42 protein-coding genes and 2 pseudogenes (1 of these 44 running past the window's edge) are annotated in these 57,671 nt (G+C 29.3%); 20 read left to right on the top strand and 24 right to left on the bottom strand.

Features of this window, described 5'->3' with window-relative positions; genetic code table 11:
* On the top strand, nt 1-23 hold the 3' portion of the coding sequence (locus tag HNP90_RS03205) for a restriction endonuclease subunit S (protein WP_011976425.1). The gene continues 1,276 nt to the left of window position 1, outside the view; only the last 23 of its 1,299 coding nucleotides appear in the window; the start codon falls outside the window, past its left edge; it ends in the stop codon at nt 21-23.
* On the opposite strand, the gene HNP90_RS03200 is transcribed toward HNP90_RS03205, so the two are convergent.
* From HNP90_RS03200 to HNP90_RS03180, 5 genes are all read right to left on the bottom strand, one after another.
* Nucleotides 24-464 carry an EVE domain-containing protein gene (locus tag HNP90_RS03200; RefSeq protein WP_011976424.1) on the bottom strand — a complete coding sequence of 147 codons (441 nt, stop codon included), beginning with the start codon at nt 462-464 and terminating at the stop codon, nt 24-26.
* Between the two features lie 492 nt (nt 465-956).
* Entirely contained in the window at nt 957-1,838 is an 882-nt protein-coding gene (locus HNP90_RS03195; RefSeq protein ID WP_011976423.1) for a leucine-rich repeat domain-containing protein, read from the bottom strand.
* Between the two features lie 328 nt (nt 1,839-2,166).
* Nucleotides 2,167-4,455 (bottom strand): DEAD/DEAH box helicase, encoded by a 2,289-nt coding sequence (locus HNP90_RS03190; RefSeq protein WP_011976422.1) that lies wholly within the window; start codon nt 4,453-4,455, stop codon nt 2,167-2,169.
* 45 nt (nt 4,456-4,500) lie between these two features.
* Nucleotides 4,501-5,070: a 3'-5' exonuclease gene (locus HNP90_RS03185; protein WP_011976421.1), complete on the bottom strand. Its 570-nt coding sequence runs from the start codon at nt 5,068-5,070 to the stop codon at nt 4,501-4,503.
* A gap of 67 nt (nt 5,071-5,137) precedes the next feature.
* The gene (locus HNP90_RS03180) at nt 5,138-5,956 is read right to left on the bottom strand and encodes an HFX_2341 family transcriptional regulator domain-containing protein (protein WP_011976420.1); all 819 of its coding nucleotides are present in this window, start codon (nt 5,954-5,956) and stop codon (nt 5,138-5,140) included.
* A 467-nt stretch (nt 5,957-6,423) separates the two neighbouring features.
* Between HNP90_RS03180 and HNP90_RS03175 the strand changes: the two genes are divergently transcribed.
* The gene (locus HNP90_RS03175) at nt 6,424-6,678 is read left to right on the top strand and encodes a GIY-YIG nuclease family protein (RefSeq protein WP_011976419.1); all 255 of its coding nucleotides are present in this window, start codon (nt 6,424-6,426) and stop codon (nt 6,676-6,678) included.
* A 14-nt stretch (nt 6,679-6,692) separates the two neighbouring features.
* Nucleotides 6,693-7,286, top strand: coding sequence for a tetratricopeptide repeat protein (locus HNP90_RS03170; RefSeq protein WP_011976418.1), 594 nt, complete (start codon nt 6,693-6,695; stop codon nt 7,284-7,286).
* A 96-nt stretch (nt 7,287-7,382) separates the two neighbouring features.
* Here HNP90_RS03170 and HNP90_RS03165 read toward each other — a convergent pair whose 3' ends face one another.
* The 3 genes from HNP90_RS03165 to HNP90_RS03155 are packed head-to-tail and all read right to left on the bottom strand — an operon-like array spanning nt 7,383 to nt 14,858.
* Complete coding sequence (locus HNP90_RS03165) at nt 7,383-9,344, bottom strand: helicase C-terminal domain-containing protein (RefSeq protein ID WP_011976417.1); 1,962 nt, start codon at nt 9,342-9,344, stop codon at nt 7,383-7,385.
* Nucleotides 9,345-9,388: 44 nt separating this feature from the next.
* On the bottom strand, nt 9,389-12,226 hold the full coding sequence (locus HNP90_RS03160) for a UvrD-helicase domain-containing protein (RefSeq protein ID WP_011976416.1): 2,838 nt from the start codon (nt 12,224-12,226) through the stop codon (nt 9,389-9,391).
* 1 nt (nt 12,227) lies between these two features.
* Nucleotides 12,228-14,858 (bottom strand): PD-(D/E)XK nuclease family protein, encoded by a 2,631-nt coding sequence (locus HNP90_RS03155; protein ID WP_011976415.1) that lies wholly within the window; start codon nt 14,856-14,858, stop codon nt 12,228-12,230.
* 141 nt (nt 14,859-14,999) lie between these two features.
* Between HNP90_RS03155 and HNP90_RS09335 the strand changes: the two genes are divergently transcribed.
* Both HNP90_RS09335 and HNP90_RS03145 read left to right on the top strand, forming a co-directional pair.
* Nucleotides 15,000-17,537 (top strand): AAA family ATPase, encoded by a 2,538-nt coding sequence (locus HNP90_RS09335; protein WP_011976414.1) that lies wholly within the window; start codon nt 15,000-15,002, stop codon nt 17,535-17,537.
* A gap of 13 nt (nt 17,538-17,550) precedes the next feature.
* A complete protein-coding gene (locus HNP90_RS03145; protein ID WP_011976413.1) occupies nt 17,551-18,801 on the top strand; it encodes an McrC family protein in 1,251 nt (416 codons plus the stop codon).
* Nucleotides 18,802-18,823: 22 nt separating this feature from the next.
* Here HNP90_RS03145 and HNP90_RS03140 read toward each other — a convergent pair whose 3' ends face one another.
* Both HNP90_RS03140 and HNP90_RS03135 read right to left on the bottom strand, forming a co-directional pair.
* The gene (locus HNP90_RS03140) at nt 18,824-20,707 is read right to left on the bottom strand and encodes a UvrD-helicase domain-containing protein (RefSeq protein ID WP_011976412.1); all 1,884 of its coding nucleotides are present in this window, start codon (nt 20,705-20,707) and stop codon (nt 18,824-18,826) included.
* Nucleotides 20,689-22,830: an ATP-dependent nuclease gene (locus tag HNP90_RS03135; protein WP_048060389.1), complete on the bottom strand. Its 2,142-nt coding sequence runs from the start codon at nt 22,828-22,830 to the stop codon at nt 20,689-20,691. The genes HNP90_RS03140 and HNP90_RS03135 overlap by 19 nt, the downstream gene beginning before the upstream one ends.
* 194 nt (nt 22,831-23,024) lie before the next feature.
* Between HNP90_RS03135 and HNP90_RS03130 the strand changes: the two genes are divergently transcribed.
* Entirely contained in the window at nt 23,025-24,392 is a 1,368-nt protein-coding gene (locus tag HNP90_RS03130) for a hypothetical protein (RefSeq protein ID WP_012068314.1), read from the top strand.
* A gap of 5 nt (nt 24,393-24,397) precedes the next feature.
* On the opposite strand, the gene HNP90_RS03125 is transcribed toward HNP90_RS03130, so the two are convergent.
* Nucleotides 24,398-25,003 carry a recombinase family protein gene (locus HNP90_RS03125; protein WP_012068313.1) on the bottom strand — a complete coding sequence of 202 codons (606 nt, stop codon included), beginning with the start codon at nt 25,001-25,003 and terminating at the stop codon, nt 24,398-24,400.
* 309 nt (nt 25,004-25,312) lie between these two features.
* Here HNP90_RS03125 and HNP90_RS03120 point away from each other — a divergent pair, with 309 nt between their 5' ends.
* The 5 genes from HNP90_RS03120 (at nt 25,313) to HNP90_RS03100 (ending at nt 30,907) form a co-directional block, all read left to right on the top strand.
* Nucleotides 25,313-26,074 (top strand): ABC transporter substrate-binding protein, encoded by a 762-nt coding sequence (locus HNP90_RS03120; RefSeq protein ID WP_012068312.1) that lies wholly within the window; start codon nt 25,313-25,315, stop codon nt 26,072-26,074.
* A gap of 619 nt (nt 26,075-26,693) precedes the next feature.
* A complete protein-coding gene (locus HNP90_RS03115; RefSeq protein WP_012068311.1) occupies nt 26,694-27,434 on the top strand; it encodes an ABC transporter substrate-binding protein in 741 nt (246 codons plus the stop codon).
* Nucleotides 27,435-27,455: 21 nt separating this feature from the next.
* Nucleotides 27,456-27,701 carry a hypothetical protein gene (locus HNP90_RS03110; protein WP_012068310.1) on the top strand — a complete coding sequence of 82 codons (246 nt, stop codon included), beginning with the start codon at nt 27,456-27,458 and terminating at the stop codon, nt 27,699-27,701.
* A 183-nt stretch (nt 27,702-27,884) separates the two neighbouring features.
* Nucleotides 27,885-29,621, top strand: coding sequence for a NosD domain-containing protein (locus HNP90_RS03105; RefSeq protein ID WP_181486635.1), 1,737 nt, complete (start codon nt 27,885-27,887; stop codon nt 29,619-29,621).
* An 11-nt stretch (nt 29,622-29,632) separates the two neighbouring features.
* Complete coding sequence (locus HNP90_RS03100; protein ID WP_012068308.1) at nt 29,633-30,907, top strand: NosD domain-containing protein; 1,275 nt, start codon at nt 29,633-29,635, stop codon at nt 30,905-30,907.
* A 1,041-nt stretch (nt 30,908-31,948) separates the two neighbouring features.
* On the opposite strand, the gene HNP90_RS03095 is transcribed toward HNP90_RS03100, so the two are convergent.
* The 3 genes and pseudogenes from HNP90_RS03095 to HNP90_RS03085 all read right to left on the bottom strand — a co-directional run.
* Complete coding sequence (locus tag HNP90_RS03095; RefSeq protein WP_181486634.1) at nt 31,949-32,242, bottom strand: hypothetical protein; 294 nt, start codon at nt 32,240-32,242, stop codon at nt 31,949-31,951.
* Nucleotides 32,243-32,305: 63 nt separating this feature from the next.
* On the bottom strand, nt 32,306-32,596 hold the full coding sequence (locus tag HNP90_RS03090) for a WYL domain-containing protein (protein WP_012068306.1): 291 nt from the start codon (nt 32,594-32,596) through the stop codon (nt 32,306-32,308).
* Between the two features lie 906 nt (nt 32,597-33,502).
* Nucleotides 33,503-33,829: pseudogene (locus tag HNP90_RS03085) on the bottom strand (sodium:calcium antiporter); the annotation flags it as partial.
* 168 nt (nt 33,830-33,997) lie between these two features.
* On the opposite strand from HNP90_RS03085, the gene HNP90_RS03080 reads away from it, so the two are divergent.
* Nucleotides 33,998-34,222: a hypothetical protein gene (locus HNP90_RS03080; protein ID WP_011977564.1), complete on the top strand. Its 225-nt coding sequence runs from the start codon at nt 33,998-34,000 to the stop codon at nt 34,220-34,222.
* A 510-nt stretch (nt 34,223-34,732) separates the two neighbouring features.
* Nucleotides 34,733-36,079: an MATE family efflux transporter gene (locus HNP90_RS03075; protein ID WP_012068303.1), complete on the top strand. Its 1,347-nt coding sequence runs from the start codon at nt 34,733-34,735 to the stop codon at nt 36,077-36,079.
* 173 nt (nt 36,080-36,252) lie between these two features.
* Here HNP90_RS03075 and HNP90_RS03070 read toward each other — a convergent pair whose 3' ends face one another.
* The 4 genes from HNP90_RS03070 to HNP90_RS03055 all read right to left on the bottom strand — a co-directional run bounded on the left by HNP90_RS03070 (nt 36,253) and on the right by HNP90_RS03055 (nt 40,641).
* Entirely contained in the window at nt 36,253-37,941 is a 1,689-nt protein-coding gene (locus HNP90_RS03070; protein ID WP_309500990.1) for a cation:proton antiporter, read from the bottom strand.
* Nucleotides 37,942-38,007: 66 nt separating this feature from the next.
* Nucleotides 38,008-38,484: a pyridoxamine 5'-phosphate oxidase family protein gene (locus tag HNP90_RS03065; RefSeq protein WP_012068301.1), complete on the bottom strand. Its 477-nt coding sequence runs from the start codon at nt 38,482-38,484 to the stop codon at nt 38,008-38,010.
* Nucleotides 38,485-38,565: 81 nt separating this feature from the next.
* Nucleotides 38,566-39,402, bottom strand: a complete 837-nt coding sequence (locus tag HNP90_RS03060) for a DUF6544 family protein (protein ID WP_012068300.1) — start codon at nt 39,400-39,402, stop codon at nt 38,566-38,568.
* A 45-nt stretch (nt 39,403-39,447) separates the two neighbouring features.
* On the bottom strand, nt 39,448-40,641 hold the full coding sequence (locus HNP90_RS03055; protein ID WP_012068299.1) for an ABC transporter permease: 1,194 nt from the start codon (nt 40,639-40,641) through the stop codon (nt 39,448-39,450).
* Nucleotides 40,642-41,434: 793 nt separating this feature from the next.
* Here HNP90_RS03055 and HNP90_RS03050 point away from each other — a divergent pair.
* Nucleotides 41,435-42,073 (top strand): GNAT family N-acetyltransferase, encoded by a 639-nt coding sequence (locus tag HNP90_RS03050; RefSeq protein WP_012068298.1) that lies wholly within the window; start codon nt 41,435-41,437, stop codon nt 42,071-42,073.
* A 517-nt stretch (nt 42,074-42,590) separates the two neighbouring features.
* On the opposite strand, the gene HNP90_RS03045 is transcribed toward HNP90_RS03050, so the two are convergent.
* The gene (locus HNP90_RS03045) at nt 42,591-43,088 is read right to left on the bottom strand and encodes a MarR family winged helix-turn-helix transcriptional regulator (RefSeq protein WP_012068297.1); all 498 of its coding nucleotides are present in this window, start codon (nt 43,086-43,088) and stop codon (nt 42,591-42,593) included.
* 254 nt (nt 43,089-43,342) lie between these two features.
* Here HNP90_RS03045 and HNP90_RS03040 point away from each other — a divergent pair, with 254 nt between their 5' ends.
* Nucleotides 43,343-45,532 carry a methyl-accepting chemotaxis protein gene (locus HNP90_RS03040; RefSeq protein ID WP_012068296.1) on the top strand — a complete coding sequence of 730 codons (2,190 nt, stop codon included), beginning with the start codon at nt 43,343-43,345 and terminating at the stop codon, nt 45,530-45,532.
* Between the two features lie 31 nt (nt 45,533-45,563).
* The gene (locus HNP90_RS03035) at nt 45,564-46,052 is read left to right on the top strand and encodes a hypothetical protein (protein WP_012068295.1); all 489 of its coding nucleotides are present in this window, start codon (nt 45,564-45,566) and stop codon (nt 46,050-46,052) included.
* A 569-nt stretch (nt 46,053-46,621) separates the two neighbouring features.
* Here the strand turns inward: HNP90_RS03035 and HNP90_RS09410 are convergent.
* The 3 genes from HNP90_RS09410 to HNP90_RS03025 all read right to left on the bottom strand — a co-directional run bounded on the left by HNP90_RS09410 (nt 46,622) and on the right by HNP90_RS03025 (nt 49,375).
* Complete coding sequence (locus HNP90_RS09410) at nt 46,622-46,843, bottom strand: hypothetical protein (RefSeq protein WP_258558908.1); 222 nt, start codon at nt 46,841-46,843, stop codon at nt 46,622-46,624.
* 23 nt (nt 46,844-46,866) lie between these two features.
* Nucleotides 46,867-47,115 (bottom strand): MarR family transcriptional regulator, encoded by a 249-nt coding sequence (locus HNP90_RS09405; RefSeq protein WP_258558907.1) that lies wholly within the window; start codon nt 47,113-47,115, stop codon nt 46,867-46,869.
* 700 nt (nt 47,116-47,815) lie between these two features.
* Entirely contained in the window at nt 47,816-49,375 is a 1,560-nt protein-coding gene (locus tag HNP90_RS03025; protein ID WP_012068294.1) for an RNA-binding domain-containing protein, read from the bottom strand.
* A 1,181-nt stretch (nt 49,376-50,556) separates the two neighbouring features.
* Here HNP90_RS03025 and HNP90_RS03020 point away from each other — a divergent pair.
* A complete protein-coding gene (locus HNP90_RS03020; RefSeq protein WP_012068293.1) occupies nt 50,557-51,189 on the top strand; it encodes a flavodoxin family protein in 633 nt (210 codons plus the stop codon).
* A 373-nt stretch (nt 51,190-51,562) separates the two neighbouring features.
* Here the strand turns inward: HNP90_RS03020 and HNP90_RS03015 are convergent, their stop codons facing one another.
* A complete protein-coding gene (locus HNP90_RS03015; RefSeq protein WP_012068292.1) occupies nt 51,563-52,525 on the bottom strand; it encodes a calcium/sodium antiporter in 963 nt (320 codons plus the stop codon).
* A gap of 862 nt (nt 52,526-53,387) precedes the next feature.
* On the opposite strand from HNP90_RS03015, the gene HNP90_RS03010 reads away from it, so the two are divergent.
* Complete coding sequence (locus HNP90_RS03010) at nt 53,388-55,172, top strand: KamA family radical SAM protein (RefSeq protein WP_011868375.1); 1,785 nt, start codon at nt 53,388-53,390, stop codon at nt 55,170-55,172.
* Nucleotides 55,173-55,212: 40 nt separating this feature from the next.
* Here HNP90_RS03010 and HNP90_RS09475 read toward each other — a convergent pair.
* Nucleotides 55,213-55,493: pseudogene (locus HNP90_RS09475) on the bottom strand (GNAT family N-acetyltransferase); the annotation flags it as partial.
* 1,019 nt (nt 55,494-56,512) lie between these two features.
* On the opposite strand from HNP90_RS09475, the gene HNP90_RS03000 reads away from it, so the two are divergent.
* Nucleotides 56,513-57,319 carry a class I SAM-dependent methyltransferase gene (locus tag HNP90_RS03000; protein WP_258558906.1) on the top strand — a complete coding sequence of 269 codons (807 nt, stop codon included), beginning with the start codon at nt 56,513-56,515 and terminating at the stop codon, nt 57,317-57,319.
* Nucleotides 57,320-57,531: 212 nt separating this feature from the next.
* The coding region (locus HNP90_RS02995) for a nucleotide-binding protein (RefSeq protein ID WP_258558935.1) at nt 57,532-57,671 on the top strand (140 nt) is incomplete at its 3' end.

Below are 57,671 nucleotides of genomic sequence, written 5' to 3'. Positions count from 1 at the left end.
GCGGGGAAATTCGATTAAAATAATTAAGCCCCAATAATTTTTTTATAATCTTTTTCTCCAATCTGAGCCATTGCTCTTCTTAAAGAACCAGACCATTGCTTTTTATTTTTAATAAATTCCATTTCAGGAACTAATTCTTTAAACAAAATCGGATTTTCAAATATTTTAACTTCTTTTAATTTAACTCTTAATGGATAGACTTCTTTTGGGTTGTTTGGGTGAGCTTCAAAGATTTTTTTAGTATCTTCTTTAAGTTCAGACGTTACTTCATAAACTGCCCTTATATATTGAGGTTTTGCTTCAGATGTTTTAGTTTTTGATTTTCCCATTTCGTAAATTATTAAATGATCACCTGGGGAAACCTTTGAAATTGTATTTTTGTATTTTTCAGAAACTCCCCAGATTTTTTTATCCAAGATAACTTTCGCATTTTCTTCAGTTGTAATACATAAAAAATAGTTCATTTGAAAACACCCTCATTTAAAAATTAAAACACTTTTGATACAATATTTTGTAAATTTAAATATTAAAATGATGTGTTTTGAAATTATGTAATTTAAAATATTTCTAAAGATTTAAAATTTTAGAAATATCATTTTCATTCCTGATTTCATAATCTTTTAAAAACAACGGGTTTAATATGGAATTTTCCACTTCTTTTAGCGGCATTAAATATATGTATTCTGGTTCTTCATGCGTTCCACCCAATCCCAATGCAATAAAAACTGAAATATCATTATTCTGTTCAAATCTTCGATATTTATTGGCTGAATGATTACTGGCCCAGTTAATATTCCCATCAACTAAGTTAGATCGGTACCTACATATTATGGCAAAAATTTTATCTGTTTTATGATTTTTAAACTGTAAATCTATTTTTGAATCATTTTTGACATACTCTGCATTTTCAAAATATATCTGTTTAAATAATCCGTTTTCTGTTTCCGAAATTAAATTTAAGAAATATGATTCAATCTGGTTTTTTCAGGAATATTTACGTCAGGTTTTTTAACCAAACTAGAACTTGTCTCATCAGTATCAAGATACAAGCATGGAATATTATTCTTTTTCGAATATTTTTCTGCATAAGAACCTTTTTTACAGCATATTTTTAAATCAGGATTATTTTTAAAAGCAGAATTTCCTATATCTGTTACAGAATTTCCTAAAATAACGTATTTTAAATTATTATCTGAAAAACATTCCTCTCCAAGGCAAGTTACAGAGTCTGGAATAATTATTCCAGTTAATTTATTATTCTTAAAAGCATTCCACATGATGTGCGTAACAGAATCTGGAATAACTACGCCAGTTAATAAATTATTTGAAAAAGAATCGTTATAAATTCTAGTTATCGAATCTGGAATAATTATGCCTTTGATTTGATTTTTATGAAATGCAAATTCTCCGATATACGTTACGGATTCTGGGATAACTACCTGTGTTAACTTATTATTTTTGAAAGCATTATTTCCAATAGCTTTAACTGATTCTGGAATAATTAGGCTTGTTAATTCATTGTTGGAAAATGCCATGTCCCCAATATGACTTACTAATTTTGGAATACTTATTTCTGATAAGTTGTTTGCGTGGAATGCCCTATCTCCTATATACGTTACGGATTCAGGAATAGTTACACTCATTAATCCGGAATAGTGAAAAATTTCGTCCCCAATGCCAATTATCGGGATTTCATTGTATTTTTCATTTATTATAATTTCTTTTGAATTTCCAGAATACCTATCTATTTCATATCCATTTTCCTTTTTTTTAAATCCAAAATCCCCTATGACATTACAAATTTTATTTTCAACCTTATTTATACCAAATTTGTCCATAATGTCCCCCGATTATTAAAATTAACTGAATACTAAATTTATTAAAAATAGTATATATAATTTAAAGGTTTAATCTACAATGTAACCTTGAATTTAAAAATAGATTTACAAAATAATTCAAAATATATTTACTGAATTTTTGGATAATCGATTAATTAATAGATTTTAATTTCTAACTAGCAAAAAAATTAATTTTTAGTAATTAATCAGACAAAATGTGCAAATTGTTAGTTAAGATAATTACTTTTTAATTTACAATTTAATGTTAATATTTAAAAATAAATTTAATATTGTTAGATTAAATTACCGTTATTTTTTGAAATTCTAACTATTCCTTATTATCAAGCCACCAATCTAGTTCAAATTCAAGTTTTTTATTCAATCCTTCAAGGATCCTTAAAGTTGAAACTTTATCAAGTTCTTGATTTGAATTTCCACATTTTGGAGAATAAATGCATGCAGGACATCCTGTTTCGCAATTACAATCCCGAACAAGTTCATAAGCAGTTTTAACGATCTTCTTTGGAAGCGTAAATGCTTTTTCAGATAATCCAATTCCACCTTCCATTCCATCATATATGAAAATCGTTGGACGTTTGGTATCTTGGTGTTTTAGATCTGAAACTCCACCAATATCGCTTCTATCACACATCACGTGAAGAGGGAATATATTTATCATTGCATGTTCTGCACCGTGAAGTCCACCAATGTCACTTTTATCTCCTTCAGTTACTGATTTCATGAATCTTGGTGGAAATGTAATCCACATTGCGGTGGTTTTGAAGGTTAAAGGAGGTAAATCTAAAGGTTTTCTAGTTAGGACAGTTCCATACTTTTTTTCTGCAAATTCGAAGTAATTGGTAATTACATTAACTTCCCCAAAATGAAAGGTAAATTCCCCGTAATTTCTTGAATTAAGTTCTTTTTCAATTTTTATATCGGTTGTGGCATATGCATCGGTATGGTAATCGTATTTCACCTTTTTAGCGATACATTTTTTATTTTCAAGATCAATATCTTTAATCAGGTACTTTTCACCCTGATTTATTAAAATTGCACCTTTATGGGCTTCACAATATACGTGCCATTTATCGATTTCTTCAATTTTTCTTCCATTTTCATCAATAACTTTGAAAATTTCAGATGAAACAACGTTCATATTTACATTTAAAGCAGGATTTTCAGTGGTTGACACATATCCTCCATTCTGTTTTTTTAAACGTCCATTCTCTTCCATTCTCAAAATACGTTTTTCGATGCCGTTACAAAAATCTGAATCTTTACCATTTGGAGTTAGCTCCAGTTCATAGGCCGCACATTCCAGCTGTTTTTCAAGAATATGGTAATTATTCAAGTCGACTACCGCATTTTCAGGAGTTTTTTCAAATATCATTTCAGGATGTTTTACCAAATATTGGTCAAGTGCATCAGAATTTGCAAAAAGTGTAACGATCGAATCACTTCCTGAACGTCCAGCACGGCCTGCCTGCTGCCAAAGTGACATTAAAGTTCCAGGATAGCCATACATTAGTACTGAATCAAGAGATCCAATATCAATTCCAACTTCCAAGGCATTTGTTGAAAAAATACCCCATAATTTGCCCTGTTTAAGACGATTTTCTATTTCAATTCTGTTTTTTGTACTGTATCCTGACCGATAAGCCGAAACTTTATTTTGAAGTGTTGGGTCAAGGTCTTCTTTTACCCAAACGGTCAGAAGTTCAGTCATTCTTCTAGTTCGTGTAAATCCAATTGTTTGAAGTTTTGACAACATACTCGCTTTAAATAATCGAACTGCTGCTTTATTCCATGAATCTTCTGAAGTTGTCTGTTTCATCGTATTATAAAGTACAAAATATTTTTTACTTTTTTGAGATCCATCGTTTTCAACAACTTCAAAATCAAGACCTGTTAATTTTTGAGAGAACTCTTCTGGATTTGCAAGGGTGGCAGTAGACATTACAAATTGGGGGTTTGATCCATAATTTTCACAAATTCGTCTTAAACGCCTAATTAAAAAAGAAACATGGGATCCAAAAACCCCCCGGTACATATGCGCTTCGTCAATGATTACATATTTAAGATTTTCAAAAAAGCGAGTCCATCCTTTATGATATGGGAGTACTAAATGAAGCATATATGGGTTTGTAACTACCAACCGACTAGTGGCCCTAATTTCCGATTTTAAATCCCGATTTGTATCTCCATCATATCTATCGGGATAAATTTTCAAACTCATTTCAGAGTCCATGGATTTTAAAGTCGTTAATTGATCATTTGACAGTGCTTTTGTTGGATAAATGTAAAGTGCAGTTGCGGAACTATCGTTTGCTAACTTCTCGAATACGGGCAAATTAAAACATAAACTCTTTCCAGAAGCGGTTGAAGTTGTAATAAGTACGTTTTTTCCACCCCTTGCATGATTTAGTGTTTCATACTGGTGCGTATATGGTTTGATATATTTACCGTTCAAATAATTTTGAATACATTGTGGAAGATTTAATTCTTCTTCGGAGTACTCCGCATCTTTTTCAGGAATTTCCCTAACATGTTCAATATAGTCATTAAATGACTTATTTTTCCGCATTTTGTTTAGTAATTCAAGAGCCCGCCCCATTAAAACACCAAATTTTGTTAAAATGTATTTTAATTATTTTTGCGATTATTGTATAAATCCTCTTTTAATTCCTTCTTTATAAATCATAAAAAGACCCATGGAATCAAATCTGGAATCGTGAAAACCAGTCGTATTTCCAAAAAGGTTCAATGCATTTTTTAAAACTTCACTTTTTTCAATACTTAAAAAATCCAAAGTTTCTTCCAGTCTTGGCCATTTATAACCTGGACGATAAGGATTAGGAATCCCACATAAATTGGTGTAGTGATTCATGGTACAGAATTTTTTAGGATCATATTCAATGCCACATCTTACAAATTCGGAGTTTAAAAATTTGTAATCAAATGGAACATTGTGACAAATTAAGATTTTCTGGTCAATATCATCTAAAATTTGATTAGCATGATCTGTAAATGATTTTCCGTCAGAAAGCAGTTCTAATTTTTCAATAGACAACCCATGAACACTTTGAGCTTTTGTTTCCATGGAGTTAACTTTGAAATATATGTTTTCTGCCTTTTGAATATTCAAATCATCATCTGAAATTATGTACGATATCTGCGCAATTTGGCCAGGTTCAAGGCCTGTTGTTTCAGTGTCTAAGAATACTTTCATATATCCCCTTATCCCATAATGTAGTATTAATTAGTGCATTATATTAAATAATGTTCCATATTTGATATTAACACAAATATTTCAACATTTTTTCTCCTTTCTCGTTTATTTTTACAAAATGGTTTCTTCCCCTTTTTTCAATAGTTATTAGTTCCCATTCATCCCTTAGTTTTTTTAAGATATTTTGGTTTATCCAAGCATATTCACTTTGTTTTGTTTTCTGGGAAGATTCTTTAATGTCATTTCGTTTAGTTAATTCCCGAAATTTGGCAATATTATCATCCGTTTTTGAAAATTCAATCAATGCGCTTATGGATATGCCATCTTTTTCTTTTTGTATCTCTTTTAAAAATATTAATAATTCATTACTTGGCAAACTCATTGGGAACGTTAAAATATCTGAAATAGCTAAAATTCCGCTCGTAATAGGGGGGGTACCCCCATAATTTTTGCCCATGATTTCAGTTATTTTTTCTTTGTCTTCGTTCTTTGTTTTATCCAAATAATCTTTTGCTTTTACATAATAAGGAATAATTCTTTTATCTGTGGAATACATCATTGAACAGAGCATTCCTGAAATTGCAGCAAGTGTACTACCTGATGAGATATTTATGTAAATTGTATTTTCAGTGTTTTCATTTTTTATAATTTCTTTAGTAACTTTGAGGATGTCTTCCAATACAATATCATCAATAAATTTTCCAATAACTTCAACATTGTGTTTTTCAAGGATTTCTTTATTTTTATCAAAAAAAACACGTCCTTTATCATCCTTATGTTTTGTAATAAGATATACTCGGTCTGCTTTTCTTTCCAGTGCGGCTTTGCTTATTCTTTCTACTTCGAAACCAACTAAGCATATATGGACCCTTAATGGTATTTCCAAAATAATCACCACATATTTAAAATTAAATATAGTTTATAAATTAATAATATTAAGTATATTAAACTTACTTTTTTGTTAATACTTAAATATCGTTATGGGCCAGTATTATTTGATAGGATAATTACTGTAGAAATAAGGGATGAAAAAATATCTTTTTAAAAATTAGAAATACTTTTTTCGTCAGTTTTCTATTGTTTTTAATACTGTTAAGTTGAGAATTTTAAAAATAATCGTATATTATGCGAGTATGATCGATAAGATCCTCTGAGGTGTGATAAAATGTAAAAAAGAAACAATTTTGATTCAAACGTGGAATCCAATATTTAGAACACAATTTCCACTTTTGAATTTATGATATATATAACCATCTGATCGGATTTGTGACGATTATGGTAGTCAAAACTCTGCAAACGCTATTTAAAATGCGTTTTATTCCTGATTTAGAAAATAACAAAAATGGTGGTTTTATGGCCAAGGTACAAAGAACAACAAAAGTCTATGAATTAAAACAAGGGCGTAAAAAAGTATATATTGGGATTTCAAACGATCCCGAAAGAAGAGCAAAAGAACACGCACGAGCAGGTAAAAAATTTACCCATATGAATGTTTTAACTAACAAAAAAACACAATCTAACGCCAAAAAAATGGAAAGAGAACTAATTGAAAAATATGGTGGAACCAAAAGTAAAACCCCGAAATACAATAAAACTTTGTGGGGTTAAGCGAGGGATCTGCTATGAAAAAACTTTTTCTTTTTATTTTCGGGATCATATTAGTTAGTTCATTTTCAGGCTGTACTGATAATACTGACTATGTAGCAAAAGGAGATTCGTATCTAAGCCAAGGGCGTTATGAAATGGCCATATTAAACTATGATATCGCACTGGATAGCATATTTTATAAAATTAATCCAAATGATGAGATATATAAAAATAAAGGGATTGCATTAGAAAACCTTGAACGTTACGATGAATCCCTTAGTTCATATGTAAGAGCTTATGAAATTGATCCTGAAAACATTGATACATTATGTCATGTCGGAAATTTGCTTTTAAAACTTGAACGTTACAATGATGCACTTCCATACTATGAAAAAGCACTTTCGATTAAACCTGAAACCGAAGATGCACTATATGGAAAAGCCAGAGTACTCCAGTTTCAAGAAAACTATGCTCAAGCTAACGGCTATTACGATGAAGTATTGATACTGAATGAAAACAATACGCAAGCTCTTTATAATAAAGGATTAACATTACAAAAAATTGGGAAATATTCTGAAGCCAATATTTACATTGAAAGAGCAAAAGAGCTGACGAATGCCCAAAATTAACTACCAATTTTTAATTTTTAAAAATTAATTTCGAACAGTTTATCCAATAAAATATGGATTTTGTTAGTTACAAATGTAAAATTTCCAAAATTTAATTTATAATGATTTGTCTATTAAAGCATCTTCAACAGTATTGTATTTAATAACAGCTTCTTTTACCCAATTTGGAGTAAAATTATCATTTTTTAAATAATGAAGTGCTCGTTTGTCTAAAATATACGTTATTGAATAGTCATTAACTGAACGTGTGGTTCTCCCATACGACTGAATCATCTGGGTTACTGCTTTTCCAAAATACCAGTTTGGATCTTTTTTTCGCCTTGCAGTTACTTGCTCATCTCCCGCAAGAAACGGAACTTTAAAAATGATCTGAAATCTTGCTTTATCATCTTTAAAATCAACCCCCGTATGTAAACTTGGGGAAATTAAAACGCTGTTATTATTCTTTTCGTGATAATATAATCCTGAATCGATAGATTCTATCCCCTCTGAAAGATTTCCATTAGATGTTACCTTTATCATCCTGTTTTTATGAATCGAATTTTTAAAAATATCTTTCATGAGTTTATTTGATGAAACATGGATAATTCCACGCTCATTTTTATGATTGGAAAGTATTAAATCCAATTTTTCAACAGTTTTTTTGAAATAGTCTTTTTTATTTAAATATTCATACTTCATGTTGAATTCGTTTATTATTTTTAAAGGGCGATTTTTAACTGGAAAAGATGCAGGAACACTTACAACTGCATAATCTTTTTCAGAAAATCCGAGATCTTTCATATGCTGCTTTGAAAGCGTTGCAGATGATAAAATATAGAATTCAGCCTGGTCGAACAGCTCTTCTTTTAAGTCTTTAACATCGATTGGTTTTAAAATGATTTTTTCCAAATAAGTTCCAACGTTTTTTCCATAATTTCTTTCAACATGTGTTGGAATCCATTTGGCACCCATTTCACCAGATTCTTGAATTTCTTCAATTTTGTATAAATCATCGAATAGATTTATGGCATTTTTTATTCTTTTTTGGTATTTTTCAATAGAATCCATAAATCTCGTTGTTTCAGATTCTGAAAGGTCTATATAGTTTGATGGTAAAAACATTTTAGAATAATTAATCAATTTCTGTTTTCTTTCTAAATTAGACATATTTATTAGGTTATTTTGATTTTTAACTTTCATAAAAAAGATATCTTTAGATACCAACTGCTTATCGAGGATTATTTTTATATCACTGTAAACTGTTTTTTTCAAAAAATTTAAGAGCTCAGCTTCCCCTTCGTAGATATTTTCAAATGCTGCATCGACTGCGTAGTTTATAATATCTTTAAAATAGATGTTTACAGGTAAAATTCCATTCCATTTTTCTTTTGGAAAGTTAACTTCTTTTTGTTCTTTTAAACTCTTTCTTAATTTTTCCACACGTTTTTTAGTAATTTCAATCGTGTAATGGTTCATTAATGTATCTTCAATGTTGTGTGCTTCGTCAATTATGCACAAAGTCCTGTTTTCAAAGCCTACTTCTTCATTCGGGACTGCAAGGATAAAATAAGCCATATTCATGCATGCAAAAGTAGATTCCAAAGCCTCTTTTTTAGCAAGTTTATATTCACAAACGCCTTCAAAATTGCATTTTGTGTTTTTAGCAATTTTATAACAGTCTTCAAAGGTTTTCGCTTTGTATTCTTCAGTTTTTTTCCCTTTTTTAGCATCTTCATTCTTTCTTAAATTGTAAAGCCATTCCCAAGATTTGCAAGGGTAATTTGCACGTCCTTTAATCACCCTTACTTCTGGAAACTCGTCTGAATACTGATTTTGAAGCATTTTAGTTGAAGTTAGAACAAAGGCATTATTATTTTCGTTTAAAGAATTTAAAATTGAACCAACCGAAATATTGTAAAGTGATTTTCCAGCCCCAGTTGGCGCATTTAAAACGATTATTTTCTTACCGTTTGAAATATGGCCTAAAATCTCCTCAACTTTTTCCTGCTGGTACTTTCGCCAGTACTTAAAGTCTTCTGGGATATGTTCTAGCATATTTGGAGATTCTGGAATCATCTGTTTCACATTATATTTTTTTAAAAGAAATAATGAGTATTTAATCAAATCCTTTCAGACATTAAACTAACCAATTCATCATATCCCAACGGATTTACTTCAACAACTTCCTCTAAACTTACATAATATATTTTACATAATGTATTCTTTTTAAAATATTCTTTTACAACATAATAATAAATTGAAAGCTGTTTTCTATATTCCTCATGGTTTATTTTTGAAACGTCTGTTTTATAATCAATTATTTCTATTTTATCATCATACATGGCAAGTAAATCAATAATTCCCCGAATTAAATTTCCGTTTACTGGAAGAGAACATTCAATTTCAGGAATTAATTCAATAGCGTCTAACGAATCTATAAAGTTTTTAACTTCTAAAACCTCTTTTGAATCGTCAAAAACCTCTTTTTTCAGTGCGAACTGCTCTGCAACGTGGTGAATATAGTTTCCAAATTCAATTCCTCTTCCACCCTCAGAGGGAGTAAAATCTATAAAATCATGCACACTGTAAATATGGCCCTGTTTAACATAATTTTCAAGTTCAAATTCAGTATTTTGAATTTCTACATCATTCTCAATTTTAGAAAATTCGAATTCAGAAGGTTCTAAAATTGAAAAATCCCTAGATAATTCCTTGAAAAAGTTTGAAGGGTTATACGCCGTAAAATAAACGTACTGTTTTGCACGAGTTATTGCAACAAACATCAGTCTTCTCTCTTCATCATATTCCCTTAAAACAGCAGCTTTTAAAAGATCTGCTTTCCAATTATTAAATAAACTGTGATATTCCCCCTTAATTCCATATATTTTAGATAATCTAGCCCCATATAAATCAGAATGGGTTAAAAGTCCTTTTTCAGACATTTCAGATGGGAAATTTTTTTGGTTACAATTTACAATGAATACTACAGGGTATTCAAGCCCTTTTGATCCGTGAACTGTCTGGATGGTGATCGAATTTGGAGAAGAATCTATTTCGATTTCAAAAGTTTCATTGTTTTGAATTGCTTCTTCAATGAAATTTGCTAAAATTTTAGTTGATATTAAATTATTGGAACAAAGACTAGATATTTGGGCCGTAATTGCATTAGAATAATCATTATCTATGTTGTAATGTTTAAAAATTTCAGAAATTAAAAATATAACATTATTTTGAATTTTTTGCAAGTTTTTCCTAAATTCAATGTATTTTTCAGGATATTCTTTTTCAGAAATAATTTTTCGCTTTTCCAAATATGGGTAATTATCTTCAGCAAGTATTGTAACCCATGCTCGTTTGTCGTCAATATTTGAAAGGAGCCTAAGCCATGCTAAAATTAAAACTGATTCCCTTGCATTAAATAATTCAATTCCACCATCATATTTTGCTGGAATTCCTAATTTTTTAGCGTGTTTGTGAATTTCTAGTCCGAAGTTTCTAGTTCTTGAAAGAACTGCAATGTCGGAATATTCAATCGGCCGGAATACCGGTTTTTCATCGTTATAATCAACAATTTTGTATTTTTCATTGTTTACAATTTCCGAGATTTTTGAAAGAATCGATTTTATTTCAGATTCTTTATCTTTAGAATTTATAAATTCAATTTCAGAATATTCTTTCATATCAAAATTTGCAGAAAGTTTTGTAACATTTTTTAAAATTTCGTTGGAATCTATTTCTTCAGAACTCGAACCTTTTGCAATTAATGCGTTATTTGAAAAGTCAAGGATTTTTTGTGAACTTCTAAAATTTATTACAAATTCTTTGTTTTCTGCATTTAAATCAAATTTAATTCTTTCAAATTCATCGTTTAACAGGTTCTTATATTCATTTAGCTTTTCTTCGAAATTCAATATATTATCAATAGTAGCATTTCTAAATCCATATATTCCCTGTTTCCAGTCTCCAACAGCACATAAATTTGGCTCTTTTAAAAGCATTAATGTTAAAATAAATTGCAACTCATTAGTATCCTGAAATTCATCGACCATAATATACCTAAACGAATTATTTTCCCTTAATTTATGGTCGTGATATAACATGAGGTATGAAAACATCGTTAGAAAGTCAAAATTGAGTTTATTTTCGATAACTGACTTTTCAATGTAATTAAAATAAATATCATGAATAAATGAAAGCAAGTCAGCCCTATCTTCGTTAAACGATTCTTCAATGTACTTTTGACTGATTTGTTTATTTTCTTCGATATCGTCGGGAGTGTCAAGATATACTTTATCCCCCGAACTTTTAAATTTTTTTAGCATTTTTGATTGAGTAAAATCTTTTTTACCCATAACTGGTGCATTTGAATTATTGGAAACTTTTAAAAATTCTTCAAAATCTCCAATAAGTCTTTTTTCACCATCTAAAAACCATCCATCCTTTGTTGGAAAGATCCCTTTTGAAAGCAGTTTTTTTATCAAAAATAAAATTTCAAAATAGTTTTTAGAAACTGTTTTAAATATTTCGGGGTATTTTTCAAGGTTTTTTTCTTTAAAATCGTAGTAAACGGATTTAAAGAAGTAGTTTTCAAGGATTGAACTTTCTAAAATCGAATAATTTTTCGATAGTGGTTCATTGATTCCAAGGTAGTAAGGTGCGCTTTCGGGGTTTTCCCGTAATATTTTATTACAGAATGAGTGAAATGTTGAAATATTTGCATCAAGAAGGTTTATGGACGAATCGTGGCTTATAACTTTATTAAATATTTTCTTTTTCATATTTTCTGCAGCATTTTTTGTAAATGTGAGAAGTAAAATATCACCAATATCCGCAGAATTTAAAATATTTAAATATCGTTTTGTGATTGTGTGGGTTTTCCCAGTTCCAGGTCCTGCATCCACAACATAAATTCCATTAATATTTTCAGCTACTTCGTCCTGTTTTGGATTGAAAACCAAGTTAATCCCCCCTTTTTAAACAGATGTCTGAATATTCGCAATTTTTACAGAGTTCTGATACTATTGGAAGATACGGATACCCTAAACCAGAATATAATTTAACTTCCTCAATTTTACCTTTTAAAAATTCTTCAAAATTGTCGAGATCGTCTTTAAAAAATACCGCTTTTGATACTGCCCTTGAAGTTCCGTTTTTTATGTTTAAAAGTTCTTTATAAAAACTCAAAGCCCCTTTTTCAACGGTTTTTTTGGGGCTGTATGCTAGAATATGTTCTAAAAATCCAAATTTGTGTGTTTCTAAAAATTCATTGGTCATTTCAGAATTAAACGGATTTTTTGTAAAATACTCCAAAATATACTCTTTTGAAACAGTATTTACAAAATTCATTCGCTCCTTACTTCCAAGTGCGAGTTCAAAACCTTCATCTGACAATACAAAATCATTAAACGAAGTTGGATAATACATAATATCAACAATATTTTCATCAAAATGTCCGGTTCCATCTAAAACTTTATTTTTATTTCCCAGGAAGAAATAGTACTTAAATGAAAGATTTTTATTTGGATTTTCAGTTCTAAGTTTTAATAAATATACCATTGGCTGAAAATCGATTTCTGACCCTAATTTTTTAATATTGCAGAGTTTCAAAATTTTTGAAGCCGATTTAACCGATTTTGAAGATTTGTAATCCAAAATTGTTGAATTATCAATCAATAAATCGATAAAACCATTCAAACCAAAATTTAGATCTTCAAAGTAAACTTCAGTATTTTTTCTAAATAAGGGCATTTCAAATAATCTTGATAAAAAATTCTCATTTTGTTTTTTAGATTCTAAATTAAACGTGCTTTCGAAATCAAATGTAGTTGAATCAATAAATTCTACAGTATTCTTAATAGCAATTAAAAACTCCGTTTTTTCAAGGTCTTTTAATAAAATATCGATTAATTTAGAATATTCATTAGATAAAATTTCAGCAAAATATTCATATCCTTTTCCATTTACAACTTCAGGATAATTTACGTAAAATTCTGCGAATTCATGGAGTAAATTTCCTTTTACATGGTAGTTTTTGCTGTCACTCCTGTAAATCCGAGATATTTCATAAATTTTTGGACAAAGTACAAAGTTGTTTAAACTGCTCTGAGAAAAAATGTGCTTTGTAATTGGTTCTTTTGATTCAAAATCCTCAGAAAATTCTTCTATCATACTATTTTTACCATTTGATAGAATTTTAACGTTAAATATCTCATCCCTAAAACTTTCAATCTCTTTTTCAAAAATTTGGTTAAAGTAAAAGCAAGGAATTGTTTTTTCACCATTTTTAAATTCTGGTACAAAGTAGTACTGAAGCTGCCCTTGTGATAATAATATTTGGAAATTTGAAAGGTTTTTTTGTTCTTCGTCTTTTTTAGAAATATATGGGGCTTTTTTAACATCTTTTGTCCATGATGAATCGATATTCACGTAAATACAGACAGGTTTATCAACATAAACCGAATTTTTAGCATCGATTAAAAGGACACCAGATTTTGAATTTCCTATTTCAACATCGAAGTTATCAATATAGTACGTTAAATTTTGAATATTTTGATAAGTTACTTTTTTATCATAAATTTCGAGTTTTTGTAGTGTTTTTTTAAATTCATAGGGTATTTCGATTTCAAAATCGTTTAAAAAGGTTAAAAGATCTAAAAATCGATATTCTGAAATATTTTTCAAAAATTCGCATAGTTTGTTAAAATTTTCATCAGTATTAACGTTTTCAGAGTAATCTTTTAACGTATAATTTGAATATCCTTCTGAAGTTCCAATATTAAACATTTCAAAATAAGGAGCTAAATCCCTTAAATATAATTCATTTATTTGAAATGAAAGAGTCAATAGGTTTAAAATAGATCTTAAATTCAAATTTTCATGCAAATATTCTTTTACATTTAGGTTTATTCCTTTTTTATACAGCTTAGCTTTCAAAATATCAAGAATTGTACTTTCCGTGTTTAAAATTATTGAAAAATCATTCTGGTTTTCCGGATTAATAATGTTTGAAATTCTATCTGAAATTTCGTTTTCATTTTTAAATAAATAGAAATTTTCCAAATCTTTCGGTTCTTCTTTAAACGGTGATATTTTTGTAAAATTTTTTGGAAGAGCCAATTTATCAATTTTACTAAAATTTTCAAATCCAATGACTGCAACCTCGTCTTCAGAATAATTTTTGAAATGTTTGTAAAAATCAAATTTTTCGAGGGTATTTTCAGTTGTTGCAAGCGAATTGTACTTATCCAGTATCCTTTTTTCGTAAGAATTTATGTACTTTGAAACGTTTCTCGAATGTTTCTTTATTTCAACAATTTTTTCAACAGCACTATGAACTGATTTTATATCATATCCAAAATCTTTTGAAATTTTTAAAATTACGTCAGTTTTCGAGAGTTTTTGCTCATCAAAATATGTTGGAATAAATTTTTGTGCAATTTCTTGTGAAGTGTATGCAAATTTTCCAATCATTGGTTTATCGATACGCTTATTTAATGCAGTTGCCAAAGCTGCATCGTTTGTTAAAACAATTTTTTTAGGTTTAACTCCATTATAAAGTTCATCCACTGATTTAACTGCTTGAAACCCCATGATACCCCTTTATCTTAAAGTTATATTCAATTAATTATTAAATTTTACATTTTTAAAGTTTAATCGGAAAATTATATCAAAAACGACATATATTATGAAAAATACCCTTTATATTGGTTTTTAATTTGTATGAGGGAGATTATGGATATCAAGGAAAAATATCAATTATGGGATGAATTTCTTCAACGATGGCCTGTTGAAAAAGTAAAAAGCATGACTTTAGAAGAATACACAAATTTAGGAAATAATGACTATTTTTGCTACTGGTTAGAACGTAAAGCTCATGAATTGGGCGGAATAGGTGGGGGTGCTTCATTTAAATTTGGGATATTTAGAACGAACTCTGAAAACAAAGAAAACGAAAGAGGTCGAAAATATTCTGAAAAATACGGTTGGTACGAAAAATACGGAAAAACTGAGGAAGAGGCGTTCCAAACAGTTAAAAATATGGTAATGGATATAATTGAAAAATCGAGAGCCGGAAAATTTAATGAAATCGATTCGATAGATCTCGGAAATGCAGTAAAGTGGAAAATTGCATTTATTTATCAAGATCGAAACAGTCCTAAGCTAGTTTCCATATACAATACAAAAATGCTGGCTAAAGCACTCGGGGTTGAATTTAATGGTTCAGTTTCTGAACTACAATCCTGTGCATTTAAAGAAAAACCTGAAAATATGGACATTTTTGAATATTATGACATTTTAGAAAGTAGGTTTAAAGAATCTGATGAAGATGAAAGCGAAGATTTTATCGAAGAAGAATCTGAAGAAATTAGTGTTACCTCGAAAAATAAAAAATTCCCTTTAAACACGATACTTTACGGCCCTCCTGGAACTGGAAAAACATATTCTGTAACTGAAAAAGCAGTTGAAATAATTGATGGCGATATTTCAAATAAATCAAGGGAAGAGCTCGTAGATAGGTACGAAAACCTGAGAGAAAACGGTCAAATTGAATTTATAACATTTCACCAGTCATATTCCTACGAAGATTTTATCGAAGGAATTAAACCCGTTTTAGAAAATTCGGACAGCAATTCAATTGAATACCAGATAGACGATGGAATTTTTAAAACATTGTGTTTAAAAGCAAAAGCAAAGAAATCTACCGTAATTACAGGGTATACTTTTGATGAAAATAAATCAAATGTATTCAAACTTTCATTGGGTGATGTATCTATCGATGCAGATCCTATTTTTAAATACTGCTTTGAAAATGGAGTCATTGCATTGGGTTGGGGAGAAGATATTGACTTTAGTAAAAGTACTTCATTAGATGCGATAAAGAAAGTACATGACACGAAATACCCACAATACGCTTCTTTTGGACCAACTGCTGTTGATCGATTTATCAATGGAATGAAAAAAGGCGATATTGTAGTAATTACTCATGGAAACCGTAAATTTAAAGCAATATGTCAAATTATTGGCGATTACGAATACCGTAACGACTCTGAAATAAGATACTATCAATTTAGAAAAGTTAAATGGCTTTGGGTAGCTGATGAACCGGCCCCGGTTTCACAAATCCTAAAAGAAAAGAATTTTTCACAAATGTCAATTTATAAACTTTCAAAAGAGGATTTGTTAATTGAAAATCTTAAAGATCTCATTTCAAACAATTCCGATGTAGAAAATAATAAACCGAGATTTGATGAAGTATTTACTAAATTAATTGGAAATACTGATTTCGAAAATGGGGAAACCATTAGAATAGATATGAAAAATCCAAATTCCCATTATTTAATTAAAAAAGTAAACGAAAAAACTATTTTTTATGATAAAGGGAATGTATCTGGCGAATATAATCTAAGCATTAATACATTAAAAAGAATGTATGATACTGGAGAAAATAATATCATTACAGGCGGGGGCTTGGAATCGTATTACAACGGACTATTAACCAGAATTAATAAAATTGCAGAACAATTATCCGTAAAAACGGATGAAAAAAACTATGTCCTAATAATTGATGAAATAAACCGTGGAAATATTTCTAAAATATTTGGGGAACTCATTACATTGATTGAAGATGATAAAAGGCTTGGAACTAAAAATCAGATTACTACAACCCTTCCATATTCAAAAGACACTTTTGGGGTTCCAAAAAATCTCTATCTTTTAGGTACGATGAATACTGCTGACAGATCAATTGCTTTAATGGATACTGCACTTAGAAGAAGGTTCCACTTTGAAGAATTGATGCCTGACCCAGAATTATTGAATGGAATTATTGTAAAAGGAATAAATCTAAAACAGATGCTTGAAAAATTGAACGAAAGAGTTGAATTTTTATACGATAGAGATCATGAAATCGGCCATGCATATTTCCTACCTTTAAAATACATTGAAAATGAAGAAGAACAGTTTAAAAAACTCTGTCAAATCTTTAAAAATAAAATAATTCCACTTTTACAGGAGTATTTCTACGATAACTATGAAAAAATACAGATCGTTCTTGGAGACCACTTCAGACAATTAAATAGAATGGAAGAAACCGAAAACTACGAAGATATCCCAGTCAGATTTATTCAAAGCAAAAAATTCAAAGAAAATTCAGTAATCGGCTTTGATCATGAAGAATATGAAGATATGATAACATATAGAATAAATCCAGATCTCTGTATTGGAGATATAACTCCTGAAACATTTAAAAAGATTTATGAAAAGATTTAAGGGCTGATTATCAATGAATAATCAGTTTACCGTCACAGAATTTGGAATTATTGTAAAAGGAAATGAAAATAGACAGTTTGATACATATATTTCTTTAAAAGAATCCGTATTTAACGATTTAAAAACCTTTATTTTGCAGAACAAAGATAAAAATACGGATGAATTTTTAACTATAACTTACAAAAAGAACTATGGAGAAGTTCTACAGGCTAAAAACTACGTTGGAATAATTCAAATGAAAAATGGCGTAACTATTGAAATTTTACCAAAAATATATGGTAAAAGTAAAGATTTGAGTGTTTCAGATACACGAAAACTCTTTTTAAAAATGCTAAAAACATTGAAAGATTCACCTTTCAAAAAATTTGATTTATCAAACCTGAAAACTGACAGAATGCCCTTAAATGAAATATTTATAACCATGTTTTTAGATGAACTTTCAGTTTTAATCAAAAGGGGTTTAAAATCAGATTATATTGAAACACAAAAGAATTTAAACGTTTTAAAGGGAAAATTGAAATTTAAAGAACATATTAAGCATAATCTAATCCATAAAGAAAGATTTTTTGTTGAATTTGACGAATTTATAAAAGACATGGCTGAAAATAGGATTATAAAGTCTACTTTAAAAGAACTTTCAAAAAGATCAAAATCTGGCAAAAATTTAAAAAATATTTCTGAATACAGCTTTGTTTTTGATGAAATTTCTGAATCAAAAAACATTGAAAAAGATTTTAACGCTTGTAAATCTGGAAGATTAATGGTAGATTATGAAAATATACTTCTTTGGTGCAGGGTATTTTTAAAAAATGAAAGTTTTATTAATTTTAAAGGTTCAAATGTTGCATTTGCATTGCTTTATCCAATGGAAAAGATATTTGAGAGTTATTTAACATACAAACTTAAAAAATCTGGAAAATTCAGTTATGTAAAAGCCCAAGATTCGAGATTTTTCCTTGTAAAAGAAGATCTTAAAAAAATGTTTAAATTAAAACCCGATATTTACGCCGAAAAAGATGATACAATCTATTTAATAGATGCAAAATGGAAAATACTTGACGTCAATTCTCCAAATTATGGAATTTCTCAAGGAGATATGTATCAGCTGCTTTCATATGCTAAAATTTATGAAAATAATTGTAAAAAGCATGTTAAAATGGCGTTAGTTTATCCAAAAACGGATAAATTTTTAGAAAAAGTGAATTTTGAATATTTCGATGAGAAAAATGTTTTATTGAAGATTTGGCCGTTTGAGTTGGTCTAAAAAACAATATTTTAAATAAAATTTAATTATCGTCCAAATTATGGACATTTTCTTCCCCAAACCATTCAATTGCTTTGCTGATGGTCTGAGAGTTGGGGTTATGGTAATAAATATTTAGATTCTCTTTTGCACGAGTACAACATACATAAAATATCTTTTGAGTCCTTAATAACACACTTTGTTTATCTATCCTATTACAAAATAGATATTCAAAATTATAATTATTCCAACCCCCATTGTCTAGTATAACAAGTACATTTTCAAATTCTGACCCTTTAACCTTATGTTGTGTCGAAAATGGGGTAAATCCCTCCAAATAATTAAATAAATTTTGAAATTCTAAATATTGTAGGGCCTTAACCCGATTATACAAATATTGATTTTTTTCAATGAATGTATTGAAACTGTCATCTTTTTTACATAGCTCCTTTTCATCACATAAATTAATTACTTCTTCGATTTTAAGTTCAGAAAAATTTCCTATTTTGTCAATGATATTTTTTAGTTCTCTTTTTTTTGCAATTGAATCTATTTTAAAATTTGTTTTTCGTATAAACTCGTTATAATCCTTATTTTTATAATTTTGAATAATTTTTTCTATTTTAAACAAATGTTTTATTAAATTATCCCTTTTTGAGTCGTTAGAACCCTCATCATCTGTTTCTTTTTTATTATCTATTAATGAATCTTTGTCAAAATAAATTTTCTTAATCTCAGAAAATGGTAAGTTCTTCAGGTGATCATATAGTTCTTTTACTTCGTTTGACGAGTTTATCATCTGTTTTTTAGAATTTCTAAATAAAGAATCAACTTCTTCAATAATTTTTTCGAATGACTTAGAATCATCCAATTCAATGCATTTTTCATTAGATTTAGATAATATATCATTTTTTAGTCTAAACATTGGATCTTTATCATATATTGCCATTAAATTTGAAAATCCTGCTTTTGGAGCGATTAGATTATGAGTTAAACTTAATTCTTTTGTTTTAATAGTATCATTAAAATTCCAATTTGAAAAATACTGTGTAGATTTAATATTTTCTACATCGTTAGTTGTAGAATACAAAAAGTTTATTTTTCCAATAATTACTGACCCATCCTTCATATTTGGTGCATTTATATCATTAGAAGGTTCTTGTATCACATTGTCGGTTCTTAACTTATTTGCCAAATCAATTACTAATTTTGGATTTCTTCGATTCTGATTCAACACTACTTCTTTAACTTCTCCAGAGTTTACATAATCTTTTAAATCCCCTATTCCATCATCATAAATCGACTGCATTGAGTCTCCAAAAAATCCAATAATCTGTTCCTTGTTACATTTTTTCAAGTGCTTTAATAGTATTTCAATTACCAATTTATTGGTATCCTGATATTCATCAAGAAATATAAATTTAAATTTATCTTTTAGAATATTACAAAGTAAATCATGTTTTTCGAACAGATGGTGGGCTAAAACGAGTACTTCGTCATGCGAAATTATTCCATTTTTCATTTGAATATATTCTTTATACTGAATATTTGACACATTTTCTACAAAATGACTTTTATCATTTTCATTTTTAAACTTAATTTTTGAAGTTTCTAGTTCTGAAAGTTCAATTATTCCATTTTTTAATTCTTTTTGGAATTGTTTGATATTATTCCATAAAAAATCGTGGATCGTTGAAACCATTAAGTTATCATGATTAATCTTTAATTTAATTTCATTTACTGCTGAATTTGTATATGTAATACATGCGATACTAGCATTAGGGTTATCGTTTAATGCCTTTCTTATTACTTGGATTAACGAATATGTTTTTCCACTACCTGCCCCACCACTCAGAAGAAAATTATTCCCCCGTAGCACATGGCCAAATATCTCAACTATTTCAGGTTCTAGCAATTTTTCAACCATATCAACCCCTCCCGGATATATTTTGGAGTTTTCCAATTGCCAAACATTTTTCCATTTTCAGTATCCTTGCTATTTAATAATATTTCTATTGCAAAAGCTGGTTTTTTATCAATACATTTTTCTGCTAAAGTATACACATCTTTAGTCTGGTCAGCAACATATTTTTTATATTGTAAACTTGGAAAATTACCAATGTTATCACATACATACTTCCGATTTAAATGGAAAAATGCATCCTCAAAACTCCTTGCACAATATTTTTCATCATTGCAATTACTCTCTTCAACTTGGAAAATTACCATTAAATTCCCATTTTCGTCTGTTTCCCAATTTTTTGTTGTTTTATTTTTAGATAATCTTTTAGATTCGCATGACAACCCCAAAAAATAATCTAAATTTTCTCTTTTTCCATGAAAAAATTTTAAAGAAGCATTTGTTGTAATATTCCCTTCAAAAACTTTAACTTTCCCGGTTGTGTATTTAGGATTACCGTTATCATACGTTTCTTGTTCGCCTTTATTATTAAGAACAGGTTCTTTTTTGGCCGAATCAAGATCCGTAATTATCAATGATTTTATGCCTATAAAATCGATAAATTTTTCAAAAATGTGGGAATATGCCCCGGATTCTACGATTGAAATATTTTGTGATAAAAGGGGCATGTTTTCTGGAAATTCCTGGTCAATTTTTTTCATCATTGCAGGTAAAAGTATTTTTTCAGTATCCCCTTCAATTAAAATAGCTTTGTCTGCAAAAAATAGTTCTGCCCGATTTAGCGTAAGAAATTGTTTTAAAAATTTATAATATGCATCTTCACCAGCACCCAAGTATTCACTTTTTAAATCTTTCAAATTTTTAGCAATTACTTCATTTTGAGATTTTTTATAAAAGTATTTTATATCCTCAAAATCACTTTCCGACACAATATGGGATGAATGACTTGTAATAATTGTTTGTAAATTAAATTCTGTTCCGTCAGAGTTTCCACTTTCGGTTTTGAGCAGCTCTTTTATATTTTTTATGAATACAGACTGCATTTGTGGATGAGTATGTGCTTCAGGTTCTTCGATAAATAATATGTTTATATCTGCAGGATTCTTATCTTCCTTATTTTCCCGTCTGAAATCACTTAATATTAATTCGATTTCAAAAATCATACTTATTAAATTTAAATAACCTAATCCATTATAACTTTCTGGCAATAAATGCTCCTTATTATGTTCATACACTACCGTAGTATTTCCACCAAGCAGTTCTTTATGTTGTAAATTTGAAACTAGTTTTATTGTAGAATCACCCTCATTAATCCCGCCAAATTTCCTAACTTTTGTTAATACGTCTTCAAATAACTTACCATAAATATCTTCCAGCTCACCATCAGTTTTACATAATATTTCTTTAAATTCTTTGAAATTATCCAGTCCTTTTTTACTTTCTTCAGTTTTTTCATAATATTTAGATGACAATAATGACAAAGTTTTGTTGGAATCGTTATTAGAAACATTTCTAGTTGCCCCGATAATTTTAAAATTAATAATATTGTCCAGGGATATTTTTCTTTCGTTTAAGTCAATATATCTATTTTCGTTAATTGATGCTGTTTGTAAATCATATCCTACGGTTTTTTTAAATGTCTTAAAATATTTACCATGTTCTTTTTTTATAAATTCGTTAAAAATGGTTTTTTTATTTTCTTCAGGTTTCGGTTTTTTTGAAATATACTCATTAAAATCTGCTTTCAAATTATCAATTTTATCGTCTGGCAATACATATCCAAAAGAAAGTATTATTTTGTTATTATCTGGATCCAAATCCATCATCAGGTTAGATACGTTAGCTAAATCATCTTTTTCGCCATATTCTATGAACAATTTTAAATAAATACCCCGGCTAGTTAAATCAGTGTTTTGCAAAACAAAATCTCGTAATCCATCCTGAAATTCAATATTAAAATCATCAAAAGAAAAATTGGGTGAATTATTTAAAAATTTATTTAATATTGATAATAATGATGTCTTACCGCAATTATTTTTTCCAATTATTAGGGATAAATCATCCTCTAAATCGAGATTCATTTCTTTCAGTAGTCTGTAATTATTAACCATTATTTTTTTAATTTTCAAAATTTCCCCCCGTCACATAAATTAAATTAAAATTACCCCAACATAAATATTAAATTTTCGAAATAAATTTTCTTGAAAAAACTAATTTTGATACATTTTTAAAACGTCTTCAATTTTGTTTTTAAAATAATTAAATCGAAAATACCATATACCATTTTTTAAAAAATTATAACACCAATAACTGAGGGGACGTTATGATATCATTAAAAGAAGATTCATTTGTCTATGTTGACGATTTTAATTTAAAAAATAGGGAAGTATATGAATTTTTAGAACAATTTGAAGAAAAGGATGAATGGTTAGAAAAAGCAATAATAATTGGCACCATTGGTTTGAAACATATGGTAACTTCGAATAATCTTGAGTATGTAAGCAAAGAAATTGAAAGACTCATAAACAATGTCGAAGGTTCAGTTAAAAAGAATGAAGTATTAATTAAAGAAGTTGTAAGTGGATTAAACGACAAAATGGATGGTAATGTTGGAACATTAAATGAAAATATGGGATCAAAATTAAATGAATTTAAAACCCAAATTTATGCAATACTTTCCCCAACGAATACCGAAAGTCCACTATACCAGATAAATGAATTGTTAGATGGTTATTTTAATTCTGAAAATGGGGAGTTAAAAAGATCCATAGAGGTTAATTTTGATTTAAACAATCCTCAAAGCCCTTTTTCAAGACTTATTTCAAAAATAGAGGAAAAATCGGGAATGAGCAAAGATGAAATAATAAAATTACTCGATTCAAATTCTGAAAATTCATCAATATCATATCTAAAACGTGAATTATCACAAGAAATTGATAAAGAGATTAATACTTTCAAATCAGAATTAACCCCCCAAATATCACAAATACTTCAAAATATGGTGGTAAAATCAGCTACCGAAGAAATAATCGAAAAAACTGCCCTAAAAGGGGTAGATTTTGAAGAAGATGTTTACACGGTTTTAAACGATATTTGTGAAGCGGATGACATTATTGAATGGGTAGGTAATAATAAAGGAGCGGAAAATAAAAAAACGGGGGACTATGTCATTAGTATAAATGGAAATAATTCCCTTAAGGTAGTGGTTGAGTGTAAAAATAGCAATTATTCAAGTGCCCCAAAAACAGTTAAAGAAATTAATGAAGCTATTAGAAATAGAGAATCCAAATTTGGAATATTTTTATTTAACAAATTAGAGCAGATGCCCCATAATTTAAAACCTGTTACATTGGGGCGAAATTATATTATTACTTATGGCTTAGATGATAATCTTGAAATTGCTGTTAAACTAGCTCGCATGTTAACTTTAGGGGACGAATCAGATGTTGTTAAAATTGAAAAAGAAGTACATCAAATCTCAGAAATATTAAAGACAATTACACAAATCAAAAAAGATGCGTCACAAGTTGCTAATCTGGGTTCATCGTTAAATAAAAATGCAGATGAATTAAAAAGAGAAATTGAATCGTGTTTGGCCAATATACGAAAATGTATCAGTGGGGAATTTAAAAAAGACTTACAATATGCTACCGAAACAGATCTTGATACAAGAAATGATGAAGACCAATGATTTGATTAATTTAATATCTCTTTTTCGATAATCTTCTTACATTCTTCGTCTTGTTTTAAATATTTATACAAAGTTCTTCTCGAAATTCCACACGTTTTTAAGATTTCAGTGATTGAATATTCCTTACTTTTCCACATACGAACTGCAATATCAATTGTTTTTGGATCTGCAGGTTTTCTTCCTCCAAGCCTACCTCGTGCTCTTGCAGCTTGAAGTCCTGACTTTACCCGTTCTGAAATAATATCTCGTTCAAATTGAGAAATTCCTGCAAAAAAGGTAAATAACAGTTTTCCATGTGCTGAAGAGGTATCTAACCAGGATTCTTTCAATGATTTTATTGAAACACCTTTTTCTTCAAGCATTTCAACTACATTAAGTAAATCCTTAGTTGACCTTGAAAGCCTCGTTAATTCAGTAATTATTATCAAATCTCCCGATCGAACCTGATCAAGCATTCTCAAAAATTCTGGCCGTTCCATTTTTGTCCCTGAAATTTTTTCGTAAAATATTTTTTGACAGCCTGCTGCTTTTAATTCATCTAGTTGACGATCCACATTTTGATCTTGAGTGCTAACCCTGGCATAACCAAATATCATTTCATTTCCCGGCATAAATATCTCCTAAATTGAGTATACTTTAGTTATGGCCGTAATCAGATATAAACATTAATAAGTAAACCAGAAAGTATACTAAAAATCCAAAGAATAATATGCAAAACTAAGTTCAAAAATAGATTTAAAAATAGTTTACAAAACGGGTGTTTTTCAAACAATGAAATTATCTAAAAAATGCTTAATATTATGTCCCCCGGTAATCCATATATTAATATATCTATCTAATCCATTTAGAAAATTAGATCAAATATTCAATATATACAGTATACTGGATTAATCCAAAAAATCAGGCAAAGGAGAAATAAAATGTTTAATCCCAAAATTTTAATAATCTCAACGATATTTTTAATAATCTTTTCAGGCTGTATTGCCGAAAATACGAATAAAACTACAATCCAAGAGGGTATTTTAACTATTGGAATTTCTCCAGATTTACCTCCGATATCATATCTTGATAACAAAAATCCGGCAGGATTTGAAATTGATTTAATAACCGAAATTGCAAAAAGAATGAGTTTAGAACCTGAATTTAAAATATATGAATTTTCATCACTTCTTGATGCTGTCGAAAACAGTGAAATTGATTGTGCGGTAGCACTTATTGCAATAACCCCTGAACGAGAGAATAAAGTGGACTTTTCACGATGTTATTTTAAAACGTACACAACGATTCTTGTAAAAGAAAACGATTTCTGCAACGGATTAAAATGTCTTGAGAATAAAAAAGTCGGGGTTTTAAAGGGCAGCGTTCAAGAATCACTGATGGAAGGATTTTTGGATGATATGGAATTTGAACTAGTTCATTATGAGAATCAGGAATATATGCACAAGGATTTACTTTCTGGAAGCATCGATTCGGAAGTTTGTGAATTTTTAACTGCTAAAAATCTTATAAATGATAGAAACTACTCTTTAAAAATTGTTGGAGATCAGATGGATATCAATTATGATGCCATAGCAGTAAATTCTGAAAATGATGATCTGAAAAGAGCAATAAATACAGCAATTCTTGAAATGGAGAATGATGGAACAGTAGTTCAATTAAAAGAAAAATGGAATATTGATTAATTAGATATTCCCTTTTAAAGTTTCTTTACTGTTTTTTATCGATTTAGATTCATATCTTACGTTTTTAAAAGCCGATTACATAATTTAATTATAATTTTAATTAATAATTTAAATCATTTTTAGGAAGTTCAATGGTCAAATATCAATACAAATATACTATTTTTAATATGGAATCGAAAGGGTTCAGTTGATTAATATATTGATCGATTAGTATAAATGATCTAATTTGAAAAGAGAATTTATGTATATGTTTATCTAAGTAAAAATTCTTACGAGTGGGATCTGGGAGAAATAATTCTCCCAAATATTAAAAATCGTGTTGAAAATATTTAATTTCCCCAAATTAAATAAAATCCCCATATTTATAATCCAACGTTTAAACTCCTATAAACTATCCCCTATTTCAAAATAGTCTGTTCAGGAATCATTGGGGGATGTGCCCCCCCAAACCACATATGGTCATGTTTTTATATAATATGTTCTGATTAACATTTTCAATCCAACATGATCTAAAAATTTAATAATTAATATATATATATATATGGCAACATAACAGACTTTTTTAGGGGAGTTTTATCTGAAATCTGGCAGCATATATTCACTTTTGGGCGTGGTTATCATGAATCCTCTACCCTTAGCAGTTGTTGCCGCTTTATTCGTGGTAGGTATGTGTATCATAACTCCGGAAATTCAGAATAATGATTGTATCATAGTTGGCATATATCCACATATGCCCCCGTATCAGTATTATAAGAATGGTGAATTGAAAGGATTTGAAATAGATCTTATCAATGAACTTGGACGAAGAATGGATAAAAAAATCATATTTGTAGAAACTAATTACAAATATGGAAATTATCTTGCAGGAAAATCTGGAAATGTTGATTTTTCAATTTCTGCAATTACAAAAACTACACAACGTGAAAATGACGTGGTTTTTTCTGATATTTACATGTATTCTTACTGCTCCCTCATTACCAACGATAAGAAATATACTAAATTAACAGATTTCAGAGATAAAAAAATAGGTGCCCTGGCAGATTCCACATTTGAAGATCTTGCAGAAGATTATCTAAAAAGTATGAACTTTGAATTAATTAGATACGATAATTTTCAAAGTATGCATTCTGATCTTTTAGCAGATAATTTAGATGGGGCATTTACCGATTATCGATATCACCTGAACACTGATGATAAAACCGGGCCTTATCTGGTAGAAAATCTTGAAATACATTATTTTGGAGTGGTGTCTTCAAAAGATAACAAAGATTTGATAGATGAAATAAATATGGAATTATTGAATATGAAAGCGGATGGATCCCTTGAAAGTTTAAATGAGAAATATTTCGAATTTAACTAATCCAATGATAAAAGGAATAAAATGGAAATGGACCTAATAGAAACTATTACAAATTGGGTTAAATGGGAGGGCAAATTAGATCTAAAAGATCCTCCTCGCTTCGTGTTAGAAACTCTTGAAAGACATGGGCATACCCTAGAAAACCTTGAAATGGCACTAGATCTATTAACAGCTCTTGGAAAATTTGAAAAATACAAAGATTCAAGAGTTTACATTCCATTACATCCTGCAAAAAATCATATTGGTTTTTTCGGGCTTTTAAAATAATATTTTTTTCTTTTTAAATTTTCATTTAGTCTTTTTATCCCAATTAAAAAGAAAATATTATAAACGACGATTAATAACTCAAATATACTTATTAATTAAAATGGAGGGGATAATATAACAACCCTAAAAAAATTCATGACAACGATTTTACTAATCATCTGTATTGGGTCTGTTTCGGCAGTTTTGCCGATAGGAGATCCGGATCCAATAGATTATAACCACATTACTAGTTCGAACTACGCTTCAACAAGGGTTATATCAAATCCGGGAACTTACTACCTAATGGAAGATATTACGAATGCAGAAAGAATTGAAATTAAATCTGACAATGTAATATTGGATGGTCAAGGCCATATTTTAAATACCAATATTAATAGTTACGGAATATATTCAAGTAATCATGCAAATATCACGATTAAAAATGTTAAAATAAATTCTAAACATGAGGGTATTGTTTTTAACGGAATTAATTCCGCAAATGTTGAAAACAATACGATAAACACAACATATCTATGTTCCCTATGGGGGTCGGGATACAACTTAACTGTTATAAATAATTCGATGTCTTCGGGATTTGGTGGAAATTACGGTTTAGAACAGTTAACTACCTACACAGTATCGGGAAATACAATAAATGGAAAAACAATTTATTTCTATAAAAATACGGAAAATATTGGCGAAATTCCAAGTGATGCAGCACAGATTATTATATCAAACTGTACAAATGGTCAAATTAAAAACTTGCTCCTTGATGAAAACGCCGTTGTAATTTATATTGGCGATTCAAGCGAAATTACGGTTGAAAACTGTACAATAAAGCCAAATATCTATCAAGATTATCAGCTATATCTAATCAACTCTGAAAACTGTAATATCACAGGAAATATCTTTAATATATCCGAAAATACTGATTTACGGGTTATGAACATAATCAATGCCAATAATCTTAAAATAAATAGAAATACTATTGAAGGAATGTTTTATGGATTTAATTTAAACTCAGTTACGAATTCATGTATTTTTGAAAATAATATAACTGTCGGTAAACGTGGACTTTATTTTTGGAGAAATTCGGCCAATAACACAATTTCAGGAAATACTATAACTTCAAATCAATTAAACGGAATTGATATTATTTATTCTAATAATAACACAATTTCAGGAAATACTATAACTTCAAATCAATCAAGCGGAATTGAAATTTATGCTTCCGATGCCAACATAATTTCAGGAAATGCCATTGATGCTGGCAATACTGGAGTTTATGTTTATGTGGAACCAATGGATGACCCTGATTCAAAAGATAATCTAATTTCAGGAAATACCATCAATGCCGGGAATTACGGGGTCTCTGTTAAATTTTCAAATAACAACACAATTTCAGGAAATACCATCAATGCAACGGAAAGCGGAATATACCAAAAGTATGCGGATAATAGCACAATTTCAGGAAATACCATCAATGACTGTGAAGATGGATTAAATTTAGATCATACTCCAAATATTATGATTTCAAACTGTACGTTTTCAGGAAACAATTTTGGAATTGATGCAAATTCCGTATATGGGGGAACTGTTACGGGATGTACTTTCGAATCCAGCACTTACGGAATTTCCCTTGATAAAAATGTCGAAAACACTACAATAACATACAACGAATTCTTTGAAAATTTGTATGGCCTTAAGATTACTGGTACAAACAACTGGATTTACCTGAATAATTTTGAAAATAACTCAGAAGCACATGTTTATTCTGATTCATTGACTGGAAACTACTTCCACTCACCATTTGTAAATTACAAATACGATGGGAAGGTTTACACTGGAAGACTTGGAAACTATTACGATGGAGAAGAATTAGGAACTTCAGTTGCAGGAATATTTGAAAAACCATACTGGATCATTGAACTGAAAGTGTAAGGGGTGAAAAAATGAAAAAAGTATTGATTTTAGCTTTGATTGCGTTATGTTTGGTCGTTCCGTCCAGTGCAAGTAGAATTGAATATAACATGACAATAAGTGAACCTGGAACATATACTCTTTCAGAAGATATGCTTATACCAGGATATCAACACGGAATACTTATTAAATCAAGTAACGTGGTTTTAGATGGTCAAAATCACCAGTTAATGGGCAATAATTCAGAAATGTACCCTTATGGTATCGAGGTTTATACAATTGGTGAAAATAAGGTGGAAAACGTTACCATCAAAAATTTAACAATTAAAGACTGTTACGAAGCAGTGTTTATCGTAGATGCTAGAAACGTTACAGTAATAAACTGTGAATTTGAAAATAACACTTACTTTTTAGAGTCACTGGCGCCTGAAATATACTTTTATTTAAATAAAATACATGAAGGGCAGTCTGCTAAATTTTACAGTGCGCCCCTAGCTTCACCAAAATTATCATATAATTATAATGGAAGTGAATATACTTACAGGCTTGGAAACTACTATGAAGGATATGTTGGAACTGAAAAAGAGAATGAAGGTGTTTATAAGGGGCTTTATGGAGTACTTGACGGCGAATCGGTTAGTGCATATGAAATTTACCCATTAATTGAAACACCGGAAAATTACGAAGTTCTTGAAATAATTTATCCTGAAATAGAGCGAGTAAGTCCATCGAGCGAAGGAATAATTTTAGATATATTTGCTTTAAAAAGCAGTTCTAAAAACTACATAATTACTGATGAAGTTCCAAGTGAAGATGACGATTCTTCATCCGGTTCATCAGGAAGCAGCGGTGGAAGTTCATATGCACGCGATCTTTCGGGTGGAATTACCTCAACAGTAATTAAACACGTGATCTCAAATTCAAACGTTGTTTACGGAAGCGAAATTGACGAAGGATTTGCAGAGCAGTTAAGAGAAAACTTACAAAATGGAAACAATTATGAACTTTCGGAAGATACAATAATTGTTGGTGGACCAAATGCAAACGGTCTTGCAAATTCATACAATGGTGAATTTGAAGTACCTATTTCAAACAACTACCCTGGAGAAAATAGGGGTATAATTCAGGTTCAAAATATTGAGGTTCATGTTGGAAACTTCATCAAAACCTATCAAGTAATCTATATTGCAGGTTCTGACAGATTCGGAACACAAGCTGCACTTGAATACTTTAAAACTTTAGATGAATTACCAGAAGGGCCGATAACTGTAGAATGGACTGCGAAAGGGCCAGTTTTAGTTGAATAAATAAATTATTTTTATCTTTTTTTACAGTTTTATCGTAGATTTAATGTTAAAACCAGAATAATAAGTTTAATATTTTATCGAAGAATAATTATTTTGAATGAAATTAAACTGTTAATTTCTAGTTATTATTAAAGTTTACGATTTTTTCACGATAAAAAGTAGCAATAAGGATAATACTAAATAAACACATATGTGGGATAATATCCCATACTCCTACTTTGTGAATAAACTTGATTAATTTGGGTTTTTAAATAAAAATGCAAAAAATACATACACCAAGATGGAAAATAACTTAAAAACGAAATGTCACCAAATTTCGTATATACAAACTTTTTTTATCTTTTTTATTAGTGTGGCAAATGAATTTATTCCACAGGGGTGACTGTCAGAATAACTAAAATCCATTTACCACAAAAACCAAAGAATTGAAAAAATTCAGAGGCACTTTATTATATTTATTTTAGGGTATTTTAAACTTTTAATTTTTAATTTAGGAAATTTAAATAAATCGGCCATTTACTATTTTAAAAGCATAATTAAAGTTTAAATTAATTATAATTTACAATTATACGTTTAATTTAAAAAAGGACTCGATAAATCTGATAAATTTTAAATAGGTCTGAATTAAAAATATTTATTGTAAAACGAGGGGTGATACATATGCCAGACACTAAAAAACAAGATCCAAAAAAGCAGCAGCAACAGCAACAAAAACAGGGTCAGCAAAAACAAGGCCAACAGCAACAAAAACAGGGTCAGCAGAAAAAGTAAATTGCTTTAAATTAAGACATTAAAAGAAAGAAGGTTAACAAAAACCACCCACTTTTTTTTTCACTTTTTAATTTTAAAGATATAAAAGGAGTACCCATGGTAAAAATTAAGCAAGAAGAACAAAAAGAGCGCCACCAACAAAAAATAGCACGTTACCAGCGAGAAGTTGGTCCAAAAAAGCAGAAAAAACAGGAAAATCAGCACAAACGATAAATTGTGTTAAATTCATAAAAATAAACAATTAACTACTTTTTAGTTTTTTTATAAACTTTAAAACTCTATCCACGGGCTTTTTTTAGGGTATTCAATATTAGTTATTCCATAATCGGTTATTTTAATGAAAATTGAATAATTAACTTGAACTTTATCTAATTGTTTTTCAACTAAATCGCCTTGTATTTGAATTAAATTCATTTTTGAGAGTTTTTTTAAATTTTTAATTAGTTTATCCTGACTACATTCTTTAAAATAAGTTATAAAATTTCCAAATTCGCATACTGGAGATCCTGATTTATACATTAAATAAAGGTAATTTAAAATATTCCTTTGAAAATTATTGATCATATTTTCCCTCAAACAGCTGGACTAACCGTTTTAAAATATTTAAAAAATAAAATCAAATCTCATTTAGATTTGCATTATTATTTTATCAATAGATAACTGGTTTTTTTCAAAATCTAGTTTAGATTCAAAAGATTTATTCATTAAAGTTAAATTTTTGATATTTGGAATTGAATAGAACTTCCATTCAGGCCAGTTTTCTGACTCAAAAGTCCATGTTTGAAATGCCTTCAGAATCCATTTTCCAGTATCTGTTATTGCAATCATGTGCGGTTCGGCCACCCTCGGTAACCCGCCATAATGAAAAGTAACTATTTTTTTACTTTTTATTGCTTCTTTTAATGTATTTATGACCATTTAATTCCCCTCGATAAAATGGTTTCACCTTAGTAATATAATTTTTAAAAATAGCATTATTAAACTTTTTAGGTACTCAAAACTGTTATGCTGGGTTAAATTGAAATAATCTTGTAAAAAAGAACTTAAAAGGATTTTTAAAAATTGGAGCAGATTAAATACATTTTAAAATTTAAAATGCTCCAAGAGGTCAAAAAAGCCATCTACATTGGCATGATTTCAGTTCTGAAGAAAATAATTCTTCAGCGATATAATTTTTAAAAATTGCCTTATTAATATTTTTTTATATGTTTAATTAAAACCAATAGGTGGGGTTAAAAAGGAAAAAAAGAAATTTTTAAAAAACTAAATATTTGTCTTTAAACGTGGCACATTACGTTCAGGCATTATGAGGGATTATTGACGAGTTTCTCGCCAATAAAATTTTTAAACATGGCAATATAAAAACCCGAAGGTTGGGTTAAACTGAATTTTAAAAAGCTGAATAAATTATGTCCTGTTTAACGGGGGGTAAAATATAGATTTTAAAATGTTTTCAGCCTTGAGGATTCACACAAATCCAATATATGCAAAATAGGACTTAACAAACTTTGCAGATCTTTTATTTATATTTTTTGGAATTGTTCGGTTATTGATCTTTAAATTCAAAACCAGACTTTAAACTTAAAACGTTCTTCCATTAAAGTTCAAATATTAAACTTATCTTGAAATATATTTTCAATTTTCAGAAAATCTTTTTCGGAAATTTAAATTAAATCTCACATTTTAAAATTTTAAAAAAAGAGGATAAATAATTTAAAGGTTTAATTTCCAATTTAATGTTAAAACCATAATAATAAGTTTAATATTTTATCGAAGAATAATTATTTTGAATGAATTTTATCGAGGGGAATTTGAGTTAAATTAAAAAAGAAGGCTATTTTTTAAGATTTCTCTTTTTTTAATGATTATTGGGTACAATAATAGATTAATTCCCAAAATAATTCCGATATTTGCAATGCAGCTTCCAACAGCATTTCCAACTGCAAGGCCAGAGGATCCAGAAAGTGCAGCATAGCTACTTGTAACGATTTCAGGAAGTGACGTTCCAAATGCGACAATTGTTGCACCGATTACAAAATTTGAAATCTTGAGATGTTTTGCAATACTTATGCTTCCAACAATGAACCATTCACTGCCATATATGAGTAAAATACCCCCAAATATTAGATATAATATAAAATATCCCAACATAATGCCACATTTTAAAAAGTTAACTCCATTAATAAACTTTTCATTTTGTCATTATATAAATTAAACCTGTAGACTAAAATGGTTTTTTAATTAGTATTAACTTAAAAAAATGTATTTATGTGTAAATACATATCGTCCCATGTAAATATAAAACTTGAAAGGGATACTATGAACGTTAAGAGAACTTACAGCATTGATGAAACAGTAGTTAAAAAATTTTCAGAATATTGTGACGAAAGGGGGCTCAACATGGGTAAACAGATTGAAACCTTCATGAAATATGTTGTCGAAGGATCCGAAGTTAGGCCAAAATACCTTGAAAAATTAGAAGAAATTCGAAAAGGAGAGTTTATTCCAGTTAAGGATTTTGCCAAACACTATGGGTTAAAATAATGACTTACTAATCTCTAAAAAAGCCGATAAAAAAACTAAAAAAGCATTCTCGTGATAAAAAAATTTATAGAAACTGTAAATAAAAAAGTAAGCGAAATTCTGGAAAATCCCGAACACTACAAGCCACTACGTGGTGATATGCAGTGATCAAGACGAGCCAATGTTCAATCATCTTATGCCATAGTTTACGAAATTGATGGAAATACTGTAAGATTATTGGATATTGAACAACATAATAAGGTTTACTTAATTTTAACAATATTTGAATTATTAATTAAAAATATTTAAAAATTTTAAATTTTTGCTGTTTTTAATTTAAAAAATCATATATTTTTAATCTATTTTCCAATATCGAGTATATAATCGTTTTTAATTCATAATTACTCGATAAACAAACCCCCATAATTTTCTATTTTTAACCTCAAAACATCAACATATAAATAGTTAAAATGAGCATGTATTTAGTCCCGGCGTTGTATGAATTTTTTTAAGATTTATAAGGTGTTTTAAATGAAAAACGATGATTTATCAACGGATAATATCAACAAATTAATTGCAAAATATGCAATACCCTCAATAATCGGATTTGTAGTTCTTGGAATATATATAATCGTTGATGGAATATTTCTTGGAAATTTTGTCGGGCCAGAAGCAATTGCAGCAGTAACTGTCGCAATTCCGTACTGTTTTGTAATGACGGGTTTTGCAATAATGTTTGGAATCGGAGCTTCAGCACATATTTCAATGAAACTTGGTGCCAAAAAGAAAGAAGAAGCAGAAAAAATTCTAAAAACAGTAGTTTACATGATTGTAATTGGCGGAATTATTCTCACAGTTCTTGGTTTGACGTTAATAAAACCATTGCTGGTTCAATTTGGAATTACCGGGAATTTACTTGAATATTCCTACACGTATCTTCAAGTGTCATACCTTGCATGTGTCTTTATAATGATCAGGGTGGGTTTAGATCCAGTTATTAGAAATGACGGTTTTCCAAAAAAAGCAATGTTTACCGTAGTTTTGGGTGCAATACTCAATATTGTATTTGATGCGATTTTCATTGTCTTCTTTGGTTGGGGCGTGTTTGGGGCTGCACTCGCATCTATAACTGGGGAAACTTTTGGAGCTTTAGTATATTTGCATCACTTTTTAGGTGGAAAATCGAATTTAAAACTTGATTTATCATCCAAATTCGAAGATTTAAAATCAGAACTGGAAATAGTTAAAAACATAATTGCTGTTGGAATTTCACCATTCATTCTTGAATTATCGGCTTCAGTAGTTATGGTGCTTCACACAATCCAGTTTTTAAAATATGGAAGTCCTCTTGAAGTTTCAGCATATGGAATTGTAAGCTACCTCTTTGCATTAGTAATGCTCGTTTACATGGGACTTTGTAATGGGGTTCAGCCACTAATAAGCTATAATTATGGGGCAAAAGAATATTCACGTGTAAAAGAGATTTTAAAAAAAACAGGAATTCTTACAGCAATTATTGGACTTGTTTCATTTGTTACATTATCAGTATTTCCAAAAATCCCGATAATGTTATTCAATAAAACTGATTTAACGTTAATTTCATCTACCGTATTTGGTCTCAAATATTTTGCATACGGACTTTCCGTATTTGGACTTGGATTTTTAATAATTACTTACTTTCAATCGACTGGAAAAAGTAAGATTTCAAACTTCCTTTCATTAAGCAGGACTGCTATATTTTTAGTTCCATTGTTGGTAATTTTACCGATGTATTTTGGAATTACGGGAATATGGGTTTCACAGCCACTAGCAGAAGTTTTAACATTATTATGTGGGTTAATCTTCATTAAATCGGATTTCAAAAAAGAAATTTTATAATTTTTATTTTTTATTTTAAATTTGAATTGAACATATCTAATACAATAACTGAATTGAAATTAGCTATCAGATACTTTCTTTTTTCGAGGTTAAAAAAAAGAGGAGTTTTTTGAATTTCAAGAAAAACTGCTTGAATTTGGTAAAATATATTTTTCAAATAATATTAAAAAAGTTTATTTTGTATGCCTAAATAATTCTTGAGATTTTTTCAAAGATTCCATATGATTACTTTTTTCTTTTAAAAATTCTTCGATATTTAGCCCGTATTTTTGAATCATTAAAGATGCATGAATACTTCCTAAAAAATGGGGCATTATAACGTAACTAGCACCTTCTTCATATAATTTAATCGCATCTTCGATTTTATGCGCAATTACGATAATAATCGCATTTTGGTTTGATTTTAATATTGTTTTTATCAAAAGAATGTCTGTTTCGATATCTGAAATTGTAGAAATTAACATTTTAGATTCTTTAAAATTCAATTCAGTCAACAATTCAAGATTTGATGCATCGCCATATATCGAATTATATCCTCTTTTAGACAAATCTTTGATGATTTTTGGATTATAATCAACAATTAAGAATCTTTCTTTTGAATTTTCAATAACATTTAATATATTTTTACCAGTTCTGTCTGCACCAAACAGAATTATTTCTCCAGTATTTTTATTTTTAAAGTCTTTTTCAAATATTTTAGTCTTCTTTTCAAATATTGAAAGGTAATTTGAAAGTAAAGAGTATATCTTTTCAGAATATGTTATAAAGTAGCTGGATCCTGCAATCGTGATTATGCCAATAAGTGTAATCATTGAAACTATTCCCTGTGAAAGATGGCCATTCCTAAGCCCTAGTGACGCAATTATCAATGAAAATTCACTAATCTGCGCTACAGTAAGTCCTGCAAGAAATCCCGTTTTTTTCGTATATCCAAAAGCTCCCATAAGTATCATGACAATTATTGGGTTTCCAAACAAAACAAAAATTGAAAGGATTATCGCAGGAATTAGGAACGATACTGACGTTTCAAAGGTCATTTGGACCCCTAAAACTACAAAAAATAAAATCAAAAAGAAATCTCTCAAGGGCCTCACTTTTGAAGCTATTTCATAACGTTCTGGAAACATGGCAAGCACAATACCTGCAATCAAAGCTCCGATTTCACTTGAAAACCCTAAAAGATGAAATACGGAAGCTAATGTAAAACACCACATTAGGGAAAATAAAAACAAAAATTCTTGATTTTTGGATGCATATGATATAAAATTTGAAAGAGCATACTTCGTAAAAATATAAATTGCGGTTAAAATTAAAACTATTTTTGATATGATTAGAAATAATAGTTCTCCAGCACCGGATTGTACGTTAAATGCAGAGATTAGTATCAATATTGCCATTGCAACAATATCTTGAACGATTAAAAATCCGATAGAAATTTTACCGTATAATTTATCGATATCTCCCTTATCTGAAATTAATTTCATGATAATTATTGTACTACTGAATGTTAATGCAATTGAAATGTACATTGATTCGATATAAGAATATCCTAAAAAAATAGATATTAAAAATCCGATTGAAAAAGTAAATACTATTTGTCCAAGTCCCGTTATTACGGAAATTTTACCAATTTCTTTGAAATATCCAGGATTTAAACTAATTCCTACCATAAATAATAAAATAGTTACTCCATAGTGGCCCAATGTAGATATTGATTCTTCAAATCGTACAATATTCAAAAAATAAGGGCTTACCAATATTCCTGTTAGTATGTACCCAATAATTAAGGGTTGTTTTAGCATCCTCATGACTAATGATATTAAAAAAGCAACAAATATTACCAAACTAACCTCAATGAACACGTCAGGAACCAAAATTAGCCTCGTTTATTGAAAAATTTTAATTATGAGTTTATATATTTAATTAGATTATTTTTCATTTTTAAGTGCAACAATATCTTCAACTTCAGTTAATTTCCAAATATGTGTGTTATTTGACGTAAGTAAAGAGTCAATAGGGTCGTCTGAATTCTGACCCAGTGCTTCAAGAACCGAATTTGATAGATTTTTTGAACTTATCATTTCTAAAAATTTCTTTTTTACTTCGGTCTTTTTTTCAAAATCTTCTTCATGAACAATTTTTCCCTGAAGTGTTATAAATCTATAATAAGACATGTCTTTGGAAAAATTTTCAATTTCAACAGATACATAAGGGCTATTTTTTAGAAGCTCGACTTTACGACCATATTTCGTTGAAAGAAAATACATATATTTTCCATCAAAAACGTATAGAAATGGTGCAATATATGGATATTTATCCCCTAAAAATGCAATTCTTGACACGTAACTGTCTTTTACAAGTGAATCGTATTCTTCTTTACCCATAGTAGGTATTTTAAAAATCATTTAAACCACCCCATCTAAAAAAGTTTATAATGTTATTTTGTTTTTTGGAGTAAATATGATTTTCTTTTATGAATACGGCAATCAATAAAATTCAGCAGCGGTTAAGTTAAAATAAAAAGTTTGAACATATTCCCTACTTCCGTAGTTCCATCCAACATTTAGTGTTTTAGCAATTTTTAAACCGTTCTGTTCTAACTGATTTGAAATTGTTCCACCAAATGGAATATATCCATATGAACCATTTTCTAATTTATTCCACCTATTCATATAAACTTCTTTTAAATTACCTTCATCGTCAATTTTTAGATAAACTGTTATTGTTTCACCATCAATTTCAAAAGATACTGAAAAAGTTTCAGAATCAACGTCTTTAAATTCAGTATTTTTATTATTCATTATTTCCCATGGATTCCAAACAATTAGCTCTATTGCTAGCCTTCCACGTGCAGATTTGGTTATATCAGTGTTAGATTCTTTTACAACAGGGATTAATCCATAAAGTGCAAAATTTATTTCAGAATTATTTTCAAAATAATAATCAGCACCTTTTAAAACCAAGGGGCCACTTTTTAATTCTGCTTTCCATACAAAACCGTCCTTTGAAAGTATTTCATTAGAAGATATGTCATTCCAGGGGGCATTTTCATCTATTTTAGTTCTCATTTTACCTTCAATATCTAAAATGGCAGTTTTTGGAATTTTAGTTCCGTTTTTTATCGAATTATTGATGAATTTTTTTGCAAGAGGGGATATATTTTCATTCAAACGGTTTTCATCAAAATAAATATTTTCAAGCGCTTTTTTATCGAGTTTATTCCATATATTTTCAGTATTTTTTATCGAATTTTTTTCAAATGCCGCTAATGATAAAATAATTACAAATGCCACCAAAATCAGTATTTTTAATAGTAGTTGCATGATTTCACCAAAACGCATTTTTGAATTTTTAATTCGGTAAATTAATTATTCTCCCCTCAATGTATCTACGGGGTTCAATTTTGCCCCACTTCTTGCAGGGAAGTACCCACTTAAAACCCCGACTACAAATGAAAATACTAAAACCCCGACAATTAATTCCCATGAAATCCATGCCCTGATAAGCCCATATCCTGCAATTTTTGCAAAATATTCAATTGCCTTTGCAATCAAAATACCCAAAATTGAACCGATGATCCCACCAAAAAGCCCTAAAAATCCGGCTTCAATAACAAATATAGATAATATTGTGTTATTTTCTGCACCAAGAGCTTTTAAAATACCTATTTCTTTTCTTCGTTCTAAAATACTCATATGCATCGTGTTTGAAATCCCGACCGCACCAACTAATAGTGAAATGCTTGAAACTCCAACTAAAAATATCGTCAAAACCCTAAAAATACTGTTAATTGAATCTGCAAGCTGTTCTGCAGTCAATACTGAAAAATTTTCATCCCCTCTCGAATCTTCGAGTTCTTCTTCAATTATATCCGCTATAGAAATTACATTTTCACCAGACTTTACTACTACAGTTATTACGTTGTATTCATCGTCTATTTCGAAAAGTTCACTTCCCATATCATAAGATAAAACAACCGCATCGTCGTCACGGGGGTTTCCTGTTTCTTCCAGTATCCCGATAACTTTGTATTTTTTATCATTTATTGTTATTTTATCCCCAATATCTATTTCACGATCAAAAGAATTGGTTGCAAGCGTATAACCAATCATGCATGAATATTTATCATTATTTTCTATCCAACGCCCCCGGTATAGTTCATAACCCCAAGTTTGACTATATATTTTTTGATATATTGAAGGGTTGATTGCAAGAATACTCCCATAATATTTTTGATCAGAATATTCTATTAAATAACTTCCAAACCAAGCTGGCAAAACTTCATCAATTCCCCTTATATTTTCAATAGCCGATACATCCCGATCATTAAAGTTTTTACCTGCGGAAGGCCCCCCAAAATCTTTTGATGGAAGTATTGAAATTACACTGGCACCAACAGTTGTAATCTCACTTTTTATGTAATTTTGAACGCCGTATCCCAAAGATATCAAACTTACGATTGCAAGTATCCCAATAACTATGCCAATTATTGTTAACGTACTCTGGGTTTTCTTTTGAATTATATTTTGACCTGCAAACGATATTATATCTTTTATTTTCATAAGCTACCCCTTTTTACGAAAATAAGCATTGGACGTGTCGTTACGATAATAATGCTAATTAAATAATCATTGAACGATAAAATCGGTAGAAATGTCCATAATTTAAAACCAATATAGTATTATGGAAATAAAGCTAATTTAAGTTTGCCGATTTTTTAAATTTATTTTTAAAATTTTGAATTAACTAGATAAAATTTAAACTTAAAGTGTCGGAATTTAAACGATATATCAAAAAGACATAATCGAAGACTTATGCGAGAGAATTATAAAAATTATATGTATAACATCATAAAAATTAATTAAAACCCCATTACAAAATTTATCGCAGTATATTCTCTGAAATCCAGTTTCCACTGGGAGCAGGGGTTCAAATTCTGTACTCTTCGAATTAAATTTTACGTTTTTATTGGTGATATTTTTTAATATTATTATATTTCAACAGTTTTTAGCAAATTTAAAAATTTTCCGCCAGAAAGATTTCATTTTTTACTAGGTTTTTGGAATTTGACTTAGTCTACCCACCTTACGCTTACAAAATATAATGGTTACTCGATAAAGTAATCTAAAAACGGTTATATAACAGATAAAGATATTGCGTGTTTCATGGAAATTCGTTTAAAACGTAAAACATTGTGTTTTTGTAAATTTTGTTTATAAAATTGAAAATTAAATTTGAAAAGGTGTTTATGCGTAAATACAGATATTCCTATGCAAATATGAAAGTTGAAATAATTATTTAAAATTAAAATTATTACGTCATAGGGATTAAAAAGAGATTAACGGAGGATTTTTTATGGATATAATTATAAGAAACGAAAATCCAAAAGATTATCGGATAGTCGAAGAAATTGCTAGGGAAGCATTTTGGAATTTATATTTTCCAGGGTGTCATGAACATTTTGTTATCCATAATATGAGAAAACATGTAGATTTTATAAAGGAACTTTCATTTGTAATTGAAGTTAATGGCGAGATTGTAGGGGGTATATTCTATACCCATTCGAAAATAGTATCAAAAGATAATAACGAATACAAAACAATTAGTTTTGGACCTGTTTTTATATCTCCAAAATTTCACGGGAAAGGCCTTGGGAGAAAGTTAATAACCTATTCCATTAAAATTGCAAAGGAAATGGGATATCGTGCTATTTTAACATTGGGGTATCCGTATCACTACGAACCATATGGATTTCTAAGTGGAAAGAAATACAATTTATCTATGCCTGATGGAAAATTCCATAAAGGATTGTTGGCATTGCCTCTTTATGAGGGGGCATTGGATAATATTTCTGGTTATGTGGTTTTTTCAGAGGCATTGGAAGCTAATGATGATGAAGTCAATGAATTTGATAAATCTTTTCCTCCCAAAGAAAAGAAATTTCAGGAGAGCCAGTTAGAATATGAAATGACAATATCTATGCTTGATGAATAAAGGTACAACTCCGCAACTTACACATCGTTTAATGGGGGTCATTTATAAGACTTATTTATCTAAACTAAAATTGAATAAAATTTAAAAAATTAAATTATTTTTAATCTATTTTTGAAAATTTGGGCAATTAATTGTTTTTACATTCTGATTATTTAAAAACTTAATTTTTAACAGTTGATATAACAAAATTACAGAAATGTTGGATAGAGTATTTACTTTTTTAAATTTAAACGTAGTCCATATAAAATTGTTTAAAAAAAGTTAAGGATATATAACAATTCATAAATCCCCCGAAAAATTGAACTGTTACATGGTATGAAACCGTTTTAACGACCTAAGAAACTCCCCGTTTCCCAAGATCTTTCCCACATTATGCAATATAATTTCTAAAAATAACATTATAAACTTTTTAGGTAATCAAAACAATATGTGGAGTTAAAAAAGGAAAAACGAAAATATTTTAAAAAAACTGGATCTATTGATTAAATTAAAATATACTTGTTATATCCCAATTAGATTATAATGAAATGATTCTGCCCTCAATTTTTTTTCCACATGGATTTTGGGAATAAATTAAAGAAAGTTTTTTATTCAGGTGTGTTCCAATTTTTTCGTATAATTTATCAAGAGTTTCAAGTTCTTCAGGAGTTAATGCTTTTGAAAATTCATCTATCGTAGCTAAATTCATTTCTTCTTTCCAGCGGAACATAAAATTTCCTTTTTCAGTTAATTCAATAATTACTTCCCTTTTATCTTCTTCAGATTTTATTCGTTTAACATAGTCTTTTTTTTCTAATTTTTGGGTCATTTTTGTAATTGCAGCATTTGTATAACCCATTTTTTCTGCAAGTTCTGAAATTTTTGGATTTTTCATCCGGTTTATTGTTTCTAAATATTCTCTATCGGCCAGTGTAAAATTTGACACTTCTTCTTCAGGTATTTTTGTATAAAGATAGTTTCTTGAAGCAATATACATAAATTCCCATATTTTATCCATGTTCTTCAAAATGTTCATAATTAACTCCATAATGGTGGTGCTTTTTTGACAATATTGTCAAAATCGAGTATTATCATCCTAACTAAAATTTATTCTATTTTTTTAAATATATTAGGTTTATTATTAACAATATAATTTAAACTAATCATCTAAACTGTTTTTTAGTCACCTACATAAAAAGTTTATATATATGGTATATTTAAAAATGTGAATAAAGTTAATTAACAATTAATTAAGTATATTCCCCAAATCCATACGTTAGGTGTATAATTTTGAAAATAAGTTTTAAAAAAATTGGTACAAAAATACTTGTATTCATGATACTTTGTGCAGTAATCCCCCTTATGATTGTTGGAGGGGTTTCAACAGACAAAATATCAAATGAAATGAAAATACAAGGAGAAAACAGCGTAGATTTTAATTTAAAAATACTTGAAGAAACGATAAACAATATAATGTCAGAATTTGAAACTACTACAGATTATACTGCTAATTTAGATATAGTTTCAGATGCAATTTCAAATAACGACAATGGAATATTGTTCAATTTTGCAGAAAATATGAAAGAATCCTCAGAAGTAGATTTAATTGCATTTACTGATGAATATGGAAATATCATATCATCAAGCGATAACGTTCAAACTAACTTAAAACCCGTTGTATCGAAATTACTTGGAAATGGAGTTCAAAGTTCATTTTTGATAATTTCTGGAGCCGAGGCTTCAAAATACAGCGATTATAAAGTAGATAACACAAACGATGCTCTTGCAATATGTGCAGTTGCTCCAGTTTACAATTCTGGAAAACTTGTGGGCGCCGTAACACTTGTGGATATCGTAAACAAAGATGATTACTGGGTAGACAGAGTTAAACAGGTTACTGGAAATGAAGCTACAATATTCCTTAAAAATGTTAGAATTTCCACAACTGTTCAAAATAATGGAAGAGATGCAACAGGAACGACTGCATCAGAAGAAGTTTATGGTAAGGCTTTAAATCACCAGGAACACGTTGGAACTGCAACTGTTTTAGGTCAGTCATACATTACAAAATATTCCCCAATAGAAGATATTGATGGAAATGTAGTCGGTATGATTTTTGTAGGGACTCCAGAAGGCCCATTTTTAGCAGTTATTAATGGAATTAGAAATCAAATCATAATAGTGGCAATTTTGGGTTTATTGCTTTCAATTTTGATTGCACTATACACTGGAAGAAAAATTACAAAACCAATTGAAGAACTCAAAAAAGGAACTTCTGAATTTGGAAATGGTAACTACGATTACAAAACCAATGTTAAAACTGGTGATGAATTACAAGAACTTTCAGATTCATTCAACGGAATGGCCGGAAATATTAAGAATTTAATGAAAACAATGGATATGGATAAGGTTGAACTTGCAAATCTTCTTAATAATGTAACAAATGTAATGAATAATGTTGCAAAAGGAGACTTTACCGCAAGAGCTGATGAAAATACGGAAAATAATACCCTTCAAAAAGCAATAAATACTGCGGTTGCAAATGTTGCACAGTTAATTAAAGATCTAAGGGAAGAAGTCGATTTACTAAATATACAGGTTCAAAAAGTTGAAGATGAACTTAAAGGTGCTGAGGAAACTGCAACTCAGGTAACAGAAGCTGCAACACAGGTTGCAGAAGCGTCAAGCGACCAATCTTCAAAATTACAGGAAGCATCAGACCAACTTGAAAATACATACGGCGTTGCAAAAGAAGTTTATAGTGCTGCAGAAGAAACTGTTAAGGCTGCAGAAGAAATCGGAGAAAACTCTGAAAATGGAGTTAAAAAAGTTGAAAATGCAATTTCAAGAATGCAATCAATAACAAACGTAATTGAAGACCTGGGAAAAGCAATCCATATGCTTGGCGATGATGGTAAAAAGATCAACGATGTTACCGGATTAATCAAAGATATTGCAGAACAGACTGGACTTTTAGCATTAAATGCTTCTATTGAGGCTGCCCGGGCTGGAGATGCGGGAAAAGGATTTGCAGTTGTTGCAAGCGAAATTAAGGCGTTAGCAGAAGAAATTAAAAAATCCGTCGAAGATATTAACCATACGATTGACGGAGTAAATAAAAGAATTGAAGATACGATAGATTTAGGATTAAAAGGAAAAGATGAAGTCGATAAAGGAGTAATTGCAATTGATGAAGTAAATGATGCACTTTTAAGGATAAAAGAAAGTGTAAATGGTGCTGCAATTAAAATAAACGGAATTAAAAAAGGTGCACAAAGTGCTGCAGACAATACCGAAGGCGCTTTGAAAAATGCACAGGACATTGCTGCACTCTCAGAAGAGTTTACTGCAACAGCAGAAGAGGTCACTGCATCAACTGAAGAATTGAATTCAATCATTGAAGAAATTCGGGGTGTTGCAGAAGAAGTAACCCATGTCGCAGAACGAGTAACTAAAAAATCAAGTCAGTTTAAAATTTAATTCCTTTTTTTATTTTTCAAGAGGTAAAAAAATGGATTCCAATATTGATTTTGAAAATTTTGGATTTAGTGAACTCTCAACAAAATCATCTACTGTTTCATCTGAAATTTTGAGATATTTCAAAACGTATTGTGAAGGTAAAAAGAAAGGATTTGATAAATTAAATCCAAAAGAATACATAAATCTAGTTTTTCTGACCTTGATGTTAATAAAGCTATTAAAAGAAGAAATTAATGGTATTAATTTGAATGAAGAACAAAAAAGAGCATTTTTGGTTTTTCAAAAATATGGATGCCACGAACTTACTGGAGAATACGAAAAAAACTATTTGAAATATTCCATATGGAGAAAAGCTGATTTTTTAAAATATTCCATTGATAAATATGATATTTTTTTGGAAGAAAAGAATAGGGAATGGAAAAAAATCTATGCTATCCCAATACCAAATTACGCCCATATGAATACAATCGGGGCAGTTATGCTACGTGTTGCAAATAAATTGGGAATATTTGATTTCTAAATTTATATTTTAGAAATAAATTCTATTTTTTTGAATATATACTTCTAGATAATACTCCATTTATCAAAATAACCTTTAAAAACTCTTTAAATTCCGAAAAACTTATATATTAGTAATATATATTAAAAATAGTTCCGTTAATGTGGTATTTAATTAACACCTATTGAATTATTGTGGGAAAAGTTCTGGAAAAAGATGAATATCCAACCCCAATTGAATTAACGGAACAACTTTTCCAGAACTTTATATTAATCTGATTTAATGCTTTTTTAATATTGTTATTCTAACACTAATCGAAAAAATAGAAATAAAAAAACTATATTTATAATTTATGTTTCCGATTAAATTGCTATTATTTATATACTATATATATCAATGATAATAATGTTTTTATGTATCCAATTAATCTAACGATAATGAATTTTAAAGAAATTTTAAAATTAATTGTGACATTTGTTTACTCTCCAAGTAACATTAAACGTATCAAGTTTAAATTTGGGGCATAAAAACACTTTTTTTACAATAATTATAAATTAAAAAGAGATTTTTTAAAATGTATATTAAAAAACTTAAATTATTGGTGGCCAATCCGATTTATTGATATTTTTGTTCTGATCGTAAATAACATCTAATTTATTTTCAAAGTCTTTTGAAATTTTTCCAAGTACATATTTAAAATTTTCAAATTCTTCGGGGCTCAAAAGTTCTTTTATTTCTTTTGAAGTTTGGATATGCATTTCTTCTTTCCAAAGAAATAAATAATTTCCTTTTTTTGTTAATTCAACCCTCACTTCCCTCTTATCCCCATCTGATTTTATTCTTTTAACATACCCTTTTTTTCTAATTTTTTAGTCATATTCGTAATTGCAGTACTTGTATGGTGTAATTTTTCTGCAATTTCGGAAATTTTAGGATTTTCCATATAATACACTGTCTCAAGATAAATTTTATCACTCATGCTGATTTCTAAAAATTCTTTTTTCGGAATTCCTTGATATAAGTAATCTCTTGAAACTGCATACATATATTCCCATATCTTACAAGTATCATTTACCAATTCCATAGTTCAAACCTACAATAACTATCACATATATTTTTCAATATATCTTGATCAATATATGCTGGTTTTATAAAGTACTTTTGAATTGCTATTTTAAAATAATTACTTTAAAATATTTTTTGTTATGGGAAACATTTTTAAAATTAAAAAAACGCCCTCTTGACCACCTATTTTATATATTGAACCATCTTTATTTCGTATAATGTGATATCCGTCACAAAACCCTCTTTTTTCTACTTAACGTTCTATCTTAGGTTCATATGTTTTGATTTTAGTAGATAACGGAATTAACCAAGGTAATCCTGTTTTTTTATCTTCAAAGGATAGTAAAAAGACCTACATTCTAATTTATTGTCCATAAACTGACAATTTAGAAAATTTTTATAATCTGTGAAAAACTCGTCTTTAACGGTATAAAAATAGTTTTCTGATACTATCATGATTTATCCTGATTAGTAAATATGTTGTGATATCCAGCTCCGACCCGCATTTTATTAGTCGGATTACGGGTTACCGACAGAAAGATCCGGCCCGCATTTTATTAGTCGGATTACGGGTTACCGACAGAATGCTGGATATCACTAGTTATGTACAAATATAGACTTGTTTTGAAACTATAAATATATTTTAGTTAAATTTTAAGTTTAGACTGAATGGGCCCTTAAATTCAAACGATTATTCCTTGTGAAAATTTATAAATTAATTATCCATTTGATAGATCATTCAATAATTTTAAACCTTTTTTAGTAATTCGATATTTTTGTTTTGAACTTGTTATTTTATCAGGAATTGTTAATTCAATTAAGTTATTTTCCAATAAATTTGAAATTGCCTGTTTGAATCGTTTAGTTCTAGACTTCAACCCTATTTCAGACAATATTTCCGAACTCGACATTTCAATATCTTTTAATACGAGTAGTATTTCATCTTCAGCCTGGGTCTTGACTTGGGTCTTGACTTGGGTCTTGACTTGGGTCTTGACTTGGGTCTTGACTTGGGTCTTGACTTGGGTCTTGACTTGGGTCTTTTTTACATCCTCAATAAATTCTGGATGAATTCTTAGCCGGGCGATAAATTGTGTTCTTTCATCATCAGTTATAAATTCAGGTTCCGGGGATCCATTGTTTTTTAAAGCATATTTTATCTTTCTAAAACCTGTATTTTTACCTTCTGTAAGTTTAAATTCTTTTAAAAAGTCACCAATTCGCCTATTTCTATATCGTTTAGAAATAACAATATCATCATTAAGATTATATTTATTCAGTGGTGGGAGCGGCCCAGGATAACTTATTATATCAATTCGATCCGTTTCAATTCTAATTTCAATTGGTGCATCGATTTCGTAACTTTTATGATATACTGCATTTACGAGTGCTTCTTCAATTGCTTCAAAGGGATAAGAATAAATTCGTTTTGATTCTGCGATTCCCGGGATTTTTTGAACTCTTTCACGAATTGCTATGCTTTTTATATAATTTAGTGAAAGCCGTATCTGTGAAACCAAATCTCCATCAAACACATCTTCATCAAATTTATCGCCAATTTCATCGTAAAATACAGTAACTTCAATCCACGGTGTTTTGATGAATTTTTTAGGATCTGTTGAAAAAAGCAGTAAACCAATGTTTTTTGGTTTCAAATATTCTTTTGGTCCGTCAACAATATTTAGGCTTTTACATAACTCTTCAAATTTCAAAATTTCTGGATCGAGATTAGAATTTATTTCTTTTAAATATTGTTTAATTAAATGTAAATTTAAATCATTAATTGACGCTTTATGGTTTATCTGATCATCATATGGAATTTGATTAGACATCCCAATTAATTCTTTTTCATCTTCATGTTTTGCGATAACAGTTGATGAGTTTCGCCTGATGTAATATTTATATTCTGAATTTTTACCGAGACTTGTTGGTGCCTTATATGGTCTTGCAGGACCTCCCGGGCAGGCTATAACCAATATTGTCTTATTTTTGTAAATTATGGGTTCTACTACTGGAAAATATGGATAATGGATTTTATTGGATAATCCAATCATTTTTTTCAAAATAGTATCAATTTCAGAAGGATTTACTCCGATAACTTCTTTTGTTTTGTCGTGAATCCCGATTATAATGTATCCGCCGCCCCAATTGTTAAAATCATTTGCAAATGCACACATTGTATGTATAATATCCTCGGGATTAAATCCCTGTTTTAATTCTAACCGTTCTTCTTCGATTAAATTAGTTTCAAGTAATTGAGATATTGGAATAGGCAGCATTTTTTAAGTCTCCAAAAGTATTCCACTTATTAAATCTTAAAATCTATTATTTTAATGAATATATAAAAAGTCTTCTTTTAATGTCGATTTAATAGTAAAAAACGAAATTTATAGAATAAATCAAACTATTTTTAATCAATTTTCGGATATTCGATTAATTAACCATTCTTAAGGTTTAAATACTCACTAAATTAATTTAACAAAAAATCGAAAATGTTGGAGTATTATCCTCATATGGGCGTTATTAGATTTTTGAAATACTTTGATTACGGGATTTTTGAATAACGTTGTATTTGAAAATTTAATTAGAAAAATGATAATACGGATCATTGATATATATTATCGGGAAAGTATTTTCCCATTGATCCTGAACAGACCATTTAATAGGGGGATAGGTTATATGATTTACGTTGGATTTTGGATGTGGATTGTAATTTAATTGGGGAATTAAATTATTTTCAACACGATTTTTAAATTTTGGGAGAATTCAGTTTTCCCAAGTTTTAAAATTAATTTACGGCCCCATACATGAAAATGCAAATGTTTTCAATAGATATTAAATTAGGGTAAAATAATTTATCAAAGCCAAAAGTTCATAAACACAATGCCTACACAAAGCATTTATATAGTTCAAAATCAATTTTTATCTAAGTTCCTTGAAGTCTAGAACGAATCAATATGTTATGAGTTTAAATTTTCTAGATTTTGGGGCACATTATTTCATCCACCTCGTGGATTAGAATTACCTTTTAAACATAACTCCTCAAAGCCAATACATTAATTCGTGCTGTTTAATGTATTAACTTGGAAATACACAAATATACCTTTAAATATTCAACGATACCACGTGAATAATGATAAAAGTATATTTGCCCCAATTTTCGCAGATCTGGGCAAATTTCTTTAAATTTCTAAGTCATAACTTTTTTTAAATATTTACGTTTTTGGTAACTTTTCAGAGATATTTTTGAAATTTTTAAGTACATCATCCTGTTTTCATTCTAATTACATACGTTAAATTATATTTGAGGTTATGAATCCGTTTATTCAAAAACCGGTACATTGAATGGATCCATAATTAAAAGTAAAAAATGGTCTTAAAAATTATTTAATTGATTCATGCATTTTTAAATACGTTTTTTTCGATAATTATTATATGAAAAGTTAAATGGAGAAAAATCATGAAAGTACTTGGAATTATCGGAAGTAACAGGAAAGCTGGAAATACCGCAACAATGGTTTCTAAAATATTATCTACCCTTGAAGAAATGAATATTGAAACTGAAAAACTATTTTTATCTGATTATAACTATTCAAGCTGTAATGGCTGTGAAGGTTGCAGAAAAACTTACAAATGTGTGCTTAAAGACGATATGCAGGATATATATAAAAAAATCATGGAAACTGACGCAATAGTAATCGGATCGCCCACCTATTTTTACAATATTACTGCTGAAACAAAGGCATTCCTGGATAGACTTTATTGTTATGAAATATTTGATTCGGATGATCGGTCCGTATGGATACCTTTGAATGAAGTTTTAGGGTTAAAATATGCAGTTACTGTTTCCGTATGCGAACAGGAAAAAGAAGAAGATATGGGATTTACGCCACTGGCATTGAGCAAACCTTTGGAAGCTCTCGGATATCGAGTAATAGAAAATTTAAAAGTATTGAAAGTATTTGAAGCTGGAAAAGTAAATGAAATTCCTGAAAACATAAAAAAAGCAGAAAATGCAGGAAAGAAACTTGGTAGATATATGCTACTTAGAAAAAATATTGCAGGATCAATTAAAACTGATAATAAACAATAATTAAGTAATAAAAAGTAACAGATCATTTTTTTGTTCAAAATTTTCAAAAAAATAATTTTAACAGTGAATCTGACAAAATGAAAAAAATGTTAGATATTGCATTTACATTTTAAATTTTAAAATAGTCCAAACGTGTAGTTTTTGAAAAATTTTCTAAAAAAGTTAAAAGAGTTCTAGAACAATTCAAAAATCCCCAAAAAAATTAAACTGTTCTAAAAAGTGTATGAAACCGTTTAACGACCCTGACACTCCCCATTTCCCAAGATCTTTCCCACCTCGGGCATTATAATTTTTGAAAATAGCGTTATTTAAACTTTAGGGTACTCAAAACAATATGTTGGGTTAAAAATGGAAAAAAGAAATTCATACATTATTAAAATATATATCCCAAAAGATAAGCCAAAAATATCAAATAAATCAAGATGTAAGAAATACCATCGATTCTATCTATTTTTGAGAAGTAATCTGTTCTAAAGTTCTTAAAGTTCAACATTTTCTTTATTTTTTCCCGATTCATTGTAAAAATTATTAAAAGTGCCATTATTGTATTTACCATCAATTCTACGTTGTATTTTGGGATATCTACAATCATTGCGGAAAATGAAAGAGCTACGCAGGTATTTGCAATATTACTCCCAATTACATTTCCAAGAACAATGCTTCCAAGTTTTCGTTTTGCAGCAGCAACTGAAGACGCAAGTTCTGGTAACGAAGTTCCAAATGCAACAAGTGAGAATCCAATAATACTTTCAGGAACGTTAAAATATTCTGCGATCCCTTTTGCGCCTTCTATAAATAAATCACTCCCTAAAATCACAGCCAGTAAGCCAACTACAATAAATATCGAAGCCTTTTTAACAGTAATATCTGAAATGATTTCTTCTTCATCGGATTCACTTGTTTTGATCGTATATATTACATAAATAATCATAAAAAGAAATAATATCAATCCGTCAAACCTTGAAAAACCATTGTATCCTAAAATAACCAGCAATATTGTTGCAATAAGATAAATATTTCCATTTTTAATAATTGCCCGTTTTTTAATAATTAATGGATACATCAGTACACTAATTCCCAAAATAATTCCGATATTTGCAATGCAGCTTCCAATAGCATTTCCAACAGCAAGCCCTGGAGATCCAGAAAGTGCAGCACCGCTACTTGTTACAATTTCTGGAAGAGAAGTTCCAAATGCGACAATCGTTGCACCGATTACAAAATTTGAAACATTGAAGTGTTTTGCAACCCGAGTACTTCCTTCAATAAACCAGTCACTCCCGTATGCAAGTAAAATTCCCCCGAATATCATGTACAATAACAAGTACCCTAACATAATCCCCCATTTTACAAATTACATGCTTTAATAAAATTTTTGATTTAGCATTATATAACTTAAACCAAATGATTCAGTTAACTTTTAAAATGGTCCATATATTCCCAAATGAAGGTTAAAATCTGAAAAATTTTTCAAAAAATTTATAAATTAACCCATCCGGACAATATTTAATAATTTTAAAATATTCTTTTTATAATTCTATAAAGACAGTTTTATTATTGGAAATTATTTTTTTTATTTTTGGAGGGGGTTTGAAAGATGGCACTTATTGAACCTTATTTTGATACAACTCTTACTTTGAGCACTGTACAGCTTTTAAAGGCTTTTGAAACGTGGACTTTCGATTAAAGTAACCTGCCATATTGGAAATTCTTTTCACGTTCAAAAGTTAAAGATCTTGTAATCCTGAGAAAATCTTCCGATACTGGATGGATTTTGAGAAAAATTCAGTGGATATTGGAAAGGTAATTTTGCAGATTTAAACTATTTTAACGTGATTACCTTTTTTTAGAAAATATATATGTTTGGGCAATATTATGGCACATGTTTTGTATAAGGATGTGGATTTGATAATTGATAGTGAGAAGTATAAGAAAAATATAGAGGACCTAACTGAAAATTAATTTAAGCCGTATTTTCAAAAAAAATGAAAAATATCATGATTTAGAAGTTAAAACAATTGAAAAACTTGAAGAAAAGAAAAAGGGGTAAGAAAAAAAGTTATAATTTAACAATAAATACTTTATAATACTTTTAATAAATGTTAGGATTAGGGACTTTTTAACTCGAAATATATTCTATTTTTGACAAAATCTTTTAAAGAACGATACTCCATTTTTAAATATTAGAGGAGATAACTATGCAAAACGACCATTTTAATTCAAAAATGGAGCATTTATTTAAAATAGATCCGAATTTTCACGATATTTTGAGAAAAAGCAAGGATGTCGACGATTTAAGACATAATTTATATGAATACTTAAATTCTATTGAAAAAATGCTTTATTTTGAAAATACTGTTTTTCCAAAACTCGAAATAATCAACATGAAGGAATGCATTAAAACTTTTAAAAATGTCCTGTCACCAAAAAATGAAAAATTGGCGGGATTTTCTGCAATAACTGCTCTTTGGAAACTTTATCGGGGGGAAACTTCCGGAATTTCATTAGGATTTTTAAACGAATTCATCTACCTTTTAAAAGGAATAAATGGAAAATCTGGGATATATATGGAAAAATTTCCCGAGTTTTTTAAATTTAGTGGTAGAAATTCAGCGGTTCTTCGATCAAAAGATCTTGATAAACTATCTAACGAGGTTGAATATTATATCGGGCGCTACCCCTCAGGACTCTCCAAAAAAGTTTCTGAAAAAAGAAAAGAAAATAAAAAAAGGATTCTAAATTATTTTGGAGCGAATGAAGAAAACTGGAACGACTGGAACTGGCAGCTTGAAAATGTTGTTATAAATTCGAAAACTTTAGAAAATTTAGTGGCTCTTTCAGTTTCTGAAAAAAATGCGATTGAAAAAGCTCGTCAAAATAATATTCCTTTTGGTATAACGCCGTATTATGTTTCTTTAATGGATAACACGACTGACAGGAAATATGATCACGCAGTAAGGGCGCAGGTGATTCCACCTCTAAATTATGTCGAAAAAACAGCTGAAGCTAGAAATTCCGGAGAAAGTCTCGATTTTATGGGTGAAACGGATACATCGCCAGTTGACCTTGTAACAAGACGATATCCAATGATTGCGATAATGAAACCATATGAAACATGTGCCCAAATATGTGTTTATTGTCAAAGAAATTGGCAAATTAAAGACGTATTTTCAAAAAATGCACTGGCAAAAAAAGAATCTGTTGAAAATGCAATCGAATGGTTTAGAAATAATGAATCCATTAAAGAAGTACTTTTAACAGGGGGTGACCCCGGAATATTAAGTGAAGAATACTTAGCATACCTTTTATCCGAATTTTCGGAAATTAAACATTTAGAGCGAATAAGAATTGGAACAAGAACGCCTGTGGTTCTCCCTCAAAGAATAACTGATGAATTTACAGAAGTACTTGGACATTACAATGAACCAGGTATTCGTGAAGTTGCAGTATCTACTCACATAGAACACGTCTATGAAGTTACAAAAGACTTAAAAGATGCCGTATCAAAATTAAAAAATAATGGAATATATGTATATAATCAGCAAGTATTTACTGTCGAAAACAGCAGACGATTTGAAACTTCAGCTCTTAGAAAAGCCTTAAAACTTGTCGGAATTGAACCTTACTACTTGTTTAATACAAAAGGAAAGGAAGAAACCGTAAATTATAGAGTTCCAATAGCAAGAGCACTTCAAGAGAGAAAGGAAGAAGCAAGGTTACTTCCAGGATACTGTAGAACCGATAGCACAGTTTTCAATGTACCTAAACTCGGTAAAAATAATTTGAATTTTTATCAGGATCATGATTTAATAATGATTTTAAAAGATGGGAGTAGAGTTTACGAGTTTCACCCATGGGAGAAAAATATAGCGCTTACTAAAACTTATATCTATAAAGATGTTCCTATTCAAAATTATCTCAATGAATTAAAAAGACGGGGTGAAAAAATAGAAGATTACCAGTCTATATGGTATTATTTTTAAATTTTTCAAATCCTTTTTTTTATTAAAAATAAGTTGTAAATTACTCTTCTACGACCTTATACCATAAATTCATGTCTTCAAACTTTCCACAGATGTTTGTATTATTTACCGCAGTTCCGCCGTAGATATAGCCCATTTTTTTAAATGTAATATTCATTCCGTAAGATAAACTCCGTGAAATTGTGTAAAACACCCTAAATCAGTATATTTCATTATTTTTTCCATTAAATACAATAAATACTCTGAAAGCCCCTGTTTTCGATACTCTGGAAGAACTGCAAAATCAGTCATTTCCACACATTTATTTTTAAGATCCATTTCAAATAATGTATAATGGCAAGAATCGCCATACCCTGAATTGAATGGTGCCCAAAGGGACACTAAAATACAAGGTTTCAGAATTGGAGTTTTCTAGATTCATATCCCATATCCAGTCTAGAAAAATCTTGTTTTGGGGCAGATCATAACGCTTTTTTAAATCAGTTAATCCATATTCACGAAACAAAATCAACTTTTTATATTCGTAATTTCAGAGTTAATTTTGGCGAGAAATCGCTAGGTTTTCAAAACTCAGCCTACTTTTGAAAACTCAATTGGCATGAAATTAATATGGTAAATTACCAGAATTTGAAGCAATTTTTTAATAAATTATCCATCTGAACCAAATATTTTTTTAAATCAATTTTAACAGGTTTTTATCGTTTATTTTGCCGTAATCGTTAAATACTGCGAATTTTAGAAATTATATTACCCGAAACTTAATTTTTCGGGGGGCTGACATAGAAATTTCTATAACTGTGGAACACCTTTTGGAATAGAAATATACTTTCTTGACCTAATTTCACGCACCGATACTGGAACCTTTTTACATTCGGGGGGAGTGTATGGGTTTTCAAAAGTCTTTTTTTACTTTTTTAAAATTTATCCATTTGGTAATTAACTATCAATTCATTACATTTTGATATATTATATAAATCAAAGATTTATTAACACAAAAAACTCTGTTTTTTAGTGTATTGATATTTAAAATCTAGATCAAACTCTTAAATTTTACCCGGCAGGGCGATTAAAACTAATAAACGTAATTTAGGCTAGATTTTAGAACTTGCAGGATAATGATAATGTTTCAAAACAAATTAATGGATCAAACTTAATCGGTATTATTAAATATTCTTTTTTTAATAACTAAGATATTGATTTTTGATTTTTGGACTAATTTTTGCATTATTTATCGCAATATCTGAAATGAGAAAAAATAATGTCTTATAAACTAAGTAACGGTGAATCAAATGGAAAATATCGGAAAAGTTCATAACCATACCACAGAAGATAACCTAAAAATGCCGCATTTATGGAGACAGGCAATAAGCGGTATTGAAATTACGGGTGCAGAAGACGAAATTTTTACCGATAAATACTCACATTATATGGTAATACATGACCCTCTGAAAACAAAGTTTCATAAAAACATAGAAGAACTAAATAAAAGGTTTTGTAATAGTCTTGGAGTTTCAGTTGTAAGCTACATTCAAAAAGAAGGAGATATGCATTATGTAAGGGGGTTAATGGCTGAAAATGGTGCCCGCATCTATAGTATTTTACCATATACTTCTTTTGATCAAATTAAAGAAGCAAAGTTTCCACAAACTTCTATGGAACCCCGGAAAATGGAAGCATTCAACAGTCTTCTTCCATCACTGAACGGAAAGAATATACTTGACGTAGGCTGTGGTATTGGATCTCTTGCAATAAATATGGCTAAAGCAAAGCCAGAATCTATAATATATGGGGTAGACATCATTGATGGTTCAATAGAACAGTGCAAATTAAATGCAAAAATTGAAGGCGTAACCAATACACATTTTGCTGTAGCCAGCGCCTATGAATTACCTTTTGAAGATGAATACTTCGATACAGTTACCTGTTTTTTTATGTTGCATCATCTTGATGACGTAGCAAAAGCATTGCAAGATATTAAACGGGTTTTAAAACCATCCGGTGAAGTATTTGCAGTGGAGCCAATTGATCATTTTCATGGTGTGCAAAGGGGTCCAGAAGACTGGAAAGCACTGTTTTTGGAAGCAGGTTATAGTGTAGAAGCATGGGAGAAAAACAATGTCTCATACATCCATGCAGTTTTGAAATAAAAAAGATAAGTATTTTTTATGAAATCACTGGAATATGGCAAATGCTGCTGTTTTTGGTAAGATGAATCGTTTGATAACCTAAACCAACTGTATAATGAGTATGTTCATATTACTTAAATATATTTTTATAAGTATTAAATAATACTTTATATTAAATATGTATGATTTATATAGTTGTTTATACTAAGCATTAACCAGCAGTATTCGTAAATTTGGAGGTTAAAATTATGCCTAAAATGGTTATTTGCGGCCGTGGCGGTTGCGGAAAAAGTACTTTGATTACATTAATGGCTCAAAAGATTGAAGAACAGGGAAAAAAGGTTTTAATTGTAGATTCTGATGAATCCAACTT

Origin of the sequence: Methanococcus maripaludis, from assembly GCF_013760955.1 — an archaeon.
GTDB lineage: Archaea > AGJL01 > Methanococci > Methanococcales > Methanococcaceae > Methanococcus > Methanococcus maripaludis_A.
Note: the sequence above shows the minus strand (reverse complement) of the source record. Positions and strands in the feature narration are given on the sequence as shown.

Excerpts from the sequence above, each read along its gene's own strand:
- HNP90_RS03200 (WP_011976424.1), bottom strand. The coding sequence starts at position 464 with ATGAACTATTTTTTATGTATTACAACTGAAGAAAATGCGAAAGTTATC.
- HNP90_RS03195 (WP_011976423.1), bottom strand. The coding sequence starts at position 1,838 with ATGGACAAATTTGGTATAAATAAGGTTGAAAATAAAATTTGTAATGTC.
- HNP90_RS03190 (WP_011976422.1), bottom strand. The coding sequence starts at position 4,455 with ATGGGGCGGGCTCTTGAATTACTAAACAAAATGCGGAAAAATAAGTCA.
- HNP90_RS03185 (WP_011976421.1), bottom strand. The coding sequence starts at position 5,070 with ATGAAAGTATTCTTAGACACTGAAACAACAGGCCTTGAACCTGGCCAA.
- HNP90_RS03175 (WP_011976419.1), top strand. The coding sequence starts at position 6,424 with ATGGCCAAGGTACAAAGAACAACAAAAGTCTATGAATTAAAACAAGGG.
- HNP90_RS03170 (WP_011976418.1), top strand. The coding sequence starts at position 6,693 with ATGAAAAAACTTTTTCTTTTTATTTTCGGGATCATATTAGTTAGTTCA.
- HNP90_RS03165 (WP_011976417.1), bottom strand. The coding sequence starts at position 9,344 with ATGATTCCAGAATCTCCAAATATGCTAGAACATATCCCAGAAGACTTT.
- HNP90_RS03155 (WP_011976415.1), bottom strand. The coding sequence starts at position 14,858 with ATGGGGTTTCAAGCAGTTAAATCAGTGGATGAACTTTATAATGGAGTT.
- HNP90_RS09335 (WP_011976414.1), top strand. The coding sequence starts at position 15,000 with ATGGATATCAAGGAAAAATATCAATTATGGGATGAATTTCTTCAACGA.
- HNP90_RS03145 (WP_011976413.1), top strand. The coding sequence starts at position 17,551 with ATGAATAATCAGTTTACCGTCACAGAATTTGGAATTATTGTAAAAGGA.
- HNP90_RS03140 (WP_011976412.1), bottom strand. The coding sequence starts at position 20,707 with ATGGTTGAAAAATTGCTAGAACCTGAAATAGTTGAGATATTTGGCCAT.
- HNP90_RS03130 (WP_012068314.1), top strand. The coding sequence starts at position 23,025 with ATGATATCATTAAAAGAAGATTCATTTGTCTATGTTGACGATTTTAAT.
- HNP90_RS03125 (WP_012068313.1), bottom strand. The coding sequence starts at position 25,003 with ATGCCGGGAAATGAAATGATATTTGGTTATGCCAGGGTTAGCACTCAA.
- HNP90_RS03120 (WP_012068312.1), top strand. The coding sequence starts at position 25,313 with ATGTTTAATCCCAAAATTTTAATAATCTCAACGATATTTTTAATAATC.
- HNP90_RS03115 (WP_012068311.1), top strand. The coding sequence starts at position 26,694 with ATGAATCCTCTACCCTTAGCAGTTGTTGCCGCTTTATTCGTGGTAGGT.
- HNP90_RS03110 (WP_012068310.1), top strand. The coding sequence starts at position 27,456 with ATGGAAATGGACCTAATAGAAACTATTACAAATTGGGTTAAATGGGAG.
- HNP90_RS03100 (WP_012068308.1), top strand. The coding sequence starts at position 29,633 with ATGAAAAAAGTATTGATTTTAGCTTTGATTGCGTTATGTTTGGTCGTT.
- HNP90_RS03095 (WP_181486634.1), bottom strand. The coding sequence starts at position 32,242 with ATGATCAATAATTTTCAAAGGAATATTTTAAATTACCTTTATTTAATG.
- HNP90_RS03090 (WP_012068306.1), bottom strand. The coding sequence starts at position 32,596 with ATGGTCATAAATACATTAAAAGAAGCAATAAAAAGTAAAAAAATAGTT.
- HNP90_RS03080 (WP_011977564.1), top strand. The coding sequence starts at position 33,998 with ATGAACGTTAAGAGAACTTACAGCATTGATGAAACAGTAGTTAAAAAA.
- HNP90_RS03075 (WP_012068303.1), top strand. The coding sequence starts at position 34,733 with ATGAAAAACGATGATTTATCAACGGATAATATCAACAAATTAATTGCA.
- HNP90_RS03065 (WP_012068301.1), bottom strand. The coding sequence starts at position 38,484 with ATGATTTTTAAAATACCTACTATGGGTAAAGAAGAATACGATTCACTT.
- HNP90_RS03060 (WP_012068300.1), bottom strand. The coding sequence starts at position 39,402 with ATGCAACTACTATTAAAAATACTGATTTTGGTGGCATTTGTAATTATT.
- HNP90_RS03055 (WP_012068299.1), bottom strand. The coding sequence starts at position 40,641 with ATGAAAATAAAAGATATAATATCGTTTGCAGGTCAAAATATAATTCAA.
- HNP90_RS03050 (WP_012068298.1), top strand. The coding sequence starts at position 41,435 with ATGGATATAATTATAAGAAACGAAAATCCAAAAGATTATCGGATAGTC.
- HNP90_RS03045 (WP_012068297.1), bottom strand. The coding sequence starts at position 43,088 with ATGAACATTTTGAAGAACATGGATAAAATATGGGAATTTATGTATATT.
- HNP90_RS03035 (WP_012068295.1), top strand. The coding sequence starts at position 45,564 with ATGGATTCCAATATTGATTTTGAAAATTTTGGATTTAGTGAACTCTCA.
- HNP90_RS09405 (WP_258558907.1), bottom strand. The coding sequence starts at position 47,115 with ATGGAATTGGTAAATGATACTTGTAAGATATGGGAATATATGTATGCA.
- HNP90_RS03025 (WP_012068294.1), bottom strand. The coding sequence starts at position 49,375 with ATGCTGCCTATTCCAATATCTCAATTACTTGAAACTAATTTAATCGAA.
- HNP90_RS03020 (WP_012068293.1), top strand. The coding sequence starts at position 50,557 with ATGAAAGTACTTGGAATTATCGGAAGTAACAGGAAAGCTGGAAATACC.
- HNP90_RS03015 (WP_012068292.1), bottom strand. The coding sequence starts at position 52,525 with ATGTTAGGGTACTTGTTATTGTACATGATATTCGGGGGAATTTTACTT.
- HNP90_RS03010 (WP_011868375.1), top strand. The coding sequence starts at position 53,388 with ATGCAAAACGACCATTTTAATTCAAAAATGGAGCATTTATTTAAAATA.
- HNP90_RS03000 (WP_258558906.1), top strand. The coding sequence starts at position 56,513 with ATGCCGCATTTATGGAGACAGGCAATAAGCGGTATTGAAATTACGGGT.